Below are 56185 nucleotides of genomic sequence, written 5' to 3' on the forward strand. Positions count from 1 at the left end.
CCGGCAACACCACCAGCACCATCAGGAAGAAGATGCCGCCGCCAAGTGGCTCGAACAGCACGCCGCAGACAGCCATCAGGGCCGCCACCGTCATGCCGAGGCCAAGGGCCGCATAGAGCGCCTGGGTCGGGATCAACTGCTCGGCGGGCAGCTGGCGAGTCATAAAACGCACCGCCCCGAGATGACTCATGCCGAACGTCACCGCGTGGAGCAGTTGCCCCAGCACCAACACCCATAGCTCGGTCGAGGCACCCAGCAATACCCAGCGCACCACACAACCGATGGCACCGGCGATAAAGAGACTCTGGGCGCCAAAGCGCTGCAAGAAACGCTTGTCGGCGGCAAACATACAGATCTCCGCCACCACTCCGAGCGCCCAGAGATAGCCGATGATGGTGCCGCTATATCCTTGCGCCTTCCAGTAGATTGCGCTGAAACCGTAATAAGCGGCGTGGCTCCCCTGCAGCAAAGCTGTCAGCAGCAGGAAACGGCGCACCGGTGCGCTGCGCAGGGTTGCCAGCAAGGACGCCTTGGCGCGCTCGCCCTGACTATCCTGTGGCGCCGGATAGAGCGGCAGCCAGCTGAGCAGCAGCATCAGCACCAGCCCCGCCACCATGGTGTGCAAAATCCAGTCACTACCGAAGTTGCCCACCAGCGCCCCCACCAGAGTAGAGGCGACGATAAAGGCAAAGGAACCGCATAGCCGCACCTTGCCGTAATCGAGGTGAGCCTGCACCACCATGCGGGTCGCCAGCGCCTCACCCACCGGCATCAGGGTCGGATAGATAAAGTTCGCCAGTAGAGTCAAGCCCACCAGCCACCAGAGGTTATGACTGAGGTAGAAGCCGAGAAACGCCAGTAGACTGAGCAGGGAGAGCAAGCGGGTAACTGGCAGCAGATGCCCTGCCCCCTTGATCTGCCCCATCACCATCAGGTTGCCGGCAAAACGGATCGCCATCCCCGCCCCCAGCAGGAGACCGATCATCTCGGCGCTGACGCCCACCCCCTCCAGCCAGAGCGACCAGAACGGCAAGTAAGCACCGTAGACAAAATAGAAGGCGCCGAAAAAGAGCGCTAACCAGGAAAACGCGGGCATAGATCCTCTGCAACCGGATGACGGGAGCAGAATGATAACCCATCCTCCCCCGCAGATCCCGATGGAAACCCTGCGCAGAAAACGAAAAAAATTCAATAAAATTGAACTATTACCGAAGAGGTGGGGTCTACCTGGTAACACCTCCTCCTGGTTAGTGTTGCAATCCTTCCACCCGCCCATGGCGGGTTTCTTTTTTGTCCCCTAATCACTTTTCTTCATAACCAGGATCTACATCTCGGATTCAAATTTAAATCCATCCTCACCACGAAAAATCATCTGGACACAACAAATCTTCGAACTATCCTGCACCAAAACTATTTGTAGCGATAAAAAACACCGGCGTTAAGCCGGTGTTAGGTGATAACTAGATCTATACACTCACTATTTCACAACCACGGCAATCAAAAACAATCCTCGTAATTTTCCAATGCCTGAGAGAAATCAAACTTCTTTCCTTTAGCATTTATATAAAAAACATTGTCAAAGTTAGCACCCTGGTAACTAAAGTGATACCGCCCATTAACTTTGCCATCAATTATTTCAACCCAGTCACTATTAACAGCATATGGTCGACCTTCGTCATTCGCCTCTTCTTCAGAATTCACTTGAACTATAGTTATTTTATCTTTATTTTTCCCATATTGAACATATCCTCCAACCCAACCCGCAGTGGAGGCCCACATCATTCGCATTTTAATTTTACCATCTGTACTAACAAAGCAGCGATAGTCTACGCCGACATCTTCAGCACAACAAATAGAAGAAAACAGAATAAAAACCAAGACCAAATATTTATTCATTTAAGTTATTCTATAGTTATAATACTCTGCCCAACAAAACCTCGCCAATCTCGACAAAGCCGTCCATACCACTTTTCACCCATCTCCTGCGGAGTACATGGTTGAGTATCTAGCAGAGTCAAAAATATTGGGTTCCCAGATTTCCCCACCGTACGGACTTACTGGTTCAACGCCTCCTCATGATGGATGCCTGGACTGAATTTGTTACTGGATAACTACCGTTCAAATTAAATAAGCGACTTGGACAGGCCACTTCCATCTATATTTTTTGCCTAATATGTTGTTTTGTAAATATATGCTACACAACCATCTGATGGGCATAAAACTGATGCAGAGCCGTCCTTGGCCATCAGTCTTGCCTATCAAGGTAAATCATGAATTAATTGAATCTCATTATTCAAAAAAAACACTCTTTCCTTTGTTACATTCATAAGGCATTTTTTAATTTCTATCAGTTGAGCAATAGAACTGTCTTCAAAAAAAGCTCCCCTCGCGTAACACTGAGCATCTCTGATGCTTAATCCAATATCTTTGGGATTGAACCAGTTGACTCCAGTATTTTTCTTTAGATTGCTTATCATAACCGCTAGATAACAATGTAGATTTTAAATTATTATATGTTTTGTTTAACTCAGCATCAGCTTGTTTTGATTTACTTTCATAACAAGCAGCAAGATTGGTAGATGGCGCAGAGATATCACAATTACGATCTGTGTTTGAAAATACACTCAATGATATAAAAAAAAGAGCAAAAGATAGTCTTTTCACAGTTATTCTCCAGTTAGATATTTAGCTCTGTTACGCCCAGGCTCATATTGGCTCAAGGTGGGATTATTCTTGATGTAATCGGCGTATTTTTGTCTCTAATGAAGAAATAAGAGGAGCCTTTCTCAAAGGCCCCTCTTTAATTTACACAAAGAAGTTAACTATTATTCACATCATCAACATATTGGTTGATGTACTCATTTAAATTTTTGACACTATCTAATTCACACTGAACCATTAACAACTCACCACGCTGACCACCAATGTTTGAATAAAGCATACATTTTTCATGGATAGCAAGCCGTTGTTTATCGTAAAAATTTTTCGAAAAGCCATAATCACTAGACTTTGAAGAAATGATGTTTTTTAAATTGCTTTCATATTTTGCCGTTTGCTTTTGAACACAGGAAACCATTTCCTGATGCATTCCCGACGAATTGTTACAATCACTACTAGCAACAGCGTATTGGTTAGCTAAAAAAACGCTCAAAAATAAAATAGAATGTTTTTCCATTTTTACACCACAAAAACTGTAAGTAACTCATAATCAGCAAGGCTGGAACTCAATTCACCCCTGCATTTAGTCAAGTTAAATTACATCACAGATAGATGCATTTACTCTGGTAAAAAACCATTTAAATAATCTATTCTGTCTACAGTCTTTTTGAGTTGACAGGTTAAGTATTCCACACCAAAACCCTCTCCTCCAGAGCCCATGCCTTGTGGATTTTCAAAATTACAACTAGAATCACGAAACTTAATCCAATCACGTTGAGCCAACTTCAAGTATTTTGTTCTAGGCTCACCGATTCCTTCATAATCATTCTGTAAATATGAAAAAAGATTTTGGTAAACCTTATTTAGCTCTGCATCTGATTTATTATACAAAGTTTCAACACACTTAAATCTAGCTGTTAAGTCAAGGTTTTCGCATTGTCTTGCATCAAACATTGCTATCGATGATGCAAAAAAATATCCTAGTATAATCATAAATAGTTACACCTTCTTTGATGTCTATCGAGTGGAACATTATAAGTTTCTTTCCACCTGTTACTTTTTATATTTTCTTTAAAAGCTGAAAACTCATCGTTATTTTTTATGCTCTCGACGAGATCGGGTATGAAAAATTCTCTAGTACTAGGACGATTATCCCCTCTAAAAGTGAGGTCAATGAGCAAATCCTTTATGTTTTGAGGAAGTGCAAGCCATGAAATCATTCTTTCCGGATCTAAATCAATACCATTTGGAGCAGCTCTTGTGCGAGTCCCCTTCGGATTTTCGATCGTTCTTTTAGCAATAGCTTCTAACTTTAGATAGATTTCATTGAACAAATAGTGCTGCTGCTTTCTCGTAAGGGTCTGTTCATTTCTGGGAACAACGTTATTTATTGCTATAGTATAATCATATGCAGCCTTCCGCTGAAGACCAACTGCACCAGTGAGCCAATGCAACATGGAACTTGATAGCGGTTTGCAATTATTAGAAATAGCCGTTGTTAACTTGTTCAGCTCGCCAATTGATATTTGGCCCAGATCAAGCCCCCTTCCATAAGTAACACCAGACGCACCAATCACAACCCCTCTATTATTTGGAACATGTGGATGTCTTGAAAAATACATACTCGTATCAACATCGTTCCCTTCAGCATCAAATGTGAGCTGTCCTTTGGGTACAGTGAGCCATTTTTCATCCATTTCATCATCAGAGATAGGCTCAGCCACCAACCCCATCATCCCTGCCGGATGAATAAACCAAGGTTTGGTATCACCCAATATCGCGCTGGCATCTTCCACCCACGCCATATTGCGGTGTACCTGCATCGCATACTCATAGAGCTTCGGCTGGTCAGCCAACTCCTGCTTGAGACGCGGCCAATCCCCCGGTTTTACCCATTCGCTTTTGTGCTTGATAAACAACATGCGCAACTTGCCCGCCAGCTCCTCATCGGCCAGCACGGCCTTGATGTCATTGCCGCTCAGGGTGCCATTATTGTCCCTGTCTGTCACCAGCTTGTCATAGAGGGTACTAAAAAATTTGCTCGCCTCTTTCTGCTGCGGATCTTCACTCTCGGTATCTGCCTTATCTAAAAAGCCATCTTCATCGCTGCTACCATCGACCAGCTTGACGCCCAGCTGGTGCCAGTCGTGCTGACTGATGACTTCGACATCACCGCCCTTCAATACGAACTCGCCAGGCAACTCCCCGTCCGCAGTAGTCCGCTCACGCACTTTCACAAAATTGTTGGCACCATGAGTAACAATATCAGACTCTTTCACCGCCAACGGTAAGACCAGCGGCCCAAAATTGGCAACCTCGTGAAAACCATGTTGGCTATCGCTGGTTAGACGATAGGTAGTGACCTCTTTCTTTACTAGCAGGTAGCCTTGGCCACCGGTGACCCGCGCCTTGTTATTGATGCAATCTTTAAGCGCCTGTTTGTCGCTCTCTGACACAAACACCTCAAAGTGCACGGCTTTGCTGTCGGCGTCTTTCTCGAAACCGCTGGCACTGGCAGTGGCTAGCTCATGCTCCCCCCAATGACCGATGATCTCTCCGGCCTGCACCGGTATCGGATTTGCGCTGCGGTTAACAACCGGCGCATCGTCTTTGAATTCGACCGGGGTACTCGGTTCAGCGGGCAGTCCGGCCCCCATCTTGCTTTTTGCCAGCCAGCCAACGGCACCTTTGCCAGCATTGGTCATCACCTGATTCGCACTGTCTTTGACTGTGCCGCTGCCCGTCTTGAACACCTGTACTTTACGAAACTCTGTCGTGCCGCCATTGAGGTTCACCATCTGTGGTGGCTCAGTGGATACCACCACCTCACTGCCAGCAGGCAGCCCCATGCTACCCACTGTGGTGTCAGCAGTTTTACGTAACCATGTATTACTCGGGACCTTGTGGCGGGCCGGTTTGCCTTCTGGTGGGGTCATCCACGTCGGCTTTTGCGGATATTCATGCTGTAACTGGCTCTGTGCGATATAGAACGGGCTGTTCGGTTCATCGACGTAGTGCACCAGAAAATAATTGTGGGCTTCATCCCTGTGGTTGAGCAGGTTGCTCGGGGTTTGCTGGAGCAACTTCACCTCAGCACCTGTTTTGGCATACACAGGACTACTGCCCGACAGTCGGCGTGTCAGCTTTAGGGGGTCTCCCTGCGCCACCGGTTCATAGGTGGAGACACCTGAGCCCTTGACGGTAACTCGCGCCGCCTCGGGACTGTTGTAGCTGTTCTCGCAGGCGATGTGCATGTAGAGGCTGTAGAACGTCAGGCGATTCTTGTTCTGCTCTCCGCCTTCGTAGCGATGACGAACCAGACAAAACGAAGGGGAGGTATGTAGCTCAATATCGTCTCCTGGCTTTCCTGCTTCGGGGCTGCGGGTTGCCTTGGCCGGTTTGGTCGCCAGTCGGTAGGCCACAATCTCCCCGTCAGCAATCGCGCGCACTGCTCCGCTCGGGTGCCAGCCTCCGCTTTTACTGAAATGGATACCACCGTGCCAAATGCGGTTACGGCCTATCGGGAAGGTACCGCTCTTGAGACCATTGATCTTCTTGATAAATTCATCGAGGGATGCAATCTCGCTGGAGCCATTTTCACCCGCCAGTTGCATGGGATAGACGATTTTCATCTTTATCATTCAATCCTAAGTTATTCGTCGAACATCAAGCAGAGGGCTGATAATCGCTATCGGGCTCCAGCGCCTTGAGCAACGCCTCCATCGCCTTCTCGGTGGCAATCGCCTTGACCAGTTCAACCAGTTCCGGAGCTTTGACCACCTCAACCCCTTTGGGAATAACGGGAGCCTGACCAGCCCAGCCAGAGCCAGCTCCCGGGCAGCCTCCGGCATTGAGTTTGATGGCGGGGCCGACCAGCTTGATGCCGCTCGGGTCAACTTTGACAAAGCTGCCACCCCCCTTGAGGGTGATCTCTGAGCCCGCCTCCAGCACCAACTTGTCACCCACCTTGATATGCACCTCTTCACCCGCTTCCACCAACAGGGATTGACCCAGTTTCTGGTGCAGGGAGGTATCCACCGTCAGCGAATAGTCCGCCTTGATCTGGTCACGCTTCTCACCTTCCACCGTCAGGTGGTCATTGGCCTTGATGCGGGTCACCCGATCAAAGTCGATGTCGGTGTGTTGGTCATGCTTGATGTGCCAGGCGGCATCGTTCTCTATCAGCACATTCAGGTCTTTCTGACCGTGGATATAAATCTCTTCCTGCCCCGCCTGGTCTTCAAAACGCAGCTCGTTGAAACCCTCGCCTTGATGGGTCTCGGTACGCAGCACGGTGCGGGTCTTGTTGGCGGGCAACTCATACGGCGGCCGGTTGGTGGCGTGGTAGGTACGGCCCGTCACGATAGGCTGGTCGGGGTCTCCTTCCAGAAACGAGACGATAACTTCGTGGCCGATGCGCGGAATCGCCATCATGCCGTACTGACCACCGGCCCAGCCTTGCGAGACTCGCACCCAGCAGGAGCTCTGGTCGTTGGAGCTGCCATATCTGTCCCACGGGAATTGCAGTTTCACCCGCCCGTGCTCGTCGCAGTAAATCTCCTCCCCGTCGGGGCCCACCACGATAGCGATTTGCGGGCCGTCCACCATCGGCTTGTAGGGTGCCTCGGGGCTGCCGATGCGGGCGCGCCAGGTGGTGCTCGCCTTCACTACGCCAAATTCGTTGTGGTAGACGGTGGGACCGCTGCCGCCCTCTTCTTCCAGCGCTTGGGGCTGCTCACCGGTGTGGCGAATATGGACGATTTGCCAGTCGGTGTTGAGGCTGCCGTTCGGATGTTCGGTCAATGAAAAGTGCTGCCCCGGCAACAGCGCTGCACTGTTGGATTTGCCACTGCACGCTACCGCGTCATTGCGCAGCGCATCAAGCCGGTGCTGGGCAAAGGCCTTGCCGCTGCCGTCCTGTTTGTAGCGGCCCGGGTAGTCAAAATGCTGGTAGGTATCGCGCTGATGGTCGAGCTCCGCGCCCTGCTTTTTGTGGGAGAGGCCATAGGCCGGGGTGTTGAAGCTGTAGTCTTTGAGCTCCACATCCGAGGGGCGCACCGCCTCGCGGTAGTGGAACTGGCGCACATAGGGCCCTTGTTCCAGCGAGCGGTTGCCGAGGTTGAAGAAAAGCTCGGGGCCAGCGGTCAGGGCGGCAGCATCGTCAGCAAAGACGATGCGGTGTTTGCCTTGCTCAAATTCGTGGAAGTAGAACAAGCCCTCTTCGGCAGCGAGGCGGTTCACGAAATCGAGGTCGGTCTCGCGATACTGCACGCAGTATTCCCGCTGGGCGTGCTCGTTCTTGAGCGCAAAGGCGTAGTCAGTAATGCCGTGTTCTTGCAGCAGGATACTGAGGATTTCATCGGGCTTTTGCGCCTGAAAGATGCGTGAGTTCTGGCGCAGCCCCAATCGCCACAGGGCAGGTTTGACTTGCAGCTGATAGCGGGTACGGCGAAAGCCGCTGTCCCCTTGGGCAAACTCGCTCACTACCCCGCAGACCCGACGCTGCAACTCGCCGTTGTACCACACCATCAGCTCGCTCGGCTGGTCCAGCACGGCGCCAAAGTCGACATCAGGCTGGCTACTTGCCACCTCCAGCTGCAGATTGAACGGCCGATTCAGCCCCTCATCCAGCTGGAAACTGGCCACCACGAAGGTGCTCTCGGGCAACTCCCCCACCTTGACGGTAAATTGCAATCCGGTTTGATTAGCCATGGCTTTCCCCTCTTGTCACGGCCAAGCTGTGCCTGAGCCCTTGCCAACTCTCGCGCCCATACACGCCCTCGCCGCGCAGCCACGCTACCGCCCTCTCAGGTGCCGCAAGGGCACCAAAGACAAGGGGGTTAACAGGTTACGAGCGGTTCGGGTCTGCATCACAGGACCCCCTTTAGTGCTTTGCCATCCCTCCGCGCTCACTCGCAGGGCATAAAACCCCAGCAGGGGGATGGCAAAACAGAAAAGCTCCAGCCAACCCGTTGGCCAGGCTGGAGAAAATGCACAGTACAAGAAGCCGGTTGAACAACCGGCTCAAAGACACATTACTACTTACAAGGAATACCAAAGTACCGAAGCAAGGCTTACGCCTCGATGGGGGCGCGCCAGTCGTCCGCACCGGAAGTACCGGCAACGGTGTGCTCCCAGTCAATCTTGCGGTAAGCCATGGAGACCTGGATAAGCTGGGTGAAGTCAGACTTCGCCGGGTCCTGGCAGTGGGGCATCTGGCAGTCGATGTCAACGATAGTGGCATCGGTCAGCACGGTAGAGAAGAAGTGCTCCTGCTTGCCCTCAACGGAGGTGCGATACCACTTCAGGGTCACTTTCGGCAGCATTTCGCCGGAAGCCAGCGCGTTGTACATCAGCGGCACGGCTTTGTTCAGGGCGACGGTGAACTTGAACGGCTTGTGGACACGCTGACCGGCAGGCTGACCGGATTGCGGGTCGGTCGGGACGGTGACAACGTGCTGGAACTCTTGTACCAGCATCTCGTCTTCGTGGCCTTGCACGAAGATGTTGCCGACTGAGTCAGAGGTGAAGGCTCCGGCGGTGATATTGCCCTGGGTTTTACCTTCGATGCTGATATAACATGGAGTTGGCATGTGTATGCTCCTAAATAAGTTGGTTAAACGAGATAGCACTCAACCAACCCTTTAGCAGCGACCATGCCACTTATTTTTATTCTTATTTTTCAATTAGTTAAATAAAAGACAATTCTCGCACGATTCCTTCATATGCAATAAATTGCGCAATATCATCAAACTCACTGGCAAAACTGTCATTTTAAGTGATTTTATCTGTGTGATGAGCAATTTTTTGCGTTATACAGCATCATGCACTGTCATCATCCACATTTTCAATCTGTGCCGTGTCAATGTTCAGTCTGACAATACCCTGCATCAGCGCCCATGATATCGCCTGATTTTTGCTGCTTGCCCCCAGCTTCTCCGCTATCCGTTCAAGATGGAAAGTGACGGTTCTGGGCTTGATCCCCAGGATCTGGGCAATATCACTCACTTGCTTGCCTTCGGCAGCCCACTGGCACACCTCCAGCTCCCGTAGGGTCAGTTCTTCCTGAGGAAGCTTCACGGCAAGACAAACACGGGCCACAGCCTCGAAGACATGCACCGCCAGCCAGCTTAAAAAGGGAGCAGCCGTCAGCCACTGATGCTCAGTTCGTGTAGTGCGTGTGATCAATGACAACAAGCCAACATGGCCATTCGGCCCGTGCCAGGGAATCGTGATCCCGTCGCGCAATCCCATCTCATGGGCCTGCAACATCACCTCAAGCCCCGCCATATCTTGTTGATCGCAACACTCGGTGATCAGGTTGGCCCAGAGGATAGGGGTACTCTGGCTCATCCCTTTGCGTACAACGGGATCTAACGTAAAGAAACGCTTTTTGTCATAGGTCTGTACCCATTCGGCAGGACAGCCGTTGAAAATCCTCACGTCAGGTCGCTGAATCGAACTGGGAAAGATGAATCCCAGCCGGAAGTGGTCAAAACCCATCTGCTGGCTAAGGGTACGCAGCAGGGCCACTATGGTCTGCTCGTCAGAGGCCTCATTGAAGCGGGTAATCAGCTCAAGAGCGTCGGCGGTGTCGAGGAAAAAGTTCGATGTCGAAGTCAAAAGCTAGGCACACCCGTTGTAAATAATTACCAAATGTCATTAACAATAAATCAAATAGCATAATATCTCGCCAACACAAAGAAAAAGGCGAAGCCAATGAATAACATGGTGTGAGCGGGTCACCTCACACCTGGCTACATGTATAAAAAATCCCCGCCTGTCAGGGCGGGGATCCGGTGCGGGCAACAGCCCGAGATCACTGCGTGTGTTGTCTTTTTAGAATACGTATTTGACCCGTGCACTCAGGTTGCGGCCCGGTTCGGTCATCATGCTGTTATCGGAGCCCTCGGCACGACCGGCGATGCGCTCGTAGCTGGTGTACTCCTTGTCAAACAGGTTGAAGACCCCGACGTTGAGCTGCAGGTCGGTCATCGGGTTGAACTGGGCGTACATATCCACCACACCCCAACCGGCGCTCTTCACGTAATCGTTGCCTTTGCTGTCTTTACGGACTTTGTCCATGTCGTCAGCAAAGCGCAGCGCGGTATTGAAGTTCCACTGGGACTGTTCCAGACGCACACCGACGGAGCCGTTGAGCGGGCTCAAGCTGTTGATGTAGTTGCCATCCCCATCCTTGCCTTCGATGTAGGCGAGGTTGCCCCAGACATTGACGATGTCGTTGAGCCAGTAATCCGCCTTGGCTTCGACCCCTTTGGTGGTCGCCTTGCTCAGGTTCTGGTACTGGTAGACGGCGGTGCGCCCCTCTTTGCCCACTTCCACCATCTCGATGAAGTCTTCGAACTTGTTGTAGAAGCTGGCTACTTCATAGCTGAAGCCGTTGCTGCTGCCACGCACGCCAAGATCGATGCCGTCGCTGCTCTCCGGATTGAGGTTCGGGTTGGGCTCGATGCGATAGCCGTAAGCCTGATGGTTCAGGGTGGAGAAGGCGCTGTCATACATGGGGGCCTTGAAGCCGTGGCTGTACTGGGCGAACAGGTTGGCCGCCTCGTGGGCCTTGAACACCAGACCCAGCTTGGGTGACAACTCCCCTTCCGAGAACTTGTGCAGCTTGTCGCCTGTGTAGGCCGGATCGTTGTCCGGAGTCATCCGGTAGTAGTCATAACGGGCACCTGGGGTCAGCACCCAGCGCTCGCCAAACTTGATCTCGTCAAAGGCCCACAGGGCGCTGCGCTCGCTGGTGGTAGCCGGGAAACTCAGCTCGTTGTAGCCGACAAAATCACCGGGGGTCGTCGGCCCCTTGTAACGGGTACGTTCGTTGTCGGTGTGCTCGTATTCAGCCCCCCAGGCCAGGCGGTGGTTGGCGACCGCCTTGTGGAACTGCAGCTGGGCGCCGATGTTCTTCTGATCGAACACGTTGTGATCCAGCGAGTTTTTGGTCACATAGGGGTTGCCGGGGCTGACCGGATACTTGGATGAGGCGTACTGATCCAGCGTCTGCTTGGTGCGGGCGAAGTAGACCTTGCTATCCATCCGATCAGCCCAGCCTTGATTCAGCGCGATGCCGTGATCCAGCACCACAGAGAGGTTGTCGGTCTGCTTGTCGGTGATGGGCTGATCAAAGACACGGGCAGTACCGGTACCGACCTTGTTGAGCTTGACCGCATCCGGCTCCTCGCCATCGGTCAGGTAGTCAACGGTCAGCTTGAGGAACTGCTCATCGGAGAGGTTCCACTTGCTCTTGAGCAGCAGGGCGTGGGTACCGATATCGAAGTCGTTTTTGGTGGAGTCGAAATTCTGGGTCACACCGCCATCGCGCCAGGTGTAGCGCAGCAGGTTCTCCACTTCACCAGTGCGCAAGGCGCCGGTAAAGCCCGCCATCTTCTGGTGGCTGCTGGAGGCGTAACCGCTGGTCACATCCAGATAACTATCCTTGCCCTTGAGGAAGTCGCTGGCATCCTTGGTGGTGATGGCAATCACGCCACCCAGCGCATCGGAGCCGTAGGCGGCAGACGCCGGCCCCTTTGCCACTTCTACCTGCTTGATCATGTCGGTATCGAAGTAGCTCTGGCCAACACCGCCCTTGCTGTAAGCATCGTTCTGGCGCACACCGTCGCGCACCACCTTGACCCGGTTTTCACCCATGCCGCGGATGATGAAGGTCTGCGCATCCCCCTGACCGCCGAGCACGGTCACACCGGATTCGTAGCGGAACAGGTCGGCGACGTTGGTGACGACCTGCTCTTCAATCTGCTTGGCGGTGATCACCGAGATGGGGCCGGAGACATCTTCCAGTTTTTGCTCCATCCGTGAGCCGCTGACGACCACGACTTCATCCGCCTTCTGGGTGGCAGCAAAGACCTGGGAGGAGAGACCGGCCGCCACGGCGAGGGCAACCAGAGAGAGTGCGTTATGATGGGTCACAGCGAATCCTTATTGAGAACTGTTATCAAACAGGCCGCATATTACCCGGCTCTCGACAAAGATCAACAAGAAACGAAATCATTCTCATTTGTTTTGAACCAAATTGGTTTTACACTGTCGCCCTGTGTTGCCCTTATTCTCTATTAGCCCCCGAGATGCACCGGCATCCGGGCATATCAGCCGTGAGATCCCATGATTAGACGACTTCCCCTGCTCGCCCTGCCGCTGCTACTGGCAGCCTGTGCCACCCCAACCCAGCCAAACGTGTCATCACAGTTGCAGACGCTCTATGACTACCGGCTAAGTAGCGAGGGAGATGCAGACCTGACGCTGGAGCAAGCAATCGCGCGCATTGCCGACGCCGACATCATTCTGGTGGGCGAGCTGCACAGCCATCCTGCCGTGCATCTGTTGCAATCGCGCCTGCTGAGCGGGCTCTACACCGCAGGTCAGCAGCACGGTCGGCCATTGGCCCTCTCCATGGAGCAGTTCAGCCGCGCCGATCAGAAGACGCTGGATGCCTATCTGGCGAATCAGATTGGTGAAGCGGCCTTGATCCGCGAAGGCAACGCCTGGCCCAACTATCCGAGCGACTACCGCCCGCTGGTAGAGTTTGCCAAGGCTCACCGGATGCCGGTGATCGCCGCCAACGCCCCCAAGCCGCTGGTGAGCTGTGTCGGTCAGGAGGGGGCTGAGTGGCTCGACAAACTGCCAGCCACACGTCGCAGCCAGCTGGCCCGCCAGCTGACGCTGGGGGATGACCCCTATCGCCAGAAATTTATGGCCTCCATGCACCACGGCGATGCCGACAGCAACGCCCGCCGCTTCGCCGCCCAGACCAGTTGGGACGACACCATGGCCGAGAGCATGGTGGATTATCTCGCCAAGCACCCGGGCCAGCAGATCATGCATATCGCCGGCAATTTCCACGTCGAGGGGGGGCTTGGGCTCGCCAGTCGCATCGCCAGCCGCAATCCTGCCCTCAAGGTGGCGCTGGTCGTGCCCCGTACAGATGAGACCTCTGTTGCAGATCCCGCAGCCGATGTGCAGGTAACCATCATGCCGCTGCCTAAGCGCTGGCAAAACAGTGACGAGATGAAGCAAGATATGGGCGCGCTGCATCAATCCCGCAGTCGTGACTGCAGCCAGTGGCTGCAACCCTAATCTTCCAGGAAACGGCGGGTAAAATATGGATGTGTTACTGATCATCGATGTGCAGCAAGGCTTGTTCAACGAGCCCCGTTACCGCCAGGAGCAGATGCTGGCCAATATCAATCGGGCTGCGGCCCATGTCAGACAGCAACAGGGACGGGTCATCTATATCCAGCATGACTCGCCCCCCGGTACCGAACTGGAACCGGGCACCCCGGGTTGGCAGTTGCACAGTGCGCTGCAACCGGCCAAGGGAGAGAGCCGGGTGCGCAAGACAGCCTGTGACAGCTTTCTCGATACCGAGCTTGCCTTCCTGCTGGCCGAGCAGCCAGTCGATCGACTGATCCTCTGTGGCTGCGCCACCGATTTTTGCGTCGATACCACGGTGCGCAGTGCCGCCTCCCATGGGTACGAGGTGCTGGTGTTGAGCGATGGTCACACCACCGCCGATCGCCCCCACCTGAGCGCGGCCCAGATCACCGAGCACCATCACTGGATGTGGCGCCACCTCAGCCTGCCGGAGGGGCGCAATGTCACCCTACTCACCACCGACGAGCTGCTGGCAGTAACACCCGCCCTGCAGCCATGCTAATCTGCGAGCCTCGCCTCGTTTCTCACTGGAGTCTGTCGTGCGCCTGTTGTCTGCCACCCTGTTGTTGATTGTTCCCCTGCTGTCGGCCTGCTCCAGCTTGCCCGGACAGAAGTATGACGGGCCGGAACCTCTGTTTCTGACCCACATAAACGAGGAGGGGAGCAAGCGCTTCACCTTTGAAGCCGCGCCCAACGACACCTTGCCGCGCGGCCTCTCGGCGGCCCAGAGTCAACGGTTGCTGGAACAGAGGGAGGCGTTGCAGGAGAATCTGCTGACCGATACCCTGGCGACCAAGCAGTATTGCCGCCAGGGCTACATAGTGCTGAGCCAGACCTCCTGGAAGGTGCGGGGGGAGTGCAACGAAACGGCCACCGACGCCGATCGTCGCGCTTTTCCCAACAAGGCCAGCTGGCAGGATTGAACTGGCGGATAAGATAACGCAATAAAAACGGGCAGCCCAGTGGCTGCCCGTTTTGTTATAACGGCTGTCGTGGTCGACAGGGATTATCAGACCGGCGCATCGGCCGGGCTGGTGAGCTCGGCACCGTTGTCGATGCGCTTGTGCCCTTCCACCAGATGGACGAAATCCACCAGCTCGTCACCGGAGACCGCGAACGCCTGGCCGAAGCCCTTGACGAACAGCCCCTGCTCCGGCTTGAGGCGGAACAGTTTGAAATCCTTGAGGTTGGAGAGACCCTTGATGATCTCGCCAAAACGCCCCTCCAGTGCTGCGACCGCCTTGCTCCAGCGAGCGTCGTCACGGGCCACCACTTCGGCTACCGCATCGAAGGTCAAGCGCTTGCGGGCAAACAGCTCGCGGGCACCGCTCTCATCCTCGATCAGCATCAGGGATACTCGCGGCACCTGTTGCAGGTTGCGGGCGTGGCGAGCGATCTCGGAGATCAGCACATAGTAGCCATCTTCCTGCAGCACAAACGGGGCATAGCTGGCGTTGGGATTGCCTTCGCCATCGACGGTGGCGAGCTGCAGGGTACGGCAGCTGTCGCGAAACTCGCGGATCTCCGGTTGCAGGCGGTTCTGCAGACGCTCCTGACGTTCACTCATGCTTTGACTTCCTCTTGAGAGTTGTGGCGCAGCGCCATGAAACGGGTAACCTGATCGGCCAGCAGCTGGCGTTTCTCGTCGCGACCCAGATAGACCTTGAAAATGCAGCGGCCGGAGTGACCGAAGAACTGGAAGGAGTGCCCCTCCTTGCCCATGAACAGCTTGCTGACCAGCGCAATCCCCGCCACGTTGTCGAGCTTGAGGTGACCATGCAGCTCACCGTCGCGGCCCATCAGGTTGTAGTAGCCGCGTGCGTCCTTGCCTTTCGGGAAGGGGGCTTTTACCTCGAAGATGGAGCCTTCAGATTCGACGATGGTGGTCACCGGGCCCCAGTCGGCCAGATCTTCCAGCAGACCTTGTGCGCGATCGGCGGACAGCAGGGTCACCAGCTCGGCGGGCAGATGGCGAACCACCTCCCATTCGCTGATGGCAAGCTGGGCCGCCAGGGTGGACGGATGAGCGCCGGGATCCTGCTCCAGCAGCGCGTGAATGCGTTGTGCAATGCTCATGTTTTCTCCCTCTGCGGGACCAGGTCGTCCCGCTGTTTATCATGGCGGCTACTCTAATAAAGCACCGGAATCAATGCAATTGATAATTGCTATCATTATCAGTGCATTTTTTCCAAAGCCTTGATATTCTCGGCGGCACACCCGTTTCATTCACCCCTTCGGAGGTTAGCATGGGCCGTCGTCTTGCCCTCGCCATCACCCTGCTCTGCAGTTCACTATCCCCCTTCTCTGCCGTTGCCGCCGACGGACAGAAAGAGCGTATCGTCAGTATCGGCCCGGCCACCACAGAACTCATTCTGGCCCTTGGCGGTGAATCGAGCCTGATCGCCACCGATGTCAGCAGCCCCTTGCCAAAAGGGTTGCCCAAGGTGGGTTATCACCGGGCGCTGGCCGCCGAAGGGATCCTGAGCCTCTCCCCCACCCGACTGGTGGGCAGTGACGAGATGGGGCCGGCCCCGACCCTGGATCAGCTGCGCCGTGCCGGGGTCAAGGTGGAGGTGCTGGATACCGCGCCGACCCTCGCCAACCTCAACCAGCGTATCGACACCCTCGCCAGCCTGCTGGGCGACAAAGCCGCTGGCGATCGCCTGAAGGCAGAGATCCAGGCTCAGACCGATCAGCTGGCGGCGCAAGCCAAACAGAACAAACCGCTCAAGGTCGCCTTCCTGCTGCTGCACAAGGGGCAACCCACCAGCATCGCCGGGGGGGACACCACCGCCAGCGCGCTGATTTCGCTGGCAGGTGGCATCAATCCGGTCGCCGATTTGCGCAACTACAAGCCGGTATCCGCCGAATCCCTCATCGAGATGCAGCCCGATCTGGTGCTGGTCAGCGGTCGTGACTGGCAGCAGTATGCCGATCCGGCCAAGGTGCTGGCAGAAGTACCCGCCCTGGCCGCTACCCCGGCTGGCAAGCGTAACGCCATTCACGCCATCGACGGCCACGCCCTTCAAGGGGGCCTGAGCCTCAACTCCCTGCAACAGGCGAACCAGATCGCCCAGTGGATCAAGCAGGGGTCATGATGCGGTTACCCCTCTCCTGGCTGCTGGCCTTTACCACGGCCGCACTGGCACTGTTGCTGCTCGGTTCGCTGGCAACCGGCCCCATGACCCTCACCCTGGGCGAGAGTCTGCGGGCGCTGTTTGCCGGGCAGGAGAGCGGGATTGAGTCACACAAGCTGCTGATCGTGCAGGAAATTCGCCTGCCGAGAACCCTGCTCTGCATCGCAGTGGGGGGGATCCTCGGGCTCTGTGGCGCCGTGATGCAGGGGCTGTTTCGCAACCCCCTGGCTGACCCCGGCATCATAGGTGTCTCCGGCGGTGCGGCGCTTGGGGCTGCACTCGCCATCGTGCTGCTGGCCCCCCTCGGCCAGCAGCTGCAAGCCACCATCGGGGTTGGTCTGCTGCCGCTGCTCGCCTTTCTCGGCGGCGCGCTCACCACCACCCTGGTCTATCTGCTCGGCACCCGTGAGGGGGGCACCTCGGTCACCGTCATGCTACTGGCCGGGGTCGCCATCACGGCGCTCTCCGGCGCGGTGATCGGCCTGCTCACCTATCTGGCGGACGATCAGATGCTGCGCAACCTGAGCCTGTGGCAGATGGGAACGCTGGCGGCAGGCAAACCGGCCGATGTGGCGCTAGCCCTGCTCACTCTGGTGGCCCTGCTGTGGCTCTTTATGCGCGATGCCAATCCCCTCAACGCCCTGCTGCTGGGTGAAGGGGAGGCCCGTCATCTGGGGGTCAATGTGCAATCCCTCAAACGTCGCCTGATCCTGCTCACCGCAGCGGGCGTCGGCGTGGCGGTGGCGGTAGCGGGGATGATCGGCTTCGTCGGGCTGGTTGTGCCCCATCTGGTGCGCCTGCTGGCGGGTCCCAACCATGTCAGGTTGCTGCCACTCTCGGCCCTGCTGGGCGCAGCCCTGCTGCTGGCAGCCGATATGCTGGCACGCACCCTGCTGGCCCCGGCCGAGCTGCCGGTGGGCATCATCACCGCCCTGCTCGGCGCCCCCTTCTTCATCTGGCTGTTGGTAAAAGGCCGCCGCGCCCTGTGATACGGACTGTTATGCAACCACTCTCATCCTCACTCTCCGCCCCCCTGTTGAGCTGCAGCCGACTCAGCCTGCGCCGTGGCCAGCACCAGATCCTGGATGGGCTCGATCTTAGTCTCGAGAGCGGCACCCTCACCGCGCTGCTGGGCCCCAACGGGGCGGGCAAGAGCTCGCTGCTCAAGTGCCTGACCGGCGAGCTGGAATATGAGGGTTCCATCACTCTGTTTGGCGCGGATCGCCGGCAGTGGGACAGCAGCCAGCTGGCCCACCGGCTCGGGGTATTGCCGCAAAGCTCCTCCCTCAACTTCCCCTTTCTCTGCGAGGAAGTGGTTGCCATGGGGCGCCTGCCCCACAGTGAACCGGCGGCGCGGCGTGACGAAATTGTGGCAGCGGCCATGACCCATGCCGGGGTCGAGCATCTGGCCAAACGGCTCTATCCCGGGCTCTCCGGCGGCGAGCGGCAGCGGGTGCAGTTTGCCCGGGTGCTGGCGCAGATCTGGCAAGCTCCCTCCCCGACCGAGCAAGCCGAGCAACCCCGCCTGCTGCTGCTCGACGAACCCACCTCGGCGCTGGACCTGAAATACCAGCATCAGCTGCTCACCATGGCGCGCGCCCTGGCCAGCCGCAATACTGCGGTGCTGGTGGTGCTGCACGACCTCAATCTGGCGGCGCGCTATGCCGATCGGCTGGTGATGCTGGAACGGGGCAAGCTGATGGCCGATGGCACACCTGCCGAGGTGCTCACCCCTGAGCTGATCGCCCGTCTCTATGACTATCCGGCACAGGTGATCCACCACCCCGAGAGCGGCCTGCCGATGGTGGTGTGACAAATTCAGAGTGCGGTAACGGCAGGAAATGCGCCATTCATCCCGGAAACTGCAGCGTATAAACCGGTTTTTCACACCCCATATCGCCCTGCTAACATTCATCATCGCCAGATATGTGGTGTGAATATCCTCACACTTTGCTCAGGCAAAATCCCCGCAGCATCGCCGTCTACTTATAATGGCGCCGCCTCACAGAAGGCATAACTCATTGATGCTACGGAATAATTACAATGAAGAATATCAACAAGACCCTACTGGCTGCCGCCATTTCCCTCGGGATGCTGGCTGGCTGCAACAGCGACAACGACTCAAAGGCAGCTGATCCCATGGTTCGTTTTGCCACCTTCAACCTCTCTTTTGACCGCACTGCCGCCGGTATGCTGACTGGCGAGCTGGCGCTGACCCGCACCGAGCAGGATGCCCTGCTGGCCCGCCTCGCCGAAGGGAGCCTGAGCGGCGCCACTGAAACCAAAGCCAAGAACGTGCAGCAGATCCGCAACGTGGCGGAAATCATCCAGCGTACCCGCCCGGATGTGTTCCTGCTCAACGAGTTCGACAACGACGGCAAAGGCGAGAGCACCGCCGATCTGAAAGCCTTCAACGACAACTATCTGGCTCACGCCCAACACGCAGAGGTGACGGCCATCAGCTATCCGGTGATGCAGAACTTCGCCACCAACACCGGCCTGATGAGCGGTTATGACCTCAATCTGGATGGCAAGGTCAACAGCGGCCCCGACGATGCCTGGGGCTTTGGCAACTACCACGGCCAGTACGCCTTTGCGGTGATGTCCAAATACCCCATCGACACCAAGCAGATCCGTACCTTCCAGAACTTCAAGTGGAAGGATATGCCGGGCGAGCAGAACCCCATCATCGATGACTGCAACAATCCCAAGGTCAAGATCCCGGCCAGCCGCCAGTGTGGTGATGCCTGGTATTCAGACGCGGCCTGGCAGCAGTACCCGCTCTCCTCCAAGAACCACGCCGATGTGCCAGTACGGATCAAGACCGAGAAGGGTGAAGAGGTGATCCACTTCCTGATCTCCCACCCGACCCCACCGATCTTTGCCAACGCAGCGCGTCACACCGTCAAGCACAACCGCGCCGAGATCGCCTTCTGGAACGACTACGTCAAGGGTCTCAACTACATGACCGATGACAAGGGCACCAAGGGTGGGCTGGCCAAAAACGCCAAGTTTGTCATCGCCGGCGATCTCAACGCCGATCCGCTCACCGGTGACGGTGACCTGACCGCCATTCAGGATCTGCTAAACAACCCGCTGATGAATCAGGCCATCACCAATGGCACCCTGATCCCGGTCAGCGAAGGGGGCCCGGAGTGTGTCAGCAAGGGGACCGACTGCAAACGCAACCTCAATCGCCCCAACCCGGAGCGGATCACCAATAGCAGCGTGCTGCAGCTGGATCACGTCATCCCCTCCGCCAACCTCAACGCGGTGAAGAGCGGTGTCTACTGGCCTGCCAGCTTCGAGGCCGGTTATCACCTGGTCTATGATGCGAAACTCGGCATCGCCAAGGGAGTCAGTTCGGATCACCGCATGGTGTGGGTCGATCTCAAACTCGACTAACCCTGCCATGACCCCGCTGCGGCGGGGTCTTTTATTGGCGAGGGGTGGCGCGTTGACCACGGCTCATTAATCCACCGCTTGGCATGGCATCCCCCATCCATAACAGTTGAATGGGCCTCGCGATCACAGAACCGCCGCGCCAATGGTGGTAGCATGCCTCCTCTTGCCATCCGGCCGCACGGCGGATCCGGTGGCCCTCCCTCCTCCGCTTTCACTTTTTGAGGAACGATTTGATGGAACTGCTTCTGCTTAGCAACGGTAAAGCCAACGAATTTCCGGGTCTGCTCGGCTGGGCCCGCGATCGGGTTCAGAGCCTGCTGGCTCGCAAACAGGTCAAGCGCATTCTGCTCATCCCCTACGCGGTGATCCGCAGCGACTGGGATGCCCGCGCCAACGAGCTGCAGGAGAGTCTGGGAGTCGATGCCATCAGCATCCACCACTTCGATGACCCGGTCGATGCCATCAATCAGGCGGACGCCATCTTTATCAGCGGCGGCAACACCTGGCGCCTCAACCAGATGCTGCATGAAAACAGCCTGATCGTGCCGATCCAGCGTGCCGTGCGCGAGCGGGGTGTCCCCTATGTGGGCTGGAGCGCCGGTTGCAACGTGGCGACCCCAAGCATCCGCACCACCAACGATATGCCGGTTTGCAGCGCCGCCGTGCTGCCCGCGCTGGGCCTGTTCCCGCTGCAGATCAACCCGCACTATCTGGACGCCAGCATCAGCGGCCACATGGGCGAGACCCGCGACGAGCGTCTGGCCGAATTCTGCGCCATCAACCCGAGCGAATATGTGGTGGCTCTGCGCGAAGCGAGCCTGCTGCAAATCACCGGAGCAAACGGCAGCGAGCGTCTGGAGTACTGGAGCGCCCGTGAGCAGGACTTCAAGATCTTCAAACAGGGTCAGGAGCCGCAAGCCTTTATGGACGCCGCCCCGCTGGCCGAACTGACCCCCTTCAAGGTCGGCTGAGCCACGCAGAGCACCGCGCCACTGGCAGGCGGATAGCTCGCGAAACCGTTAAAACAAAAGAGGGATGGCTCAATGCCATCCCTCTTTTTATCGTCATCTTTCGGCTGGTTGCAGCCTGATTACTCACCCTGCAGGGTCACCAACACCTTGCGGGCACCGCCATCGATGCGATGCTCGCCAAGCCAGATCCCCTGCCAGGTGCCGAGCGCCAACTGACCATCGCGGATCGGCAGTTGCAGGCTCACCCCGAGCAGGGAGGATTTGATGTGGGCGGGCATGTCATCCGGCCCCTCATAGGTGTGGCGATAGTAAGGGGCATCTTCCGGCGCCAGCCGATGCAGATGGGCCTCCATATCGCTGCGCACACTCGGATCGCAATTCTCGTTGAGGGTGAGCGAGGCGGAGGTGTGTTGCAGCAGCAGGTGCGCCATGCCAATCCGGTAATCCGCCAGCATCGGCAGCTTGGCCACCAGCTCGTCCGTCACCAGATGAAAGCCCCGCGAACGGGGCTTAAGAGTCAGCAGGCACTGCTGCCACATCAGACGTACTCCATAAAGACGCGGGAGGTGAGTTTGGTGATGAGCTCGTAGGGGATGGTGCCAATCTCGTCGGCCACCCGCTCTACCGGCAGCCCCTCGCCCCATAGCACCGCCTCGTCACCGGCCTTGTCGGTTGCGCCCGGCCCCAGATCGACCGTGCTCATATCCATGGAGACACGCCCCACCAGCGGCACGATGCGGCCGTTGACCAGCACGGAAGTGCCGTTGGGGGCCATGCGTGGATAGCCGTCACCGTAGCCGATGGCGATCACGCCAAGGCGAGTATCGCGATCTGACACCCAGTTGGCGCCATAGCCCACCGGCTCGCCCGCCTTGTGATCCCGCACCGCAATCAGCTGGGTCTTCAAGGTCATCACCGGCTGCAGGTCGTAATCGGCCGCCACCGTGTTGGGGAAGGGCGACACGCCATAGAGGATGACGCCGGGGCGCACCCAGTCGCAGTGGGAGTCCGGCCAGGCCAGAATGCCCGCCGAGTTGGCCATGGCACGCTCGCCCGCCAGCGGTGCCGTGAGACGGCTGAAGAGGTCAATCTGCTCGCGGGTAGTGGGCTGCTCCAGCTCATCGGAGCGGCTGAAGTGGGTCATGATGTTGAACGGCTGCACCACGTTCTTGCACTTGCCGAGTCGTTCGATAAAGGTGGGCATCTCGTCGGCACGCACCCCGAGGCGGTGCATGCCGGTGTCGAGCTTGAGCCAGGCCACCACGGGCGCTGGCAGCTCAACCTGCTCCAGCGCTTCGAGCTGCTCCCAGGTGTGAACCGCCGTCTGCAGATTGTTGGCCGCCAGCACCGGCAGATCGTCGGCAGAGAAGAATCCCTCCAGCAGCACGATGGGTTTGACCACGGCGCAGGAGCGCAGCATCAGCGCCTCTTCGATACGGGCCACCGCATAGGCATCCGCATCCACCAGGGTGCGGGCGACCGGCAGCAGTCCATGGCCATAGGCGTTGGCCTTGACCACAGCAATGATCTTGCAAGCGGGAGCGTGGCGCTTGACCACGGCGAGGTTGTGGCGCAAGGCCGCAGTGTTGATTTGGGCAGTAGCCGCTTTCATGGTTTTCCCTTACGAGGGCACAAATGGTCTCCCCCTCATCGGGCAGAAGACCGCCACTCACTTATCGTCGTCGAAGGCCGGACCGGCATAATTGTCGAACCGGGAAAACAGGCTCTGACGGGCTGCCTTGCAGTGAATGGCAAGCGGGTCAGAGCGGTGGTGGCAATCCTGACCACAGGATTGCCATGATTGTTACTTATCAATAATCGTCGTCAAACGCCGGACCGGCGTAGTTGTCGAACCGGGAGAACTGACCCTGGAAGGTGAGGCGCACCCGGCCGATGGGGCCGTTACGCTGCTTGCCGATAATGATCTCGGCAATCCCCTTGTCCGGGCTGTCATCGTGATAAACCTCATCACGATAGATAAACATGATCAAATCCGCATCCTGCTCGATGGAACCCGATTCACGAAGGTCCGAGTTGACCGGGCGCTTGTCGGCCCGCTGTTCCAGGCTTCGGTTCAACTGGGAGAGCGCCACCACCGGGCACTGCAGCTCTTTCGCCAAGGCCTTGAGGGAGCGGGAGATCTCGCCGATCTCCAGGGTACGGTTGTCAGAGAGCGCCGGCACCCGCATCAGCTGCAGGTAGTCCACCATGATCATGGATAGGCCACCGTGCTCGCGTGCCACCCGACGGGCACGGGAACGTACATCGGTCGGAGTGAGGCCGGAGGCGTCATCGATATACATCTTGCCCTTCTCCAGCAGCAATCCCATGGTGGAGGAGAGGCGTGCCCAATCCTCGTCGTCGAGCTGACCGGTACGCACCTTGGTCTGGTCGATGCGACCGACCGAGGCGAGCATACGCATGATGATCTGCTCGGAGGGCATCTCCAGCGAGAAGATAAGCACCGGCTTGTCGGCCGTGAGGGCCGCATGCTCACAGAGGTTCATGGCAAAGGTGGTCTTGCCCATGGAAGGACGGGCCGCAACGATGATCAAATCCGAACGCTGCAAACCGGCGGTCATCTTGTCGAGATCGTTGTAACCGCTCGATACCCCGGTCACCCCGTTGTGCGGCGTCTTGAACAGCTCTTCAATCTTGTCGACGGTCTGCTCGAGGATGAGCTTCAGGGGCTGGGGCCCCTCGTTGGCGCTGGTGCGCTGCTCGGCAATCTTGAATACCTTGCTCTCGGCAAGATCCAGCAGATCGCCTGATGTACGGCCCTGTGGCTCGTAACCTGCTTCGACTATCTCGTTGGCGACCGAGATCATCTCCCGCACCACCGCTCGCTCGCGCACGATTTCGGCGTAGGCGTTGATGTTGGCGGCACTCGGGGTGTTCTTGGCGATCTCCACCAGATAGGCGAAGCCGCCCGCCTCTTCCAGCTGTTCGGAGCGTTCCAGCTCCTCCTGCAGGGTGATGAGGTCAATGGGGTTGCCCGCGTTGGAGAGGCGGGTCATGGCCTGGAAGATCAACCGGTGCGGACGGCTGTAGAAATCCTGATCGATCACCCGTTCGGCAACCCGATCCCAGGCATCGTTATCCAGCATCAGGCCGCCCAGTACGGACTGTTCGGCCTCAAAAGAGTGGGGAGGAACTTTCAGCTGTTGTGTCTTGGCGTCTTTTTTCGCCGTCACTTGCTCTGCCATACACATAAAAACCGCAGCGGGAAGGGAACGGGAATTTTACAAAAGAAAGCCAACTACGGCGAGCCCTATCTGGCGGCTCATACCATCATAAAGGGCCAAACCAGAGTCTGCTCTACCTTGACCATTTTGATTTTGCTTCGCATTTTGCGCTCCTTGCGACTCAATCTTCTGCTTTTCATCCGGTTTACTCCTCTTGTTTGACGCCGCATCGCGACAACCTCGTTCATGAATAATTCATGCCAGAGGTGATATTGATGAATACAAGCTGCGACACAATTAGGGACAGGCAGCCTGCCATGCGCCTTGCTGAGCTTGCCAAAGCGGAGCATGCCCCACCCACAGACGAGAGTGAAAAGAGTCAAAATGAAAAAGATGCTGACCCTGTTTGCCGTGATCCTGGCCATTGGCCTGGGGGCACCTCACGCCGAAGCCAAGAAGTTTGGCGGCGGCAAATCCTTTGGTAAAAGTTACAAAACTGCGCCGGCCCAGCCTGCGGCCAAACCGGTCGACAACAAGAATCCGACACTGAATGCCCAGACTCCGCCGAAAAAGAGCGGCATGATGGGCGGCCTGCTGGGCGGCCTGCTGGCCGGTGGCCTGTTTGCCTACCTGCTGGGCAGCGGTGCCTTTGAAGGTCTGCAAGGAATGGACTTCCTGCTGATCGCCCTGCTGGCGCTGGGTGCCGTCTTCCTGATCCGTACCCTGCGCAAGGGCAAGGTCGCGACGCCACAGCCACAACAGGCGGCCTATGCGGGCTATCAGCCACCGCAATCTGCTGCCCCGCAGCAGTTTGAGCAGAGCAACAGCGCACCGCAAGCCACCGGCTTTGCCGACAGCGACGTGCCGTTCCGCCTGCCGCCGGGCTTTGACATGAACAGCTTCCTGGCCGGTGCCCGCGATCACTATCGCACCCTGCAAGAGGCGTGGAACAAGAACGATCTGGAAAAGGTGCGCGAGTACGTCAGCCCCGAGCTCTTTGAGCAGCTCAAAGCCGAGCGCGCCGAACTGACTGGCGACCAGCATACCGAAGTGATGTACGTCGATACCCAGCTGGTACGCGCCGACTACGGCAGCGACTGGGCTCAGGTGAGCGTGCGCTTCAGTGGCCGCTACATGGACCGTCAGGAGCAGGTCGAAGAAGACATCAAAGAGGTGTGGCACCTCGAGCGCGATCTGGCCAAGAACAATGCTCCCTGGCATATCGTCGGTATCGAGCAGCTGTAAGGTTTAGATTGTCACTACGCAGGAGGCAGCCCATGGGCTGCCTCTTTTCATTTCATACCCTCACCTGACCTGATACAGGCGATGGCTATCGTCATTGATGATTGAAGAGTTGTAACCGCCCCCCAAACAACGACAAAGGGCAGCCACCGGCTGCCCTTTCGCATCACATCTGGAGCTATGCGCCCCGCTGACGAATCAGTTGCACCCTTCGACAGATGTTGAGTTCAGATAGGTCACCTCATTGGACGGTTGATAATCGGCCACGTTGATCACCTTCTTGAGCTCGATGAACTCTTTCAGCACGGCTGCATCCACCAAGCCGGCATTGATGGTATCGATCTTCGGATAACCGTCACCACCGGAGGCGCTGAAGCTCGGGATCGCGAAGCTGTAGGTTGCTGCCGGATCAAACGCCTTGCCACCGATACTGGTGATATTGACACTCTTGGCTTGGCAATCCACCGCCATATCGATACCGCCAAACTGAGCATAACCACCGGTATTGCGGGTCTTGGTTGCCACCTGACCCAGATAGGTCGCCAGATCGCTTCCCTTCATGGCCGCCTTGTTGACCGTGTTGCCAAACGGGTGCACCAGCAGCACGCTGCGGTAGGTGATATCACCGGCCGGGATGCTGTCACGCACACCACCTGAATTGACGATACCAAAGTCGACACCCAGCTTGCTGCTGGTCGCAGTGGTGATGAGGCGACCCAGGTTGGTCTGCTTGTTGCGAACCGAGTTGCGATCACCAACCAGCAAGCCATCTGCCGAGCCAATGACGACATTCAACTCTTGCTGACCTTTCTCCTGATAACCCAGCAGGGTGTTATACAGCTCTGGATCCTTGGTGATCTCGTCCTGTACGAACTGCATCTTGGCCGGGTCCTTGGTCACGGCGCCGTTGGCATCGATCGCCTCGCCCTTGGCGTTGCGCTTGATCAGGTTGACCGGGATCAGGTCATAGCTGGTCAGGGTCAATTTGCCATTCTGGTACTCAAACTGGGCACGGCCCACATACTTGCCCCACTCGTGAGCCTGCATGATCCAGGTGCCGTTTTGCTGATCCGGCTGGCAGTTATCACCCGGTTTGAAATTGGCGTACTTGTTGGTGGTACCCGGTTCCATACAGACCGGATTCTGGGAGTGGCCACCAATGATGGCATCCAGAGTCCCTGCCGGCAGTGCACGAGCCATCTCTACATCGCCCGGCGCATTGCTGCCGTGCTGACCATTCTCGTAATGGCCCATGTGGGTGATGGCGAAGACCAGATTGGCCTCCTTGTTGCTGCGGATCTGCTGGCCCAGTTTGGCCGCTTCCGTAGTCGGATCGCGGAACTCCAGGGTCTGCACGTTGTTGGGATCAACCAGCTGGGCGGTATCCTCAGTGGTCAGACCCAGTACGGCGACCTTGAGACCGCTCTCCAGCTTGAACACCTTGTAGGGGTCAAAGTAGTGTTTGCCACTCGCCTTGTCATAGATGTTGGCCGAGAGCATGGGGAACTGGGCCCACTTGCGCTGCTTCTCCAGTACGCTGAGGGGGTTGTCGAATTCATGGTTGCCCACTGCCATGGCATCGTAGCGAATGTTGTTCATCGCCATGAAGTCAGGCTCGGCATCCTGCAGATCGGACTCCGGCACCCCGGTATTCACGTCACCACCAGATAGCACCAACACCTCGCTGCCAGCAGCCTTGGCCTCGCTACGCAGCTGCTCGACCAGAGTCTTCTGGGCAGCCATACCATACTCATTTTCAGCGTTGTGCCAGAAACGGCCGTGGGTATCGTTGGTGTGCAGGATGGTCAGTTTGCAGACATTTTCGGTGCAGGGTGCAACGGTGTCATTGCTCGAGGTATTACAGCCAGTCAGTGCAGCAAGCACGGCCAGTGCCACGCCGCCTTTGATAAAGTTATTATTCATTTCCATATCACCTTGATTGTTTTGTTATTTATCAACCCTGTCCAGCGGGTCGGGCGCCAATATAACAAACAACAGATGACCGTTTTTCATCGATGACTCACAAATTCTGCTAATTGTGATCTTCGGCCCAACATCCGGCTTCCTGCTGATTTGTCAGGTTTTTTGTTGAGCTGTCACTCACTTGATCCCCTCCCGCACCAAGGAGACGCCACCCGGACGCGCCTTTATGGCATACTCCCCAGCCAGCCATGCCCGAGGAGATGATTTGATGGCCAAGTACGACAAGATTTCCCCCGAGACCCAGCAGGAGGCGATGAAAATTGCCCGTGCCAACCAGAAGCCGGGGCAGACCAAGGAACAGACCCAGCTTATCGCGCAAGGGATCCAGAAAGGCATCGACGAATACAAGAAACAGATGAAGGCGCGGGCCCGCGAAGCGAGCCGCCAGAAAAAAATGCAGGCCAAAGCCAGGCAGCCACAGGGCGCGCCACAAACCGAAGAACAAGACGATCAGCTGGAGCTGGTTGAAGTAAGCCATCAGCATCCCCTGCCCTGGATCTTGCTAGTGTTGAGCTGGCTGGGATTTGCAGCAGCCTGGTTCTGGTCGCACTAAGACGCGCTAGCAAACCTTTATCCGGGATCCTCTTCACAGCCTGGGCCTGGGCTGCTGGTGATTACCTGCGAAGAGTGGTTAAATCCCGCGCCTCTTGCACCGGACTCCCTGTTTTTTGACGATCAGTTTTCAGGAAAGATGTTATGAACCCCGCTCCGCTCTATCTGCTGGCCCCTTTTGTTCTGTTCCTTGTGACCATGCTGCTCTATCGCATTTCGCCGCTGCGGGCGGTCGCCGCCGGCGGGGTACGCTGGTTTATCCTGCCGGCCTTCACCCTGTTTATTTTGCTGATCATCATCAACGGTGCCGCCGATCCCACCCTGCGCGATCCGGCATTCCACTGGTTGATGCCGGGCCTTGGCTTTGCCCTGAGCCTGTTTCCGGCCCTGCCCAAGGCGCTGGTGCCACGGCTCGCCATCAAGGAGGGGGCCTTTGCCGCCCTCGGTCTGATGCTGATGAGCCTGGCTATGGTCTACTGAGCAACTGGCCACAGCCGTTAACATGACTCAAGGGGCGCTCTGTGACGGGCGCCCCTTGTACAAACAATGGCCTGCAGGCATCTTGGTGACAGGATAACCAGCAAGGAGGCCAAATGGACAATCCGCCCGATTTCATGGCGCTGTGGGATTATCAGGATCCCGCCGCCAGCGCCCTGCGTTTTCACCCCCCTTCTTCCCGAAGCGCGCGCCGCCGCCGACCTGCAACTCGAACTGGAGTTGCTGACCCAAATTGCCCGCACTCATTCGCTGCAGCGCCAGTTTGCCGAAGCCCATCAGCTGCTCGACGAGATAGAGCCCCGCCTCACCGACACAACCCCCAGAGCGCGAATCCGGGCTCTGCTGGAACGAGGCCGCACCTTTAACTCGGCGGGCGACAAAGCCAGTGCCAAACCGCTGTTTGAACAAGCCTGGCAATGGGGGCTCAAGGAGAAAGAAACCTATCTCGCCATCGACGCCGCTCACATGATCGCCATCGCCGCACCACTGGAAGAGCAGAGCCGCTGGCATCAACTGGCGATGGAGCTGGCGGAACGCAGCAGTGACGAGAAGGTGCGCGGCTGGCTGGCCCCCCTTTACAACAATCAGGGCTGGACTCTGTTCGAACTGGGTCGCTTTGAGGAGGCGAAAATCCAGCAGCAGAAGTGTCTGGCCTGGCATCTGCAGCATAACCAGCCGGCCAAGGCGTTTATCGCCCGCTGGAGTCTGGCTCGCCTGACTCGGGCCCAGGGTCAGCACCAGCAGGCGCTGGCAGAACTGCACCAACTCAAGGTTGATATGGCCGAGGCAGGCGAACCTGAGGATGGTTATCTGTTCGAGGAGCTGGGGGAGAATGCCTTGGTGCTGGACGATCCGCTGGCCGCGGAATACTTTTCCCGCGCCTGGTTTCTGCTGTCGCAAGACCGCTGGTTCAGCGCCAACGAGGGGGAGCGGCTGACCCGCCTCAAGCGCCTCGCCAAACTCTGATCCCCAAAATAGAAAGGGCGGCACGCTAGCCGCCCTTTCTGCTGGCAAGATGGTTCAGGCCCGATTGGACTCCTCCCACCCCTGCTTTTTACGGTAAATGGTAGAGGGGCTGATCTCGAGCAGGGCCGCCGCTTTGGGAATATTGCCATCACAGCTGGCGATGGCCTGTTCGATCACCTCTTTCTCCACCAGCCAGAGCGGACGAATTGGCCCGTTGGCCACCCCGGTGGTGGCCGGAGCCGATGTCACCGCTGCCGCAATAGCCGCCGGCAGCTGGGGACGAACTCCATTGAGTGGTGGCGGCAGAATATCCGGGCTCACCAACTCCTTGTCGTTGAGTACCACGATATTGCGCACCACGTTCTGCAGCTCGCGTACGTTGCCAGGCCAGGGGTAGTCGAGCAGCACTCGCGCCGCCTCGACATCGAAATCCTTGAAGCGTTTGTTCTCCTCCTTGGCGTAGCTCTGCAACAGGGTACGCGCCAGCAGCAGGATATCCTCACCCCGCTCCCGCAGCGGCGGCAGGGTGAGGGGAATGACGTGGAGCCGATAGTAGAGATCCTCGCGAAAACGGCCCGCTTTCACCTCCACCAGCGGATCCCGGTTGGTGGCGCAGATAAAGCGCACATCCACCGTCTCGAGCTTGCCGCTGCCGACTCGCTGCACTGTGCCGGTCTGGATGAAGCGCAGCAACTTGCTCTGCAGATCCAGGTCCATCTCGCAGATCTCGTCGAGAAACAGGGTACCGCCATCGGCCAGACTGGCCGCCCCCTTGCGATCCCCCTGGGCACCGGTAAAAGAGCCCTTCACATGACCGAAGATCTCGCTCTCCATCAAATCGTGGGGAATGGCGGCGCAGTTGAGGGCAATAAAGGGCTGTTCGCTGCGGGGACTGCACTGGTGAATCGCCTCGGCACACACCTCTTTGCCGGTGCCGCTCTCGCCCGTGATAAAGACGGTCGCCTTGCTGGGCGCCGCGCTTTCGATGATGCGATAGACCGCCTGCATCGACATGGAGGCACCGATAAAACCGAAGAAGGAGCTACGCTCGAAGTTTTCCCGATAGTGGGCAACCAGCGAGCTCAACTGCTGGTGTTTCAAGGCATTGCGAACAGTGGCGCAGAGCCGCTTGCTGTCAAACGGCTTGGTCAGAAAATCGAAGGCACCGAGGCGCATCGCCTCCACCGCCACATCCACCGAACCGTGGGCGGTGATCACCACCACAGAGCAGGGCAACTGCTGTTCGGTGATCATTTGCAGAATATCCATGCCGGACATATCCGGCAGTTCCAGATCCAGCAGCACCACGGGGGGAGGACTTGCCAGCAACTGCGCCAACGCTTGTTGACCACAATCGGCCAGCACCACCTCATACCCCTCCTGGCGCAGGTACTGTTCATAGACCACCGCCAGACTACGGGTATCTTCCACCAGTAGGACACGCGATTTATTTTCAGCCACTGGACTCATCCTTGTATTTGATTCTGCGATCTATTTTGCCTTATTTTCGCGCGCAAACCCAACGCCAAGACAACTCTGTTATCCCGCGATTGCAGGGAATACACAAGTAAAAACGGCTCCTTAAGGAGCCGTTTTTAACTACAAGAAGGGATTACTTCTTGGCGTCATCAGCAGTCGGCTTCTCGATAGCCAGCAGCTCAACGTCAAACACCAGCACGGCGTTCGCCGGGATGGAGCCTGCACCGTGCTCGCCATAGGCCAGCTTGGACGGCAGGAAGAACTTGAACTTGGAGCCAACCGGCATCAGCTGTACGCCTTCAGTCCAACCCGGGATAACCTGGTTGAGCGGGAAGGTAGCCGGCTCGCCGCGATCGACGGAGCTGTCGAACTTGGTGCCGTCGGTCAGGGTACCGGTGTAGTGCACCTTGACGATGTCGGTAGATTTCGGCTTGGCACCTGTGCCCATCTTCTCGACCACGTATTGCAGGCCGGATTCAGTGCTCTTCACACCCTCTTTCTTGGCGTTGGCAGCCAGGAACTCTTCACCCTTCTTCAGATTCTCAACGGCGTCTTTCTCGGCCTTGGCCTTGGTCAGCTCATTGATCTTGGCATCGTAATCCTGCAGTACCTTCTGGATCTCTTCATCAGTCATCTTGGCTTCTTTGCCCAGACCGTCAGTCACCCCTTTCAGGATCACGGCGTTGTCCAGTTTGATGCCCAGTTCCTGCTGACGCTCCAGGGTATTGGCGATGTAACGACCCATGGAGAGGCCAATTGCGTAGCCAGATTGCTCTTCAAAGCTCTTGGCTTCGGCCTTGGTCGCCTCTGCCGGCTTGCTGGCTTCTGCCTTCACTTCGGCGGTATTGGCCGCAGCAGGCTTCTCGTCTTTTTGGCAAGCAGTCAGACCGACGGCAACCGCCGCCGCCAACAGGGACACCTTCAGAAATTTGTTCATCAGTTTCTCCAAACTCCAAATACCGCTCTCGGTTCCATCGTGAAATGAGAGGTTTATCGTGATAAGCGCCTTATACTAACGCCGTGATCGCAGGTAACAAAAGCGTGAGACCGCAAAAATGATAAAAAGTGCCATTTATCTGGTGAGCCTCTGTTTAATGCTCACCGGTTGCGAGCAAAGCTCCCAACCCAACCAGCAAATGACCCTCGCCAGCACGGGTCTGCTGACCGCAGATCTCTCCAGTGATGGCAAGCAAGCCATCGTCTCCAGCATCAGCCAGGGCATCATCGTCTGGGATCTGGAACAGAACCGTCAACGCTGGCGCTGGAAGCAATCCGACTCTACGGATGATCTGGTATTCATTACCCGTTTTTCCGAAGGCAACAGCCATGCCGTCACCGCCACCCCCGATACCTTTGCTACCTGGCGGCTGAACGACGGGCAATCACAAGGCTACTACTCACTTCCTGAATCCAGGCTGAGGGACATCGCGCTCTCTGCCGACGGTCGTTATGTGCTGATCGGGCGGGAAGATGGCAAGGCCGAGTGGCTCGATACCCGAAGCGGTCGTCGCCTGCAGTTTCTGGGACACACCGAACAGGTCAATACGGTGGATCTCTCCGCTAACGGTCGTTACGCCCTGACCGGCGGCAACGACTACAGCGCCTATCTGTGGGACACCCATAGCGGGCAGGTAATTTGGCGCTTCAACCATGGTGGCCGGGTGATCATGGCCAGACTGGAGCCGAGCGGCCGCTACGCCTTCACCGCCGACAGTAGCCGGGCCAGCATCTGGGATCTGAAAACCGGCAAGGAGGTGAGTCAACTGCAATATGATCACCGCTTCGAGGTCTACACCAGCGCCCGCTTTGCCAACGATGGCAAGTGGATCATCACTGGCGCCCCTTCCCGTCAGCTCTCCCTGTGGCAAGTGAGCGATGGTGCCCTGCTGCAGAGCTGGCGCGTCTCGCCGCAACCCAAGGTGAAACCGCCCAGCGCAGTGGTCTACGGCGTCGCTTTGCGCGACAATAGCCATCTTGTCAGTGCCAGCTCCAGTGGTCTGGCCGAAATCTGGACAATCAAGTAAGGACCCGAAGGCCCATGAGTCAGCAACTTAACGATCGCATCGAAACCCTGGAAACCCGTCTCGCCTATGCGGAGTACGCCATAGAGCAGCTCAACGACGAGGTGACCACTCAGGGCCGCGAACTCGATCGACTCAAATACCAGATCCAGCTGCTGATCGATAAACTGCAAAGCGTACAACCCAGCCAGATTGCCAGCATGGCCGAAGAGACCCCTCCGCCGCACTACTGAACCGGCGCTATCTCTGGTCTGGCGACATGGCTTGGCATAGCTGTCAGCCAATAAAAAAACCCGCGTTCACGCGGGTTTTTTATCATCGGTATGGCCGTGATCAGTGGTGATGGCCCTTGCCACCACAACCGCCGCCACCGCAGCAGCCGCCGTGACCATGGTCGTCACCGTGGTCGTGGCCATGATCGTGACCGTGGCCAGCACCGCCACAGCAACCGCTCTGGCCATGCTCCTCATCGTGGTCGTGACCATGACCGCCACAGCAACCGCCGTGATCGTGGTCATGACCGTGATCGTGACCGCAACCACCGGCACCGTGAACATGGCCGTGAGCCAGCTCTTCGGCAGTGGCAGCACGCACATCCTTGATCTCGACCTTGAAGCCCAGAGTCACGCCAGCCAGCGGATGGTTGCCATCCACCTTGACGAACTCTTCGGACACTTCAACCACGGTCACCGGACGGTGGCCATCGTCGGTTTCAGCCACAAAAGTATCCCCTTCGGAGACTTCCATGCCGTCGAACAGCTCGCCCGGTACTTCTTGTACCAGTGTCTCGTCATATTCGCCGTAGGCCTGGCTCGGTGCCAGAGTCACTTCGAAGGCTTCACCTACCGCGCGACCTTCCAGCTCGGCTTCCAGGCCAGAGACCAGGTAACGGGTGCCGTGCAGATAGACCAGCGGCTCTTTGCCGACAGTGCTGTCGATGACTTCACCGTGCTCGTCGGTGACTGTGTATTCCAGCGTAACCACGCTCAGAGGAGCTACTTTCATGTCAGGATCCTGCGGATAGAAAAAAACGGGCTCAGAATACCCTAAAAAGCGGGCCGCGCATATGCCGTGCGGCGCCACGGAGTGACGAAAAAAACGGCAACAGCGTCAGCGAGGAGACCCGCACTCCACCCGCCGTTGCCACATCAGGGGCGAAACACCCCGATCACCTCTTCCGCCTCGCGAGTCTGCTTGTCGACCTCGGCAGGCGTTTGTACCTGGGTATCGCCACAGGCGACGCAGGTCACCTTCTCGACTCCATGCTCCAGATACAGCATCATGTTGTCCAACTTGCCGCACGCCGGGCAAACCGCACCGGCAATGAAGCGTTTTTTACGCCTGGTTTCCATATTTGTTACCTCCAGGCAGCATCATATCAGGGTTTTTACATGCATCACGCAATCGAATACCACCATTTTTCCTGTGAGGGATTGCACGCCGGCAACCGCAAACGAACTCCGGTCGGGCAGCTGTTGCGGATCACCCGGGGCGCCGCGCTGCTGAGACTGGGCCAACATGAGCTGTTGCTTCCGGCAGGCTGCAGCTTCTGGCTCTGCGCCGATGCACTTGCGGCCTTCAGCCCCCTCAGCGGTTGCGAGTACGATCAGCTGAATGTCTCTTTGCGCGTGGCTCAGCCGCAGCAGGCAGGCTGGCTGCAGACCACCCCGCTGCTCGATGCCCTGCTCGACTCGCTGGCACGGTGGCAACGTCCAAAAGAGTGGCAAGGGGCCTACGGTCAGCGACTGCAGGTGATCCTGGATGAGCTGCAACAGTGTGCCATCAGCCAGCAGGGTCACGGTGAGCTGCAAGCCTGCTGGCAAGCGCTGGCCAATGGCCAACCGGAGTCTCTGCAACAGTGGGCACAACAAGCCGATGCGCCGGTGGAAGGGAGTGAATTGCAACAACAGTGGCAACTGCTGCAGGCGCTCAGATTGCTCAAGGGCGGCAGCAAACCCGCGCAGGTGGCCAGCAAGCTGGGTTATGCCGATGAGGCCGCATTGCAAGCGGCCTGCCAGCAGTGGGGCGTTGGCGAGGATGGCGATCAATAACCGGACACAGGTATGAATGCGCCAACTAAATTGGCTGAACGAGTCCAGTTTTTTGCCAGATGGTCGTTAACAAGGAAGGGCCATCCCCCCCGTAATCCTTTATGCTAAAGGCCTGAAGTGACTGCCAACCTTTCGACCAACAGGACATCTGCCATGACGAGCAAAGCCAATCAATCCCAGGGCATGTTGCTGTTTCACCTTTCAGCCCAGCAATCCTTTGCCATAGGCACCCTCAAGGTAAAGGAGATAGTCCCTTACACCCAGCTGACCGCCATGCCGCACTCGCATCCGACCGTGCTGGGGGCCGCCAATATGCGCGGCGCCACCATTCCGGTGATCGACATGGCGATGGCGGTGGGTTATCGCCCCATCAGCAAGGAGGAGATGCCCCACTGCTTTATCATCATCACCGATTGCCGCCGCACCCTGGTGGGCTTTCTGGTGCGAGGCATCGACAAGATCACCGAGTGCAACTGGCGCGATATCGAGTCACCTCCCGCCGCCCTCGGCCACAATGTGTTTGTGACTGGTGTCACCCGGGTCAATGACCAGCTGATCCAGCTGCTGGATGTGGAGCTGATCCTCTCCCGGGTCTATCCGGACGATCCGAGCCACCTCTATCCGGTGCTGACCGATGTGCAGCGGGAGCGGATCAAGCCGATGCGGATCCTGCTGGTTGATGACTCCTCGGTCGCCCGTCGCCAGCTGATGGCAGCCCTCGATTACATCAATATCCCTTATGAGGTCTGTACCAATGGCAAGGACGCACTGACCCTGATGCAACAACGTGCCAGCCAGCAGACCCCCATCGATATTCTGGTGAGCGATATCGAGATGCCTGGGCTCGATGGCTACGAGCTGGCCTTCGAGGTACAGAGCGACAGCAAACTGGCGGGGGCCTACATCATCCTGCACACCTCCCTCTCCAGCGAGATCAGTGTGGAGCGGGCCCATCAGGTGGGCGCCCATGAGGCGCTGACCAAGTTCGAGGCCAACGAGCTGATCCAGGCCATGTTGCGCGGTGCCGAACATCACGATCGCCTGCTGAAATAAGCCAATGACTGGCGGGAGCTGAACACCTCTCGCCCCTCTATCTTCGACCCAGACCGACGACGCCATGCTGACCGAAAGCCACTTCCACGCCCCCTGGTGGGCCCGCAATCCTCATCTGCAGACCATATTGCCCAAATGGCTGCGCCGGACTCCGGCCCGATTTGTGGCCGAGCGCTTCGAACTGACTGACGGGGATTTTGTCGATCTCGCCTGGAGCGGCGAGATCACGACAGATTCGCGACCACTGGTGGTGGTCTTTCACGGGCTGGAGGGGAGCATTCACTCCCACTATGCCAAGGGATTATTCACCCATCTGCAGCAAGAGGGCAGAGAGGCCGTGCTGATGCACTTTCGTGGCTGCAGCGGCGAGCCCAATCGCCACCTGCATGCCTATCACTCCGGCACCATCGGTGATGCGCAGGAGCTGATTGCCGAGCTGAGCCAACGCTTCCCGGGCAAACCGCTGATCGCCATCGGCTTTTCACTGGGTGGCAATATGCTGGTCAACTTGCTGGCACGGGCCTGTCCTGCGGCATTGAAAGCGGCAGTGGTAGTCTCGGCCCCGCTGCAACTGGCCAGCTGTGCCGAACGGGTCAATCAGGGTTTCTCAAAGGTCTATCAGAACTATCTGCTGCGTACCATGCGCCGCAATTTGCTCAGCAAGATCAGCCAACAGCAGAAAGCGAGTGAACGCTGGCAGCCCCGGCAAGTGGAGCAGATTGCCACCCTGCGCGATTTTGACGAACTGGTCACCGCTCCGCTGCACGGCTTTCACAGTGCCAGCCACTACTACCAGAGCTGCTCGGGACTACCGCTGCTGGCTCAAATCCCCATCCCGACCCTTATCCTGCACGCCGCCGACGATCCCTTTATGTCACACGCGGTCATTCCCCGGCCGGATCAACTCTCGCCCACGGTGCGCTATGAGCTGAGCCAGCGCGGCGGCCATGTCGGTTTTCTGCACGGCACCCCCTGGCGGCCACGGTTTTGGTTGGATGAGCGGATCAGTCACTGGATTGCCGAACAGACTCAGGGTGCGGTGCAGAACTGATTGCGACCCCCAGCCTTGGCCATGTAGAGGGCCTGGTCGGCCCGCGCCAGTAGCTGCTCACCACTCTCCCCGCCTTCCAGTGTCGCGATCCCCTGACTGATGGTCACCCGACTGGCAACATCGGATGCCAGATGCTCAAGCTGCAATTCGGCCAGCCCATCCTGCAGCCGCCGCGCTACCGCAGCGGCGCTCTGACTGTCGGCATCGGGCAGTAGCAACACAAACTCCTCGCCGCCATAACGGGCGGCCAGATCCGCCTCACTGCGCACCGAACGCATCATCAACTGCGCCACCTCCCGCAGGCAGACATCCCCCGCCTGATGGCCATAGTGATCGTTAAAGCGTTTGAAGTAGTCCACATCGATGAGGATAAGGGCAAGCGGGGCGCCGCTCGACTGACTATGGGCTTTGCAGCGTTCGAGCTCCTGACTGAAGTGGCGCCGATTGGCAAGACCAGTCAGTGGATCCTGCTTGGCCAGTGCATCGAGGCGCCGCAACAGGGCCAGATTGTCATGCTCACGCATCACGGCCAATTCAAACCAGCGATGCAGCATCCGGCGACCAACCTCCAGCGCCATTATGGTACATACCACCTCAAGCAGATAAAGCTGCGGAAAATCCACCTCCAGCCACCACAAACGCGCAACGCCAAATAGCAACGGTACACTGAGATAGGCATACAACACGCGTCGGTCGGGATAAAACGCGATCAGCGCAGCCAGTAAATTGAGGCGCATGATCCCGTTGGCATAACTTGCCCCTCCTCGCAGCTCAACTTCACCAATGGTGAAGATATGCAGCGTCCAGACGCCCCCCCAGACCAGCATTACGACCAATGCGCACCATAGCCAGACTCGATCCTGCAGATGATTGCAGAGCAGGGCTGCAACCGGCAGCAGCAGCAGCACGACCATGACAAAGCCCAGCTCACTCTGAAAGCGCCATGGCAGAGTACCGTCACTGGCCAGGCCTGCCTGGCTGTAGACCTGGTAGCGTATCGCCAGAAACAGCACAACCAGCCAGTTCAGCAACCAGAACCAGACCATGCCGCGACTGATGGCCTGGCGACGAGCAAGATCCATGTGAGCCGATATCGTTGAGGGGGCCCGGCGTTGCTCTTCAGACAACATGTCTCACACTCCACGAAACGCGTAAAAAGAGGTTGCACTCATTTTATTGCGCACAACAATAGCTGACGGTTATACCCTTTTGCATCGAGATCCCTTCATGATAATCCCCTGGCAAGCGTTGGATGCCGATACCCTGACCAACCTGATCGAACAGTTTGTGCTGCAAGAAGGCACCGAATATGGCGAACATGATGTTTCGCTTGAAGCCAAAGTCGCTATGGTAAGGACTCAATTACAGCAAGGCATCGCCGTGATCGTCTATAGCGAGTTGCATGAATCGGTCAATATTGTGCCACGCGATCGTTTCAACGAGCCGTCTTGACCATCTCGGGTTCACGCCCGTATAACGAAACTCCCAAGGAAGAGAGCATTCTATGTCGGCCAAGCATCCCATTATCGCCGTCACCGGGTCGTCCGGTGCCGGTACCTCTACCTCCACCATCGCCTTTCGATCCATGTTCCACCAATTGGGTTATCAGGCAGCCGTGGTGGAAGGTGACAGTTTTCACCGCTACACCCGCCCCGAGATGGATGTGGCAATCCGCAAGGCGCGTGAACAAGGACGCCACATCAGCTATTTTGGCCCCGAGGCCAATGACTTCGGCTTGCTGGAGAGCTTTTTTCAGGGCTATGGCCAGGATGGCACCGGCCAGTATCGCCGCTATCTGCACAGCTTTGACGAGGCGGTCCCCTTCAACCAGATGCCCGGCACCTTCACCCCCTGGCAGCATCTGCCGAGCGACACTGACCTGCTGTTTTATGAAGGGCTGCACGGTGGTGTGGTCACTGAGGATCACAACGTAGCCCGCCACGTGGACTTTCTCATCGGCGTGGTGCCCATCGTCAACCTGGAGTGGATCCAGAAGCTGATCCGCGATACCTCGGAGCGCGGCCACTCCCGTGAGGCCGTAACCGACTCCATAGTCCGCTCCATGGATGATTACATCAACTTCATCACCCCGCAGTTCTCGCGCACCCATATCAACTTCCAACGGGTGCCGACAGTGGACACCTCCAATCCCTTCAGTGCCAAGGTGATCCCGAGTCTGGACGAGAGTATGCTGGTGATCCGGTTTCGCGGCATAAAACAGGTCGATTTTCCCTATCTGTTGTCGATGATCGACGGCTCATTCATGTCACGAATGAATACCATCGTCGTGCCGGGTGGCAAGATGGGGTTTGCCATGGAGTTGATCCTTAAGCCACTCATCCAGCAACTACTTGAAACCGGCAAGATCACTTAAGCCAAGGAGTTCACAATGCGGTTAGCGTTTATCTCTGTGGTATTGGCCGCCCTGCTTGGCGGCTGCAGCAGCGGGCCGACGGCCCCCACGCTGGAGTCCGGCACCATGCTGGTTCGTCCGATTGGCAACTGGACCTATGGCGCAACCCCGCGCTACGCCCTGGCCGAGCAGTATCAATTCGCCGGTGAGCTGGCGGAAGGGTGGCTGGAGCCGATGCAGCAGGCGGTGAGCCGGGAGCTCAATGGCAAGGGGTGGCAGAGTGCGCCGCTCGACGAGGCGGATCTGTGGGTCGCCATAGGCGTCGCGGGCGGCAAGGATATGAGCGATGGCGAGATTTTCGCCCGCCTCGGCATGACGCCCGGGGTCTATGCCTCGGCCAACCAGCGCAAAGGCTCGCTGGCCATAGTGCTGCTCGATCGCAAAACCCAGAAAGCAGTCTGGAGCAGCATCATCCAGCTGACCAGCGATGTAAGCATTGCTGATAGCCAACGTCAGGCGCTCAGCCAGCAGCTCGCTGCCGAACTGCTTCATAGCGTCCCGACCAATTAACAGTTAATGCTGGCTTATTGAAAAGGGATGGATAGAAAAACGGCTTGCCTCCCGGCAAGCCGTTTTTTGTGGTCTCACAGTTGTCTCACAGTTTTGTCCCAGTCTGGTCTTGGCCAGACTGGGACACGAAGCTGCACGCCTTCAGATATCTGTGGTCACTTATTTGAGCGTACAGGTCAGCAGCGTAACCCCTTTCTGGGTGAGGAGCGCCTGTTTCTCCTGATTCCAGAAGGTGGTCAGGCCGTCAGAATATTTGGCGCCAGACTCTGACTCCACACGCGCCAGTTTGTGGTAAACCCCGGCATAGGGGAACTGCACCATGTCAGCCTGGGCATCATAGGTAATGGCCAGCATCTCTTCGCCACACTGGTATTGGCTGTATTGATACTGGGTAGGTTGCGGGCTGCTGCACGCCGCCAGACCCAACAGGGGAAGCAGAGCGATCAATTTTTTCATTGCACTTTCCTTATGTGATGGCCTTATGTAATGGCCTTGTGCAGAGGCCTCATGTGACGGCCTTATGCCAGGGTACCAACGAAACAATCGTCAGTTATCAAGCTTCAACAATTTGATAACTATGGGTAATTTGTACCGCTTTTTCCAACATCAGGGAAACAGAACAGTATTTTTCCATCGACAGATCGACCGCTCTGGCCACCTGTTTCTCTGCCAATCCCTTGCCTGTCACCACGAAGTGCAGATTAATCTTCTCGAAAACCCGGGGCACGCTATCAACCCGTTCGCCACTGACCTCGACATGACAAGCGGTCACCGACTGGCGCGCTTTTTCTAGGATGGAGACCACATCAATAGAGCTGCAGCCACCGACCGCCAGCAGGATCATCTCCATCGGGCTGGCCCCCTCACCGGGGTTGGCTCCATCCAGGATCACCTTGTGACCGGATTCACTCTCACCCACAAACTTCATCCCTTCCACCCAGCTGACCTTGGCTTTCATCTCGCACTCTCTCCTGTTAATCGTGATGATGGATCCCTAGCATAACCCAGTCGCTTATCTCTGCCGAACAGGGGGAGTTGGGATGGAAATAGATCAAAATCAACATCTCCGACCTCTATCTTCCCTAGAATGGCCGAAGCAGCGCAGCAGGCATTACCCAAAGGGCTCTTGCAAAAGGGCGCAAAGCCTTGTCAGCACAGACAAAGGCTCTTATCCTACTGCGACTAATACAAGGAATGGCAAGATTGGCAGCTTGCCCGGACGCACAAGTCCATAAAAAGACACTACAGAGGAATTCTCATGGTTATTGGCAAACCGCAAAGCGATCCCACCCTGGAATGGTTCTTGTCGCACTGCCACATTCATAAGTATCCCGCGAAGAGCACCCTGATCCATGCGGGTGAAAAAGCGGAGACCCTCTACTACATCGTCAAGGGCACTGTGGCCGTCTTGATCAAGGACGATGAGGGCAAAGAGATGATCCTCTCCTATCTGAACCAGGGTGACTTCCTGGGCGAGATGGGGATGTTCGAGGAGAACGAGAATCCCGAGCGTTCCGCCTGGGTTCGCGCCAAAGGCTCTTGCGAAGTGGCCGAGATCTCTTACAAGAAGTTCCGCCAGCTGATCCAGGTCAACCCGGACATTCTGATGCGTCTCTCTGGCCAGATGGCCAAGCGCCTGCAGCACACCAGCCAGAAAGTGGGTAACCTCGCCTTCCTGGATGTGACCGGCCGGATCGCCCAGACTCTGCTCAACCTGGCCAAGCAGCCAGATGCCATGACCCACCCGGATGGCATGCAGATCAAGATAACCCGTCAGGAGATCGGCCAGATCGTCGGCTGCTCCCGTGAAACCGTGGGCCGCATCCTCAAGATGCTGGAAGAGCAGGAGCTCATCTCTGCTCACGGCAAGACCATTGTGGTATTTGGCACTCGCTGATGACCCGTCCGCAGGGCTGACTGAGGCCTTGGGATAAAAAAGGCTGCTACGGCAGCCTTTTTTGATCCTCTCCCCTATAATCCCGAACGCCCTTCACTGTTCCGGCATTCGCCCAGAGAGTTACTATGCACCTTCAATGTCCCCGTTGCCGCAGTCCGCTCCATCTTCATGAAGCCTCCCAGGGGCGCTATTGCGACAACAAGCATCACTTCGATCCGGCACCGGAAGGTTATCTGGATCTCATCCCCGGCAAGAAAAACCCCAAAGACAGCGACAGCCGTGCCCTGATGCGCGCCAAGCACCATTTCCTGGAAGCCGGCCACCAACTGCCGCTGGTCGAGGCCATGGCCTCCCTGCTCGCTCCCCTTGCCCCACAAGAGCTGGTTCATCTGGGATGTGGTGAAGGCTACTACTGCCGCGCGCTGGCAGAGCGCCTGCCCGGCTGGCAGTTTGCTGGGGTTGATATCGCCAAGAACACCATCTTTGCCGCCAAAAAAGCGCAGCCGGACGGCCAGTTTGTCATTGCCGATCCCGCTCGCGCGCCGTTGCAACCGGGCTCTGCTCAGGTGCTGCTGGTCAACGATCTCAAGGTCAAGACGGAACAGCTGGTCAGCTGGCTGGCCCCCGGTGGCTATCTGCTCTATCTGCAGCCGGGCCCGCGTCATCAGTGGCAACTGCGGGTCAGCCTCAATCCGGTGAGTATGGAACACCCTTTAAGCTGGCCCTCGCTTGCCGGTCTCCGGCTGGTAAGCCAGGAGCGCTGCCAGTTCCCTATCTCTATGGATCAGACCATGCGCGCCTTTATTCTGGAGACAAGCCGTCTCGGCTGGCGCGCCAACGGCGAACAGCGCCATGCCTTTATCCAGCAAGGTCCGGCACAGCTGGAACAGGATTTGCTGATGACACTGTGGCAAAAAGCAAGCTGACCGCCTGACAGGAGCACGGCAAGTGCTCCTGTCCCATTTTCCTCCCGCCACTCTTCTCCCCCTTCGTGATTCGCCTCACAACTTGAGTCATCGACCTTATTGGTCAGGCCAGCTTTAATGTCAAAACAGCCAATAGAGAATAATTCATTGAATTTAATCTCTTTTTAACCTGTCAAAAAACGTCATATCCAGTATCAACAGCGCCCTTCAGCACCAAATTAAACGACGACAGATTCAGGCCCAGTCAAGGTTCAAGCGCCTACCGTGTGGCTATCGGACCCTTTCCGATTTCCATAGAACCGACCACAGGTTCGGAAGTGTTTACATCAGAGGAAATAAGGATATGAAAAAGTCTGCACTGACTATGGCCATCTCCAGCTTGCTGCTGGCCAGTGGCGCCCACGCTGCTACCGTTTACAACCAGAACGACACCAAGCTGGATATCGGTGGCCGTGCCCAGGGTGCCTACTACGGCACTGACAACAACAGCGCCGAAGGAGATCAGAGCTACTTCCGTCTGCACGTTGCTGGCGAGACCAAGATCGCTCCCGAGATGAAGGCATTCGGCTTTGCCGAATACAACCTGCCGACCTCCGGTTCTGACAACGATGAACTGCGTTACGCCTATGCCGGCATCCAGCACGATCGCTTCGGTGCCTTCAGTTATGGCCGTCAGGATGGTCTGTTCACCAAGGCCGTAAACAACTATACCGACGTACTGCCCGAATGGGGTGGTGATGGCCTGGGCAAAGATACCGAAGTATTCGGTACCGGCCGTACCAACGGTCTGGCTCAGTACATCTTCAACTACGAAGGTCTGACTCTGGGTGCCCAGTTCACTGGTAACAATAACCCGCAAAATGCTGGCCGCAGCGCCATTGCCGAGTCCTTCAACGGTAACCTCTACAACGGTGAGAGCTGGAACAGCACTGGTTCCAAAGAGGGCTTTGCCTTCTCTGCCAACTATGACTTCGATATGGGTCTGAGCCTGGGCGCTGCATACAACCAGGCCGGCAAAACTGCCGAACAGGCCCGCTACGCAGCCTTTGGCGGCGAGAAAGATGCCAAGCTGATGGGCTTCGGTGCCAAATATGCTGCAGGCGACCTCTATCTGGCGGCAACCTATTCCCACGGTGAGAACCACCTGTTCGTCAACAACGGCTACGCCGAGAAGATGGATGGTTACGAAGCCGTTGCCCAGTACACCATCGGCAAGTTCAAGCCTTCTCTGGCTTACCTGCGCACTGACGTCAAAGATACTGCCCACGGCATTGACGACACCTACACCGAGTACGTATCCATCGGTGCCTGGTACAACTTTACCGAGAACTTCAACGCCTACGTTGACTACAAGCTGAACCTGCTTGACTCTGTTGATGGCAAGTCCACCAACTCTCTGGGCAAGAACACCGACGACGTTGTTGCTGTCGCCCTGCAGTACAACTTCTAAAAGGTTGACTGTCGGTTATACCCTGTGAAACCAATGTCTACTGTTTGAATTTCTTCCGGCCGCTCTGCGGCCGGTTTTTTATTGCGCGTTTTCAGCACCTTGCATATAACTATCGAGCGGATAGCTGTAATTTCAGCCCGTTGGACAAGCAAGGATGCGCAAAGAGGGGAGCAGGGATGACAGAGTTACTCGGAAAACGGTGGGGGCCACTGTGGCCAGTGTTACTGTTGCTGGTGAGCATCGGCTGGAGCGGGAATAGCGCCGCCAGTAGTGAGCGCAACCTCTATCAGCAGCTTGGGCTGGCCGGCAAACTCGACAGACAAACCTTTCAAAAAGCCCTTGTCAGCTATCAAAGCGTACGCAGCAAGCAAAAATCCATCCTGACCATCATTGATTACAGCAAGCCTTCGACTCAGCGCAGGCTGTTCGTCATCGACATGAAACGTCACAAACTGCTTTATCACACCTGGGTAAGCCATGGCCGCAACTCAGGTGAACTAGCCGCAGAGCGCTTTTCCAACCAGCTCAACTCCCGACAAAGCTCCCTCGGCGTCTATCGTACCGCAGAAACCTACTTGGGCAAGCATGGCTACTCCCTGCGGCTGGATGGGCTCAGCCCCGGCAAAAACTGCAATGCCCGCAAACGTGCCATCGTGGTGCATGGCGCCGCCTATGCCAGCCCAAACCATCTGCGCAAATATGACAAACTGGGCCGCAGCTGGGGCTGTCCCGCCCTGCCAAAGGAACAAGCCAGGGCCATCATAGATACCATAAAAGGGGGCAGTGTCATCTACGCCCACGGCTAGCGGGCACAACACCATAAAACACAAGGCCAGCAATCGCTGGCCTTGTTTGTCACGCTCTCACACTAAACGGGACGAGTTATTGGCGCACCACCAGGACCGGGCACGGAGCATGACGCACCACGGATTCGGCAACGCTGCCTACCAGCAGATGGCTGATACCGGAGCGGCCGTGGCTACCCATCACGATCAGCTCAACCTCGTCTTCCTTGGCCTGGATAATGATTTCATCCGCTGCCCTACCAAAGCGAATATCAAACGTTGCCGGAATAGGCAGGGTGGCAATCAGCTCTTTGAGTTGGGCTCTGGCCTGACGCTCCATTTCGTGAGTGATCTCAACGGCTGTCATATGAAGAATTTTGTAACTGTCAAAGCCGTGCAGTTGGTCTACGACATGGATCAGCTTGAGCTGGGCCTCATGGCTCTGCGCCATGAATACGGCATAGTCGAGTACCGCCCGGGACATTTGGGAAAAATCGACAGGACAAAGCAGAGTTTTGATCGATGGCATAATGCAGTCTCCTCTACTGATTGGGGTACTATTGAATCTTGAGTTCATCATAACCATCAGATTGAAAATAACTCTCGACCCTGTCGCAAAATGAACATCAGGGATTTTTTCTGTACGCCGTCGCCATCAATGCCATGGTATAAAGTAGGGTATCAGTGTTTTTTCCTCTGCCCCAGCGAGGCCAGCTCTGACCATGCTACGCATCTGTCTGTTGCTCTGTTGTCTGTTCACTGCGGCGAATTGCCGGGCAGAGTCTATTGACGTTTATTGCGATGATTGGCCCGGTTTTTGTCAAAAGGATGGCAAAGGCCTCTATCTGGATCTGGTGCGAGCCATCTACCAGCCTCACGGCTATCAGGTAACCCCCCATATTGTGCCCTATAAGCGCGCTCTCGCTGTCATTGCAAAAAAAGGGGGAGATATCGCCATGGGGGTATATCGCGATGAAGTATCCGGCGTCCAGCAATCTCGCTATCCGGCATCAGCGGATGACCTGACCGTGTTCATGCTCAAGAAATGGCAACCCCAGTGGCAAGGGGAGAAAAGTCTGGAAGGGCAAACCGTGATATGGCGGCGGGGCTGGGCATTCGACAAGTACATTGCGGTCACCATGCAGTGGCATGAAATTGACAGCGATGAGCTGGCCCTGCAACTGCTTGGTAAAGAGCGATATCGCTTTTACCTCACTGCCGGCGTGCTCTATGTGGATGAGGCTATCCCTCCCGAGCTGCATCGCGTCTTCCTGCGCTGGATCCCGACCTATCCCATTTTTGCCGATACCCAGCAAGGCAACCGGATGTTACAGCTCTGGGATAAGGGAATGGTTGAGTTGATCCGCAGCGGGGGTCTGGCAGAGATCTATAAGCACTATCAGCTCTATGACTACTATCAGGGTTTTATCGAAGAACTGGAACAGAAAGTGGCTGCCAGTCCTGCAGACTGAATGATAACGTTGCGCTAATTACTCTCCCCTCATTCCCTTGGCCAAGCGGTCGTAGAGGATCACATTGACCGAGGCCGCCAGATTCATACAGCCACTGGTCGGCACATAAACCACATCTTTCACCGCGCCATAGAGGGCAGGATCGAGCGTACCATCCTCCGGCCCGAAGATATAAAAAGCGCGTTCCGGATGGACATAGTCGGGGAGCGGTGTAGCGCCGTCGATCAGATCGACCACCACGGGCACGCATCCCTGCGGGATAAACGCCATCAGATCATCCACCCCGAGCAGCGGGATCTTCTCCACCATCTGCTTAGTATCAGTGGCAAAGCGGCGCGCCAGCTCGAAGCGGTTGCCGGTGTAGTAGACCTCGTCCACCCCGTAACAACCCGCAGCCCGCATCACGGAACCGACATTTTCCGGGGACTTGGGATTGACCAACCCCACGCAGCAGAATGCACTCTTTTCCATCATCTCTCCTCATCTTGCGACGGCCATTATAAGCCGTTGCAGGGCCACCGACCCGTTAAAAGTCCCCTCCCCGGCTAAACCGCTTGCCAACCCAGCTTTGAATGTCGATTTTTTGTGCGCAAGCCGACAAATTTTGTACAAGCCGATAGCCAGCAAACGTTTCCCAGCAATAATGGACAAACGTTTGTAAATGGATGTTTGTCTATGACTGAGCGTGAACAAGAGATCCTAGCCCTGCTGCGTCAGGATCCCATGATTGCCCAGCAGGATCTGGCCGATCGCCTCGGCATCAGCCGCTCCGCGCTGGCCAGCCACATCTCCAGCCTGATCCGGCAGGGATATGTGCAAGGCAGAGGTTATGTACTGCGAGAAGGCCCCTACGTAGTGGTGATCGGCGGTGCCAATATGGATATTTGTGGCACCAGCCATGACAACCTGCTGCTCGGCGACTCCAACCCGGGCAAGGTGCGCACCTCGGCAGGTGGTGTTGGCCGCAATATCGCCGAGAATCTGGCGCGGCTCGGCAGCGACACCCGGCTGCTTACAGCGGTCGGCAACGACCAGTATGGTCATCATCTGCTGGAGGTAAGCCAGCGGGCCGGCGTCGATGTGCGCCAGACCCTGGTGCTCGATGGCCACACTACCTCTTGCTACCTCAGCCTGCATGATGGCAGCGGCGAAATGAGCTGCGCCATCAACGACATGGCCATCATAGAGCAGCTCACCCCTGCCCGCCTGACCCCGCTCGGTGGCTTTCTCGGCGGTGCCCGGCTTTGGGTGCTCGACACCAATCTGGCCATCCACACCCTCGACTGGCTGTTCGAGCGGCAGGGAGAGCACGCCATCTTTGTCGATACCGTTTCGGTGGCCAAGGTGGAGAAGATCCGCCCCTGGCTCGGCAAGATCCACACCCTCAAACCCAATCGCAGTGAAGCCGAGCAGTTGTGCGGCATGACCATCGCCGGGCCCGAAACCTGGCCCATGGTGGCCGCCTGGTTCCACCTCGCCGGGGTCAAGCGACTGTTCCTCAGTCTGGGTGAACAGGGGATCTTTTACAGCGATGGCGAGCAACAGGGCCACCTGCCTGTGCTGGGTAGTCCGGTGCTCAACGTCACCGGCGGCGGGGATGCCTTTATGGCTGGCCTCGCCCACGCCTGGCTGCAAGAGCTCGACATTGCCCAAACCACCCGCTTTGCCTTGGGCTGCGCCGCCCTCACCGTCAATTGTTCCGATACCGTTTTTTCCGGTCTGAGCAAGACCGCCGTTGACCGCATACTGGAGGAGTACTCATGCTGAACGCTTACCTCGATATCCAACCGGAAGTGGCTGCCGCGCTAGCTGCTGGCAAACCGGTGGTTGCCCTCGAATCCACCATCATCTCCCACGGCATGCCCTATCCGCAGAACGTGGAGACGGCCCGTCAGGTGGAGCAGGTGGTGCGCGATAACGGATCCATTCCAGCCACCATCGCCATCCTCGATGGCCGCCTCAAGGTGGGACTGGATGCCGGTGCGCTGGAGGCCCTCGGTCGGGCTGGCCATGCGGTTACCAAGTGCAGCCGCCGCGACATTCCGTTCGTGCTGGCACGCAAGGGGATGGGGGCCACCACGGTCGCCTCGACCATGATCATCGCCGCCATGGCGGGGATCCGGGTCTTTGCCACCGGCGGGATCGGCGGGGTACATCGCGGCGCGCAGGAGACCTTCGATATCTCGGCCGATCTGCAGGAGCTGGCACAAACGCCGGTAGCCGTAGTCTGTGCCGGTGCCAAGTCGATCCTCGATATCGGGCTGACCCTGGAGTATCTGGAGACCCAGGGGGTACCGGTGATCGGCTATCAAACCGAGGAGCTGCCCGCCTTCTACACCCGCGAGAGCGGCTTCAAGGTCGATTATCGCCTCGATACCCCGGCAGCCATCGCCGAGGCGTTGCGCCTCAAGTGGGAGCTGGGACTGGCGGGCGGCGCCGTGGTGGCCAACCCCATCCCGAGCGCACACGCCATGCCAAAAGCCGATATCGACGCAGCCATTGCCCAAGCGCTGCGTGAAGCCGATGAGCAGGGGATCAAGGGCAAGGCCTCAACCCCCTTCCTGCTGGCTCGCGTCTGCGAGCTGACTGGCGGCAACTCGCTGGCGGCCAACATCCAGCTGGTACTGAACAACGCGGCCCTCGGTGCCCGGATCGCTGCCAGCCTGTGATCGCACGCCGATACCTCGCCATGTAAAAGAGGGCCTCGCGGCCCTCTTGTTGTTTTTGCTATCTGCAGCGCTATTGCAACGCTGTGTTATTGCAGTACCACGCGCCCATTGAGTGGCTGCACCGGCCGGTTGTTGGGGTGGTGCATCACCGCCTTGAATGCGTCGATCTGGGTCTGACTGACCTCAACCGGCTGCTTCATCACCAGCCAGCGCACTCCTTCCGAGCAGGGGGGCGTAGTAAGGGAACCGCTGAAGCGATAGTAGTCATGGCTTTCCGGCAGCAGTTGCTCAGCAGAGAGCGGCGCCTTGAGGGCCTGGATCTCCCCCACCTTGGCAGGTAATGCACTCCAAGCTGCCGCCAGCGCAGGATTGGCCTTGCCAGCCTCGAACATCACCGCCACCACGGCGATCTCTTCCTTGTCACTGACGTGCACCAGATGCCCTTCCAGCGGATAGGATTTGCCCTCGATGAGGTTTTCACTCGGGGCGTGGAAGTGGAACTGCTTGAGCTCAAACCTGGTGCCATCGAGTTGCAAAATGCTGCCCGGGGCATAACCGACCTGCACGGTATGACCATTGTTGACCACTGTGTTGCCACCCGCCTGATAGTGGAGTACCAGCGGGGCCAGTTTGGCCTCGACCAATCCGTTCAGGTCAACCGGCGACTGATTGCTACCCGCACACTGGCCAAACTCAGGGGTCAGCTTGGCCCAGTGGGCAGGCCCCACCTCACCGCTATATTCCCAATGGGGGGTGGCAGCAAACACGACAGGGCACAGCAACAGGGAGCAGGCCAACAGAGACTTTCTCATCATACATCCTTATCTTGATTGAAAAGCACGACCATCCCCTCCCCCGGATAGCGGGGCATGCAGAGATGGCATATCTGATACGCGGGATACAGAGCATCGGAGCGACTTTCTAATGGTAATGAGCACGGGCTGGTCAATCGGTTTGACCGCGGCTCAATACAGAGTCGTTTGGCAAGTATATGGTGAGGGATCGGCAGAGACAGTGAAAGAGGGGGAAATTAATCAGTCGGCTATCCACTCCTCCACTGGCAGGTGCGGGACAAGGTTCAGGGTGTCACGCTTTCATAACAACCATCCATCACAACCATCGCGGGAGTACGGGCTCCCGCGATGGTTGCCGATAACGGCAATTAACGGTCGCGATTCAGGGCGATCAGACGATCAAGAATCGCTTCACCATCGGCACGCAAACCGTTGTGCTCATACTCATTGGTGATCCAGGCGCGACTGTTGCCAAGCCCACGCAGGGTCTCACGACTGTAATCAAACTCCACATACATATCCTCGGCATAAACGGCGCATGCTACCGGCACCTGGTTGCGGGCCAGTTGGGCCGGATTATAGAGCGCCCCCCAGTCCGCCTTGTTGGCCAGCAGATGAGCCGCCTCTTTCAGGGGCAGCAACTCGCGGAACTGCTCGAACAACCAGGGGTAAACCATCTCGCCGGTGAAGGCGAAATCCTTGCCGGGCGCCCAGTTCACCGCAGGAAACTCCCCTCTGACCCGATCTGCCGCCCAGCGAGTCGCCTCCCCTTCGGCGTAGATAGCCTCGTGCAGGATGGCAAACAGCGGATTGGTATTGAATGGCTGCATACTCTGCACCTGATAGAGAAAGGCCGGGCTCAGCTTGTCACCGATAAAGGCCTCCTCCAGCAGGTAATAAAGCTCCTCAAAGGCACCCGTAGCACCGAGATCCAGTCCTTGCTGCTGGAACTGCTCCACCGTCAGGCGCTGACCGTTGGGCAGCCGCACATCGTGCTGGTGCAGATGGTTGGCCAGCCGGTTGGCAATCCCCTGAGCGTGGGGGAAGCGGGCGAAGAAGGCGCGGTTCTTGTCGGCCACCCGCTGGTAGGTGGCGCGGTAAACCTCCTCGGCACTGCGGCCGATCGGCGCGATACCGCCGGTGATATAGACCTCCCGCAGACTGTCAGGGAAAAACGAGAGATAGGTCAGGCAGCAAAAGCCGCCAAAGCTTTGCCCCAGCAGGCTCCAGCGATGCTTGGGGCTGAGCTCCTGCCGGATGAACTCGGCATCTTGCACTATGCTGTCGGCGCGAAAATGGCTGAGATACTCCGCCTGCTCGGTCGGTGTCATTTTGGCCAGAATATGCCCATGGATGGGGCTCGACATCCCGGTGCCACGCTGATCCAGCAGCAGCACTCTGAACTCCTGCAACGCCCGCTTGAGCCAACCACTGTTAGCCGTCGGGCGCGGCGCCCCGAATCCCGGCCCCCCTTGCAAAAACAGCAGCCAGGGCAACTTCTCATCGAGCTTGTCTTTACGGCAGAGGGTACGGGCAAACAGGGTAATGCTGTCACCATCCGGCTCATCATGATCGAGGGGAACGGTAAAAAAGTGCGGCTCGCAATGAATGCCGTCCAGTACATAGCTCAAGGGGCTGCTCATCTGGGATCTCTCCGTCAGGATGGGAACATCATTGATCCCATCATATCCCCGCCCTGCCTTGGGGTCACTCAGGTTTTCCAAAATGTTAACAATGGCTTAAAGGTCGAAACATCACCCGACAAGCCGCTCTTCAACGGTGCTGAATTGATTGTTTTGCGAGGGAGATTGACGCCATGGCGCCATTCAACAAAGATGGTTCGCCTGTACAGGAGTGCAGCCATTCAGGCCGACAAAATAGATAAGGGAATGTGATGAAACCGAAGTGGATCAGGGCCAGAAAAAGAGAGAAGAAGCCATGCCCTGGCAGCATGCTGCAGACCGGAATGCTGCTGTTCAGTGCCACCTGTGGCGCAACGCTCTTTTTGGCAGCATGCAACAGCAACTAGAAATGAAAAAGCCCGCTCGATTGAGCGGGCTTTTCGAATTTGGCTCCTCCTACTGGACTTGAACCAGTGACATACGGATTAACAGTCCGCCGTTCTACCGACTGAACTAAGGAGGAATTGTGGTGCCCAGAGACGGAATCGAACCGCCGACACGGGGATTTTCAATCCCCTGCTCTACCGACTGAGCTATCTGGGCAACGGCGCGCATTAAACCCTTTCCAGCGCAGGGTGTCAACCATGATGGCACGATAAAAAGCACGTTCGCTCAACAACTGAACGCAATGAACGGTTATTAGCCGTTTCGGAGCAGAAATCTGCCTAACCGTGACCCGCCTCATATATGAATGATCACCAAACCGCGGGAAATCACGGCCTCTATAGCTTTGCCACATTGAGCCGAATCCACTCTGCGAGTATGCTTTGCCGCAATGATACCGCCTGGAGGCAACATGAGTCTGAATATGCAAGAGTGGCGTGAAGAGACCACCGAGATCGTCAACGAACTGCTGGCCGATGGCAGCAATCCCGATGCGGATTACGACATCGAGCACCACTTCGCCTGCCAGGATTTCGACCGTCTGGAAAAAGCAGCGGTTGACCTGTTCAAGGCCGGTTTTGAAGTGACCGATGCCGAAGAGATGGAACTGGATGACGGCGCCACCATCTTCTGCTTCGATGCCACCATCGAGTGCAAGCTGAATGTCGAAGCGATCGTTGCCGATATCGCCAAGATGCTGCCCATCCTGGAAAAATATGGGGTGGACTACGATGGCTGGGGCACCTACTTCCAGGATTGATCCCTGCCACAAACAGAGAGGCCACCTGCGGGTGGCCTCTCTGTTATTGCAGACTGTCACAAATAACTGGCGGCAAACTGCTCGGGCGACAACGGGGGGCTGAACAGATAACCCTGTAGCCGATCACACCCCGCCTGGGTCAGCCACAACTGTTGCTCGACGGTTTCCACCCCTTCTGCAGTAATGCAGATCCCCAGCTCATGGCCAAGTCCGATGACCGATCTCACGATGGCGGTGGTGGCACTGTTGCTGACCAACCCCTGGGTGAAGCTGCGATCCAGCTTGAGCGTGGCGACCTTGAGCCTTGGCAGATAGGCCAGCGAGCAATACCCAGTACCGAAATCATCGATGGCCAGTTGAAAACCGGCGGCGATCAGGTTATCCAGGTTGGTCTCGATCTCATCGGCATTCTCCATCAAGACTCCTTCAGTGATCTCCAGCTCCAGCTGGCCTGCATTCAGACCATGACGTGCAATGCAGCCCTGCACCAGCTTGCAGAGCGCCGGATCACGAAACTGCAACGGCGAAAGGTTGATGGAGAGTACCATATCCGGCTGATCGGTTTGCCACTGGGCCAACTGAGCACACCCCAACTCCAGCATCAGCTGACCAAGTTGGCCGATGATCCCCATCTCTTCGGCCAGTGGAATAAATTCTTCCGGCGAGATCATGCCAAATTCAGGATGCGGCCAGCGGCAAAGCAATTCTGCACCACAAAGCAGATGGGTTGTGCTGCTGATAATGGGTTGGTAGACGGCAACGAGCTGGGATGACTTGATGGCGAGCGGTAACTGGGCGGCGATCAGTTGACGCCGCTTGAGCCGGGCGTGCAGCGCCGGATCAAACAGAGTGCAGTACTGCTGCTGCCGCTTGCCCTGCGCCAGCGCCGCTTCAGCATGGCTGAGCAACCGCTCGGCATCGCTTGCCCGCCCCTGAGCCAGCCCCAGAAACACCGGGATCTGGATACGATGCTCTTCCACCTGATAGTACTCCATCAACTGCTGCTGCAGATGCTGGTTCCATTCCTGCAACGGCTCGTTGAAATCGGGGAGTAACAGACAGAAGTCATCGGCAGCCACCCGGCAGAGCAAGGTTCGCGGCGGAACCAATTGCTGTAGTCGCTTGGCCACCTGGCTCAGCAGGCGATCGGCAATCCGGATCCCGAAGCGATCGTTAACCTCACGAAAGTGGTGCAGATCGACCAGCACCAGTGTGGCGCTGCGGCACCCCAAATGGCGGCTGGTCTGCAAGAAACGGGAGAGTTTGAGCAGCCCGGTGAGGCTGTCGTAGTGCTGCTCCTGCTGCAACTGTGCCTGAGTGGTGCGCAAGCCAGTGATATCGCGCCCCAGCGTCAGGATCCCGAGGGAGTGACCATCCCCATCGGGGACATCGACCCGGGTGATCTCCATATGCCGTCCCTGCCCTCTGGCATCCAGCAGACAACATTCGCCGTGGCCCATCCCTTGGGGTGCCGCCAGCCGGAACGGCAGCTGCTGACCCAGCACCTCATCCGCCCCCTGACCAATAAAGTCGAGAAACGCCTGGTTGCACTCCAGCAACACACCGTTGTGATCATCGAAACGGATCAGGTCAGGGATGGCATCGAGCAGAAAACGCTGCAACACCTGCTGTTTTTTGACCGTCTGTTCCAGGTGCTTGCGCTGGGCAATCTCGTTGACCATTCCGAATACGGCATATGGCTCACCCTGAGCCGTGTAAAGCGGGATCTTGTGCACCTCCATCCAGCAGGTCTCACCACCCCGATTACAGTGCAACTGTTGATGAAGCAAGGGAACGCCCCCCGTCAGCAACTGCGCGTCCTCGGTACGAAATACATCGCCCCATGGCATCTCTGCATCACTCTTGCCGACCACCTCGGCGGGTGAACCCAGCTTGGCCTCAATGGCAAATTCACGATTGGCAAACAGGTAGCGACCATGCCTATCACGACAGAAGATACTCATTGGCAACTGGTCGATGATCTGCTGAAGCAGATCCGGGGTAAGCATGTTGGTCACAGGGGCGCTTATGGAGGAATTTCGAGCAAATCTATGATAGCAAACCAATTTTGTAAAGCACCCCCGGTAACCCCTCCGTTTACACCGATGCAGCACGCATGCTGACAGAGGTTGTCGCTCAGGTGATAATAGGCACCGGTTGGCCAATGGCCTGATAAATGGACGAGAGAAGCAAGATGAAAAAGATGATGGGGTGCGCATTGGCGCTGCTGCTGGCAGGTTGTGCTGGCGACAATAACGGTGGTGAGGAGTATCGCTACAACCCGCCGGTCGCCAAGGCGACCAACAATACCCAGGAGATGGCGATCCCGGTGGATCTGGTGTGGGCTCGCGCCGAAAAGTGGTTCACCGACCACGGCCTCACCATCGAAAACAGTCAGCGCGGTGCCGGCCTGATGACCGCCAATGTCAACCAGTCGGCCGACGGACTTGAGTGGCTGGACTGTGGCACCATGGGTTCCAAAGTAGCACTGGGCAACCCTGACCTGCAGATCAACCTGATCATCACCCAGAGCGGCAACAGCAGCGTGGCCACCGTCAACGTCAAAGGCAACACCGAGCTGTTCTTTGTGGAATCCTCAGGCGAGCGCGTATCAGCCCCGTCCATCAAGCCGGTCTGCGTCTCCCGCGGCACCCTTGAGCAGAGCCTGTTTGCCACACTCGGCAACTAATTTCGCCTCCCTGCCAAGATAAAAAAAGCGGCAGATTGCTCTGCCGCTTTTTTACTGTCCCGAGTTGGGCTTACTTGTCGATATCGAGCATGTTGTTGGTCAACATGTAATCGATCACTTGGTTGGCAGTAGTACCTGCCCCCCCCGTCAGACTATCGAAAGTATGGTTCATCAGCACTATTTCCTGAGTCACCGACGCAGTACTGCTCTCCTTGACCTGTAGATGTACCCCTTCATTGTCCTGGAACACCGACAGCAGGCTCTTCAGATCGTTCTGGTTACGAGAACCGTCGTGATCCAACAGGTCGCTCAGAT

General features: G+C 57.2%; 57 protein-coding genes, 2 tRNA genes and 1 pseudogene (2 of these 60 cut by a window edge). 29 read left to right on the forward strand and 31 right to left on the reverse strand.

The genetic code is table 11. From position 1 onward, the window contains the following. From G5229_RS06580 to G5229_RS06625, 10 genes are all read right to left on the reverse strand, one after another. Nucleotides 1–1096, reverse strand: partial view of a 3-phenylpropionate MFS transporter gene (locus tag G5229_RS06580; RefSeq protein ID WP_421208830.1) — the 5' portion only. Its footprint begins 59 nt before the window's first position; only the first 1096 of its 1155 coding nucleotides appear in the window; the start codon lies at nt 1094–1096; its stop codon lies beyond the left edge, outside the window. Nucleotides 1097–1497: 401 nt separating this feature from the next. Then, on the reverse strand, nt 1498–1896 hold the full coding sequence (locus G5229_RS06585; protein WP_421208831.1) for a hypothetical protein: 399 nt from the start codon (nt 1894–1896) through the stop codon (nt 1498–1500). A 474-nt stretch (nt 1897–2370) separates the two neighbouring features. Continuing rightward, nucleotides 2371–2664 (reverse strand): lysozyme inhibitor LprI family protein, encoded by a 294-nt coding sequence (locus tag G5229_RS06590; RefSeq protein WP_223951286.1) that lies wholly within the window; start codon nt 2662–2664, stop codon nt 2371–2373. A gap of 154 nt (nt 2665–2818) precedes the next feature. After that, entirely contained in the window at nt 2819–3175 is a 357-nt protein-coding gene (locus tag G5229_RS06595) for a hypothetical protein (RefSeq protein WP_421208832.1), read from the reverse strand. A 101-nt stretch (nt 3176–3276) separates the two neighbouring features. Then, nucleotides 3277–3651, reverse strand: coding sequence for a lysozyme inhibitor LprI family protein (locus G5229_RS06600; RefSeq protein ID WP_421208833.1), 375 nt, complete (start codon nt 3649–3651; stop codon nt 3277–3279). After that, a complete protein-coding gene (locus tag G5229_RS06605; protein ID WP_421208834.1) occupies nt 3648–6290 on the reverse strand; it encodes a pesticin C-terminus-like muramidase in 2643 nt (880 codons plus the stop codon). The genes G5229_RS06600 and G5229_RS06605 overlap by 4 nt, the downstream gene beginning before the upstream one ends. Before the next feature lie 34 nt (nt 6291–6324). Beyond that, on the reverse strand, nt 6325–8370 hold the full coding sequence (gene tssI / locus G5229_RS06610) for a type VI secretion system tip protein TssI/VgrG (protein WP_421208835.1): 2046 nt from the start codon (nt 8368–8370) through the stop codon (nt 6325–6327). Between the two features lie 362 nt (nt 8371–8732). Beyond that, nucleotides 8733–9251: a type VI secretion system effector Hcp1 gene (hcp1, locus tag G5229_RS06615; protein ID WP_010634242.1), complete on the reverse strand. Its 519-nt coding sequence runs from the start codon at nt 9249–9251 to the stop codon at nt 8733–8735. A gap of 229 nt (nt 9252–9480) precedes the next feature. After that, nucleotides 9481–10191: a LuxR family transcriptional regulator gene (locus G5229_RS06620; protein ID WP_421208836.1), complete on the reverse strand. Its 711-nt coding sequence runs from the start codon at nt 10189–10191 to the stop codon at nt 9481–9483. A gap of 306 nt (nt 10192–10497) precedes the next feature. Then, nucleotides 10498–12603 (reverse strand): TonB-dependent hemoglobin/transferrin/lactoferrin family receptor, encoded by a 2106-nt coding sequence (locus tag G5229_RS06625; RefSeq protein ID WP_421208837.1) that lies wholly within the window; start codon nt 12601–12603, stop codon nt 10498–10500. Nucleotides 12604–12795: 192 nt separating this feature from the next. Here G5229_RS06625 and G5229_RS06630 point away from each other — a divergent pair, with 192 nt between their 5' ends. The 3 genes from G5229_RS06630 to G5229_RS06640 are packed head-to-tail and all read left to right on the forward strand — an operon-like array spanning nt 12796 to nt 14768. Beyond that, nucleotides 12796–13767 carry a ChaN family lipoprotein gene (locus G5229_RS06630; protein ID WP_268012484.1) on the forward strand — a complete coding sequence of 324 codons (972 nt, stop codon included), beginning with the start codon at nt 12796–12798 and terminating at the stop codon, nt 13765–13767. Nucleotides 13768–13792: 25 nt separating this feature from the next. Further along, nucleotides 13793–14347, forward strand: a complete 555-nt coding sequence (locus tag G5229_RS06635) for a cysteine hydrolase family protein (protein WP_421208838.1) — start codon at nt 13793–13795, stop codon at nt 14345–14347. Between the two features lie 37 nt (nt 14348–14384). Then, complete coding sequence (locus G5229_RS06640; protein ID WP_421208839.1) at nt 14385–14768, forward strand: hypothetical protein; 384 nt, start codon at nt 14385–14387, stop codon at nt 14766–14768. An 86-nt stretch (nt 14769–14854) separates the two neighbouring features. Here G5229_RS06640 and hutZ read toward each other — a convergent pair whose 3' ends face one another. Continuing rightward, nucleotides 14855–15412, reverse strand: coding sequence for a heme utilization protein HutZ (hutZ, locus tag G5229_RS06645; RefSeq protein WP_005335257.1), 558 nt, complete (start codon nt 15410–15412; stop codon nt 14855–14857). Beyond that, complete coding sequence (hutX, locus tag G5229_RS06650; protein WP_040066748.1) at nt 15409–15921, reverse strand: heme utilization cystosolic carrier protein HutX; 513 nt, start codon at nt 15919–15921, stop codon at nt 15409–15411. Before hutX ends, hutZ begins: the two co-directional genes overlap by 4 nt. Before the next feature lie 170 nt (nt 15922–16091). On the opposite strand from hutX, the gene G5229_RS06655 reads away from it, so the two are divergent. From G5229_RS06655 to pepE, 5 genes are all read left to right on the forward strand, one after another. Then, nucleotides 16092–16943, forward strand: a complete 852-nt coding sequence (locus G5229_RS06655) for a heme/hemin ABC transporter substrate-binding protein (RefSeq protein ID WP_227342041.1) — start codon at nt 16092–16094, stop codon at nt 16941–16943. After that, a complete protein-coding gene (locus G5229_RS06660) occupies nt 16940–17971 on the forward strand; it encodes a FecCD family ABC transporter permease (protein ID WP_166740553.1) in 1032 nt (343 codons plus the stop codon). The genes G5229_RS06655 and G5229_RS06660 overlap by 4 nt, the downstream gene beginning before the upstream one ends. 11 nt (nt 17972–17982) lie before the next feature. Next, nucleotides 17983–18795 (forward strand): heme ABC transporter ATP-binding protein, encoded by an 813-nt coding sequence (locus G5229_RS06665; RefSeq protein ID WP_421208840.1) that lies wholly within the window; start codon nt 17983–17985, stop codon nt 18793–18795. A gap of 230 nt (nt 18796–19025) precedes the next feature. Continuing rightward, nucleotides 19026–20387, forward strand: a complete 1362-nt coding sequence (locus G5229_RS06670; RefSeq protein ID WP_421208841.1) for an endonuclease/exonuclease/phosphatase family protein — start codon at nt 19026–19028, stop codon at nt 20385–20387. 233 nt (nt 20388–20620) lie between these two features. Further along, nucleotides 20621–21358, forward strand: a complete 738-nt coding sequence (gene pepE / locus G5229_RS06675) for a dipeptidase PepE (protein WP_421208842.1) — start codon at nt 20621–20623, stop codon at nt 21356–21358. Nucleotides 21359–21477: 119 nt separating this feature from the next. Here the strand turns inward: pepE and G5229_RS06680 are convergent, their stop codons facing one another. The 3 genes from G5229_RS06680 to dnaB all read right to left on the reverse strand — a co-directional run bounded on the left by G5229_RS06680 (nt 21478) and on the right by dnaB (nt 24564). Next, a complete protein-coding gene (locus G5229_RS06680; RefSeq protein WP_042052785.1) occupies nt 21478–21897 on the reverse strand; it encodes a secondary thiamine-phosphate synthase enzyme YjbQ in 420 nt (139 codons plus the stop codon). Next, the gene (gene alr / locus G5229_RS06685; RefSeq protein ID WP_421208843.1) at nt 21897–22970 is read right to left on the reverse strand and encodes an alanine racemase; all 1074 of its coding nucleotides are present in this window, start codon (nt 22968–22970) and stop codon (nt 21897–21899) included. Before alr ends, G5229_RS06680 begins: the two co-directional genes overlap by 1 nt. A gap of 199 nt (nt 22971–23169) precedes the next feature. Further along, on the reverse strand, nt 23170–24564 hold the full coding sequence (dnaB, locus tag G5229_RS06690) for a replicative DNA helicase (protein ID WP_026035132.1): 1395 nt from the start codon (nt 24562–24564) through the stop codon (nt 23170–23172). A gap of 363 nt (nt 24565–24927) precedes the next feature. Between dnaB and G5229_RS06695 the strand changes: the two genes are divergently transcribed. Beyond that, a complete protein-coding gene (locus tag G5229_RS06695) occupies nt 24928–25788 on the forward strand; it encodes a Tim44 domain-containing protein (RefSeq protein ID WP_005335275.1) in 861 nt (286 codons plus the stop codon). Nucleotides 25789–25983: 195 nt separating this feature from the next. Here G5229_RS06695 and ushA read toward each other — a convergent pair whose 3' ends face one another. Next, a complete protein-coding gene (gene ushA / locus G5229_RS06700) occupies nt 25984–27708 on the reverse strand; it encodes a bifunctional UDP-sugar hydrolase/5'-nucleotidase UshA (RefSeq protein ID WP_421208844.1) in 1725 nt (574 codons plus the stop codon). Nucleotides 27709–27976: 268 nt separating this feature from the next. Here ushA and G5229_RS06705 point away from each other — a divergent pair, with 268 nt between their 5' ends. The 3 genes and pseudogenes from G5229_RS06705 to G5229_RS06715 all read left to right on the forward strand — a co-directional run bounded on the left by G5229_RS06705 (nt 27977) and on the right by G5229_RS06715 (nt 29784). After that, a complete protein-coding gene (locus G5229_RS06705; RefSeq protein WP_206877835.1) occupies nt 27977–28321 on the forward strand; it encodes a DUF2956 domain-containing protein in 345 nt (114 codons plus the stop codon). A gap of 143 nt (nt 28322–28464) precedes the next feature. Then, nucleotides 28465–28800 (forward strand): hypothetical protein, encoded by a 336-nt coding sequence (locus G5229_RS06710; RefSeq protein WP_005335280.1) that lies wholly within the window; start codon nt 28465–28467, stop codon nt 28798–28800. A gap of 113 nt (nt 28801–28913) precedes the next feature. Next, a pseudogene (locus G5229_RS06715) lies at nt 28914–29784 on the forward strand (hypothetical protein). A gap of 54 nt (nt 29785–29838) precedes the next feature. Here the strand turns inward: G5229_RS06715 and G5229_RS06720 are convergent. Beyond that, nucleotides 29839–31245 carry a sigma-54-dependent transcriptional regulator gene (locus tag G5229_RS06720; protein WP_005335282.1) on the reverse strand — a complete coding sequence of 469 codons (1407 nt, stop codon included), beginning with the start codon at nt 31243–31245 and terminating at the stop codon, nt 29839–29841. A gap of 151 nt (nt 31246–31396) precedes the next feature. Continuing rightward, entirely contained in the window at nt 31397–32200 is an 804-nt protein-coding gene (fkpA, locus tag G5229_RS06725) for an FKBP-type peptidyl-prolyl cis-trans isomerase (protein WP_005335283.1), read from the reverse strand. A gap of 118 nt (nt 32201–32318) precedes the next feature. Here fkpA and G5229_RS06730 point away from each other — a divergent pair, with 118 nt between their 5' ends. Then, complete coding sequence (locus tag G5229_RS06730; RefSeq protein WP_421208845.1) at nt 32319–33287, forward strand: hypothetical protein; 969 nt, start codon at nt 32319–32321, stop codon at nt 33285–33287. A 14-nt stretch (nt 33288–33301) separates the two neighbouring features. After that, nucleotides 33302–33517, forward strand: a complete 216-nt coding sequence (locus tag G5229_RS06735) for a SlyX family protein (RefSeq protein ID WP_421205035.1) — start codon at nt 33302–33304, stop codon at nt 33515–33517. Between the two features lie 100 nt (nt 33518–33617). Here the strand turns inward: G5229_RS06735 and slyD are convergent, their stop codons facing one another. Both slyD and G5229_RS06745 read right to left on the reverse strand, forming a co-directional pair. Then, nucleotides 33618–34289 carry a peptidylprolyl isomerase gene (slyD, locus tag G5229_RS06740; protein ID WP_421205033.1) on the reverse strand — a complete coding sequence of 224 codons (672 nt, stop codon included), beginning with the start codon at nt 34287–34289 and terminating at the stop codon, nt 33618–33620. 143 nt (nt 34290–34432) lie between these two features. Beyond that, entirely contained in the window at nt 34433–34636 is a 204-nt protein-coding gene (locus G5229_RS06745) for a YheV family putative zinc ribbon protein (RefSeq protein WP_005335287.1), read from the reverse strand. Between the two features lie 39 nt (nt 34637–34675). Between G5229_RS06745 and G5229_RS06750 the strand changes: the two genes are divergently transcribed. The 3 genes from G5229_RS06750 to G5229_RS06760 all read left to right on the forward strand — a co-directional run bounded on the left by G5229_RS06750 (nt 34676) and on the right by G5229_RS06760 (nt 37439). Continuing rightward, nucleotides 34676–35335, forward strand: a complete 660-nt coding sequence (locus G5229_RS06750) for a hypothetical protein (RefSeq protein WP_421208846.1) — start codon at nt 34676–34678, stop codon at nt 35333–35335. Nucleotides 35336–35488: 153 nt separating this feature from the next. Next, nucleotides 35489–36388, forward strand: coding sequence for a chemotaxis protein (locus G5229_RS06755; RefSeq protein WP_227342036.1), 900 nt, complete (start codon nt 35489–35491; stop codon nt 36386–36388). Nucleotides 36389–36452: 64 nt separating this feature from the next. Next, nucleotides 36453–37439: a hydrolase gene (locus tag G5229_RS06760; protein WP_266134384.1), complete on the forward strand. Its 987-nt coding sequence runs from the start codon at nt 36453–36455 to the stop codon at nt 37437–37439. Here the strand turns inward: G5229_RS06760 and G5229_RS06765 are convergent. Then, nucleotides 37418–38521 (reverse strand): membrane-associated sensor domain-containing protein, encoded by a 1104-nt coding sequence (locus G5229_RS06765; protein WP_421208847.1) that lies wholly within the window; start codon nt 38519–38521, stop codon nt 37418–37420. The genes G5229_RS06760 and G5229_RS06765 overlap by 22 nt on opposite strands. Nucleotides 38522–38666: 145 nt before the next feature. On the opposite strand from G5229_RS06765, the gene G5229_RS06770 reads away from it, so the two are divergent. Genes G5229_RS06770 through G5229_RS06780 form a run of 3 tightly spaced genes read left to right on the forward strand, consistent with a single transcriptional unit; the run spans nt 38667 to nt 40362 of the window. Next, nucleotides 38667–38891, forward strand: coding sequence for a YheU family protein (locus G5229_RS06770; RefSeq protein WP_216952980.1), 225 nt, complete (start codon nt 38667–38669; stop codon nt 38889–38891). Between the two features lie 52 nt (nt 38892–38943). Continuing rightward, complete coding sequence (locus G5229_RS06775) at nt 38944–39813, forward strand: phosphoribulokinase (protein WP_157162054.1); 870 nt, start codon at nt 38944–38946, stop codon at nt 39811–39813. Nucleotides 39814–39828: 15 nt separating this feature from the next. Further along, nucleotides 39829–40362, forward strand: a complete 534-nt coding sequence (locus tag G5229_RS06780; protein WP_216952979.1) for a DUF4136 domain-containing protein — start codon at nt 39829–39831, stop codon at nt 40360–40362. A 159-nt stretch (nt 40363–40521) separates the two neighbouring features. Here the strand turns inward: G5229_RS06780 and G5229_RS06785 are convergent, their stop codons facing one another. Continuing rightward, complete coding sequence (locus tag G5229_RS06785; protein WP_216952978.1) at nt 40522–40818, reverse strand: MliC family protein; 297 nt, start codon at nt 40816–40818, stop codon at nt 40522–40524. Nucleotides 40819–40915: 97 nt separating this feature from the next. Next, nucleotides 40916–41320: an OsmC family protein gene (locus tag G5229_RS06790; RefSeq protein WP_216952977.1), complete on the reverse strand. Its 405-nt coding sequence runs from the start codon at nt 41318–41320 to the stop codon at nt 40916–40918. 300 nt (nt 41321–41620) lie between these two features. On the opposite strand from G5229_RS06790, the gene crp reads away from it, so the two are divergent. The 4 genes from crp (at nt 41621) to G5229_RS06810 (ending at nt 45441) form a co-directional block, all read left to right on the forward strand. Next, nucleotides 41621–42259, forward strand: coding sequence for a cAMP-activated global transcriptional regulator CRP (gene crp, locus G5229_RS06795; protein ID WP_005335304.1), 639 nt, complete (start codon nt 41621–41623; stop codon nt 42257–42259). Between the two features lie 125 nt (nt 42260–42384). Then, nucleotides 42385–43185, forward strand: coding sequence for a putative RNA methyltransferase (locus tag G5229_RS06800; RefSeq protein ID WP_216952976.1), 801 nt, complete (start codon nt 42385–42387; stop codon nt 43183–43185). 343 nt (nt 43186–43528) lie between these two features. Further along, entirely contained in the window at nt 43529–44635 is a 1107-nt protein-coding gene (locus tag G5229_RS06805) for a porin (protein WP_216952975.1), read from the forward strand. Nucleotides 44636–44811: 176 nt separating this feature from the next. After that, nucleotides 44812–45441 carry a murein L,D-transpeptidase catalytic domain family protein gene (locus tag G5229_RS06810; protein WP_216952974.1) on the forward strand — a complete coding sequence of 210 codons (630 nt, stop codon included), beginning with the start codon at nt 44812–44814 and terminating at the stop codon, nt 45439–45441. Between the two features lie 76 nt (nt 45442–45517). Here the strand turns inward: G5229_RS06810 and G5229_RS06815 are convergent, their stop codons facing one another. After that, complete coding sequence (locus tag G5229_RS06815; protein WP_216952973.1) at nt 45518–45949, reverse strand: universal stress protein; 432 nt, start codon at nt 45947–45949, stop codon at nt 45518–45520. A 193-nt stretch (nt 45950–46142) separates the two neighbouring features. On the opposite strand from G5229_RS06815, the gene G5229_RS06820 reads away from it, so the two are divergent. Next, the gene (locus tag G5229_RS06820; protein WP_216961110.1) at nt 46143–46892 is read left to right on the forward strand and encodes a substrate-binding periplasmic protein; all 750 of its coding nucleotides are present in this window, start codon (nt 46143–46145) and stop codon (nt 46890–46892) included. Between the two features lie 18 nt (nt 46893–46910). Here the strand turns inward: G5229_RS06820 and G5229_RS06825 are convergent, their stop codons facing one another. Continuing rightward, nucleotides 46911–47363, reverse strand: coding sequence for an RNA methyltransferase (locus G5229_RS06825; protein WP_216954310.1), 453 nt, complete (start codon nt 47361–47363; stop codon nt 46911–46913). Nucleotides 47364–47567: 204 nt separating this feature from the next. Between G5229_RS06825 and G5229_RS06830 the strand changes: the two genes are divergently transcribed. Together G5229_RS06830 and G5229_RS06835 are read left to right on the forward strand one after the other, a co-directional pair. Continuing rightward, on the forward strand, nt 47568–48659 hold the full coding sequence (locus G5229_RS06830; RefSeq protein ID WP_421208848.1) for a PfkB family carbohydrate kinase: 1092 nt from the start codon (nt 47568–47570) through the stop codon (nt 48657–48659). Next, nucleotides 48653–49561 (forward strand): pseudouridine-5'-phosphate glycosidase, encoded by a 909-nt coding sequence (locus G5229_RS06835; protein ID WP_421208849.1) that lies wholly within the window; start codon nt 48653–48655, stop codon nt 49559–49561. Before G5229_RS06830 ends, G5229_RS06835 begins: the two co-directional genes overlap by 7 nt. An 86-nt stretch (nt 49562–49647) precedes the next feature. On the opposite strand, the gene G5229_RS06840 is transcribed toward G5229_RS06835, so the two are convergent. The 4 genes from G5229_RS06840 to G5229_RS06855 form a co-directional block, all read right to left on the reverse strand. Continuing rightward, entirely contained in the window at nt 49648–50373 is a 726-nt protein-coding gene (locus tag G5229_RS06840; protein WP_421208853.1) for a carbonic anhydrase, read from the reverse strand. A 350-nt stretch (nt 50374–50723) separates the two neighbouring features. Next, nucleotides 50724–51998, reverse strand: coding sequence for an alpha/beta fold hydrolase (locus tag G5229_RS06845; protein WP_421208850.1), 1275 nt, complete (start codon nt 51996–51998; stop codon nt 50724–50726). Between the two features lie 426 nt (nt 51999–52424). After that, nucleotides 52425–52500 (reverse strand) — tRNA-Asn (locus tag G5229_RS06850). A gap of 4 nt (nt 52501–52504) precedes the next feature. Further along, a tRNA-Phe gene (locus G5229_RS06855) sits at nt 52505–52580 on the reverse strand. Between the two features lie 265 nt (nt 52581–52845). Between G5229_RS06855 and rraB the strand changes: the two genes are divergently transcribed. Continuing rightward, complete coding sequence (gene rraB, locus G5229_RS06860) at nt 52846–53181, forward strand: ribonuclease E inhibitor RraB (protein WP_033114697.1); 336 nt, start codon at nt 52846–52848, stop codon at nt 53179–53181. A gap of 56 nt (nt 53182–53237) precedes the next feature. On the opposite strand, the gene G5229_RS06865 is transcribed toward rraB, so the two are convergent. Beyond that, nucleotides 53238–55190, reverse strand: coding sequence for an EAL and GGDEF domain-containing protein (locus G5229_RS06865; RefSeq protein WP_421205251.1), 1953 nt, complete (start codon nt 55188–55190; stop codon nt 53238–53240). A gap of 185 nt (nt 55191–55375) precedes the next feature. Between G5229_RS06865 and G5229_RS06870 the strand changes: the two genes are divergently transcribed. Further along, nucleotides 55376–55870 carry a hypothetical protein gene (locus tag G5229_RS06870; protein WP_216952967.1) on the forward strand — a complete coding sequence of 165 codons (495 nt, stop codon included), beginning with the start codon at nt 55376–55378 and terminating at the stop codon, nt 55868–55870. Nucleotides 55871–55940: 70 nt separating this feature from the next. Here G5229_RS06870 and G5229_RS06875 read toward each other — a convergent pair. Next, nucleotides 55941–56185 carry part of the coding region annotated (locus G5229_RS06875; protein WP_421208851.1) for a type I secretion C-terminal target domain-containing protein on the reverse strand (this coding region is incomplete at its 5' end). Its footprint extends 5555 nt past the window's final position, so 245 of the 5800 annotated nt are shown.

It is taken from the genome of Aeromonas sp. 602396, assembly GCF_049173735.1.
In the GTDB taxonomy this organism is placed as follows: domain Bacteria; phylum Pseudomonadota; class Gammaproteobacteria; order Enterobacterales; family Aeromonadaceae; genus Aeromonas; species Aeromonas veronii_A.

Excerpts from the sequence above, each read along its gene's own strand:
- G5229_RS06820 (WP_216961110.1), top strand. The coding sequence starts at position 46,143 with ATGCTACGCATCTGTCTGTTGCTCTGTTGTCTGTTCACTGCGGCGAAT.
- G5229_RS06735 (WP_421205035.1), top strand. The coding sequence starts at position 33,302 with ATGAGTCAGCAACTTAACGATCGCATCGAAACCCTGGAAACCCGTCTC.
- G5229_RS06755 (WP_227342036.1), top strand. The coding sequence starts at position 35,489 with ATGACGAGCAAAGCCAATCAATCCCAGGGCATGTTGCTGTTTCACCTT.
- hutZ (WP_005335257.1), bottom strand. The coding sequence starts at position 15,412 with ATGAGTGAACGTCAGGAGCGTCTGCAGAACCGCCTGCAACCGGAGATC.
- alr (WP_421208843.1), bottom strand. The coding sequence starts at position 22,970 with ATGAAAGCGGCTACTGCCCAAATCAACACTGCGGCCTTGCGCCACAAC.
- G5229_RS06750 (WP_421208846.1), top strand. The coding sequence starts at position 34,676 with ATGCATCACGCAATCGAATACCACCATTTTTCCTGTGAGGGATTGCAC.
- G5229_RS06600 (WP_421208833.1), bottom strand. The coding sequence starts at position 3,651 with ATGATTATACTAGGATATTTTTTTGCATCATCGATAGCAATGTTTGAT.
- G5229_RS06785 (WP_216952978.1), bottom strand. The coding sequence starts at position 40,818 with ATGAAAAAATTGATCGCTCTGCTTCCCCTGTTGGGTCTGGCGGCGTGC.
- G5229_RS06765 (WP_421208847.1), bottom strand. The coding sequence starts at position 38,521 with ATGGATCTTGCTCGTCGCCAGGCCATCAGTCGCGGCATGGTCTGGTTC.
- pepE (WP_421208842.1), top strand. The coding sequence starts at position 20,621 with ATGGAACTGCTTCTGCTTAGCAACGGTAAAGCCAACGAATTTCCGGGT.
- G5229_RS06845 (WP_421208850.1), bottom strand. The coding sequence starts at position 51,998 with ATGAGCAGCCCCTTGAGCTATGTACTGGACGGCATTCATTGCGAGCCG.
- G5229_RS06770 (WP_216952980.1), top strand. The coding sequence starts at position 38,667 with ATGATAATCCCCTGGCAAGCGTTGGATGCCGATACCCTGACCAACCTG.
- tssI (WP_421208835.1), bottom strand. The coding sequence starts at position 8,370 with ATGGCTAATCAAACCGGATTGCAATTTACCGTCAAGGTGGGGGAGTTG.
- G5229_RS06670 (WP_421208841.1), top strand. The coding sequence starts at position 19,026 with ATGAAGAATATCAACAAGACCCTACTGGCTGCCGCCATTTCCCTCGGG.
- ushA (WP_421208844.1), bottom strand. The coding sequence starts at position 27,708 with ATGAATAATAACTTTATCAAAGGCGGCGTGGCACTGGCCGTGCTTGCT.
- G5229_RS06710 (WP_005335280.1), top strand. The coding sequence starts at position 28,465 with ATGAACCCCGCTCCGCTCTATCTGCTGGCCCCTTTTGTTCTGTTCCTT.
- G5229_RS06840 (WP_421208853.1), bottom strand. The coding sequence starts at position 50,373 with ATGAGAAAGTCTCTGTTGGCCTGCTCCCTGTTGCTGTGCCCTGTCGTG.
- G5229_RS06585 (WP_421208831.1), bottom strand. The coding sequence starts at position 1,896 with ATGAATAAATATTTGGTCTTGGTTTTTATTCTGTTTTCTTCTATTTGT.
- G5229_RS06635 (WP_421208838.1), top strand. The coding sequence starts at position 13,793 with ATGGATGTGTTACTGATCATCGATGTGCAGCAAGGCTTGTTCAACGAG.
- G5229_RS06760 (WP_266134384.1), top strand. The coding sequence starts at position 36,453 with ATGCTGACCGAAAGCCACTTCCACGCCCCCTGGTGGGCCCGCAATCCT.
- G5229_RS06705 (WP_206877835.1), top strand. The coding sequence starts at position 27,977 with ATGGCCAAGTACGACAAGATTTCCCCCGAGACCCAGCAGGAGGCGATG.
- G5229_RS06730 (WP_421208845.1), top strand. The coding sequence starts at position 32,319 with ATGATAAAAAGTGCCATTTATCTGGTGAGCCTCTGTTTAATGCTCACC.
- G5229_RS06775 (WP_157162054.1), top strand. The coding sequence starts at position 38,944 with ATGTCGGCCAAGCATCCCATTATCGCCGTCACCGGGTCGTCCGGTGCC.
- G5229_RS06800 (WP_216952976.1), top strand. The coding sequence starts at position 42,385 with ATGCACCTTCAATGTCCCCGTTGCCGCAGTCCGCTCCATCTTCATGAA.
- G5229_RS06665 (WP_421208840.1), top strand. The coding sequence starts at position 17,983 with ATGCAACCACTCTCATCCTCACTCTCCGCCCCCCTGTTGAGCTGCAGC.
- G5229_RS06790 (WP_216952977.1), bottom strand. The coding sequence starts at position 41,320 with ATGAAAGCCAAGGTCAGCTGGGTGGAAGGGATGAAGTTTGTGGGTGAG.
- G5229_RS06680 (WP_042052785.1), bottom strand. The coding sequence starts at position 21,897 with ATGTGGCAGCAGTGCCTGCTGACTCTTAAGCCCCGTTCGCGGGGCTTT.
- G5229_RS06810 (WP_216952974.1), top strand. The coding sequence starts at position 44,812 with ATGACAGAGTTACTCGGAAAACGGTGGGGGCCACTGTGGCCAGTGTTA.
- G5229_RS06595 (WP_421208832.1), bottom strand. The coding sequence starts at position 3,175 with ATGGAAAAACATTCTATTTTATTTTTGAGCGTTTTTTTAGCTAACCAA.
- rraB (WP_033114697.1), top strand. The coding sequence starts at position 52,846 with ATGCAAGAGTGGCGTGAAGAGACCACCGAGATCGTCAACGAACTGCTG.
- G5229_RS06825 (WP_216954310.1), bottom strand. The coding sequence starts at position 47,363 with ATGGAAAAGAGTGCATTCTGCTGCGTGGGGTTGGTCAATCCCAAGTCC.
- crp (WP_005335304.1), top strand. The coding sequence starts at position 41,621 with ATGGTTATTGGCAAACCGCAAAGCGATCCCACCCTGGAATGGTTCTTG.
- G5229_RS06805 (WP_216952975.1), top strand. The coding sequence starts at position 43,529 with ATGAAAAAGTCTGCACTGACTATGGCCATCTCCAGCTTGCTGCTGGCC.
- G5229_RS06660 (WP_166740553.1), top strand. The coding sequence starts at position 16,940 with ATGATGCGGTTACCCCTCTCCTGGCTGCTGGCCTTTACCACGGCCGCA.
- hcp1 (WP_010634242.1), bottom strand. The coding sequence starts at position 9,251 with ATGCCAACTCCATGTTATATCAGCATCGAAGGTAAAACCCAGGGCAAT.
- G5229_RS06605 (WP_421208834.1), bottom strand. The coding sequence starts at position 6,290 with ATGAAAATCGTCTATCCCATGCAACTGGCGGGTGAAAATGGCTCCAGC.
- hutX (WP_040066748.1), bottom strand. The coding sequence starts at position 15,921 with ATGAGCATTGCACAACGCATTCACGCGCTGCTGGAGCAGGATCCCGGC.
- G5229_RS06655 (WP_227342041.1), top strand. The coding sequence starts at position 16,092 with ATGGGCCGTCGTCTTGCCCTCGCCATCACCCTGCTCTGCAGTTCACTA.
- G5229_RS06835 (WP_421208849.1), top strand. The coding sequence starts at position 48,653 with ATGCTGAACGCTTACCTCGATATCCAACCGGAAGTGGCTGCCGCGCTA.
- G5229_RS06695 (WP_005335275.1), top strand. The coding sequence starts at position 24,928 with ATGAAAAAGATGCTGACCCTGTTTGCCGTGATCCTGGCCATTGGCCTG.
- G5229_RS06780 (WP_216952979.1), top strand. The coding sequence starts at position 39,829 with ATGCGGTTAGCGTTTATCTCTGTGGTATTGGCCGCCCTGCTTGGCGGC.
- dnaB (WP_026035132.1), bottom strand. The coding sequence starts at position 24,564 with ATGGCAGAGCAAGTGACGGCGAAAAAAGACGCCAAGACACAACAGCTG.
- fkpA (WP_005335283.1), bottom strand. The coding sequence starts at position 32,200 with ATGAACAAATTTCTGAAGGTGTCCCTGTTGGCGGCGGCGGTTGCCGTC.
- slyD (WP_421205033.1), bottom strand. The coding sequence starts at position 34,289 with ATGAAAGTAGCTCCTCTGAGCGTGGTTACGCTGGAATACACAGTCACC.
- G5229_RS06815 (WP_216952973.1), bottom strand. The coding sequence starts at position 45,949 with ATGCCATCGATCAAAACTCTGCTTTGTCCTGTCGATTTTTCCCAAATG.
- G5229_RS06830 (WP_421208848.1), top strand. The coding sequence starts at position 47,568 with ATGACTGAGCGTGAACAAGAGATCCTAGCCCTGCTGCGTCAGGATCCC.
- G5229_RS06630 (WP_268012484.1), top strand. The coding sequence starts at position 12,796 with ATGATTAGACGACTTCCCCTGCTCGCCCTGCCGCTGCTACTGGCAGCC.
- G5229_RS06745 (WP_005335287.1), bottom strand. The coding sequence starts at position 34,636 with ATGGAAACCAGGCGTAAAAAACGCTTCATTGCCGGTGCGGTTTGCCCG.
- G5229_RS06865 (WP_421205251.1), bottom strand. The coding sequence starts at position 55,190 with ATGCTTACCCCGGATCTGCTTCAGCAGATCATCGACCAGTTGCCAATG.
- G5229_RS06870 (WP_216952967.1), top strand. The coding sequence starts at position 55,376 with ATGAAAAAGATGATGGGGTGCGCATTGGCGCTGCTGCTGGCAGGTTGT.